This window comes from Actinacidiphila sp. bgisy144 (assembly GCF_057708105.1).
On the sequence record NZ_JBYIRM010000020.1, the window covers coordinates 115,344 to 163,382 of the forward strand.

The 48,039-nt window shown below is 73.3% G+C and carries 42 protein-coding genes (1 of these 42 cut by a window edge); 15 read left to right on the forward strand and 27 right to left on the reverse strand.

What is annotated here, in order from left to right; all coding sequences use genetic code 11:
- Together AC3EVP_RS22920 and AC3EVP_RS22925 are read right to left on the reverse strand one after the other, a co-directional pair.
- Positions 1-1,604 carry the 5' portion of a glycoside hydrolase family 30 protein gene (locus AC3EVP_RS22920; protein WP_435132480.1) on the reverse strand. Its footprint begins 499 nt before the window's first position, so the window shows 1,604 of its 2,103 coding nt (coding positions 1-1,604); its start codon is at positions 1,602-1,604; its stop codon lies beyond the left edge, outside the window.
- Between the two features lie 25 nt (positions 1,605-1,629).
- Positions 1,630-4,194: an MGH1-like glycoside hydrolase domain-containing protein gene (locus AC3EVP_RS22925; protein WP_435132482.1), complete on the reverse strand. Its 2,565-nt coding sequence runs from the start codon at positions 4,192-4,194 to the stop codon at positions 1,630-1,632.
- Positions 4,195-4,733: 539 nt separating this feature from the next.
- Here AC3EVP_RS22925 and AC3EVP_RS22930 point away from each other — a divergent pair.
- The gene (locus AC3EVP_RS22930; RefSeq protein WP_335979191.1) at positions 4,734-5,492 is read left to right on the forward strand and encodes a thioesterase II family protein; all 759 of its coding nucleotides are present in this window, start codon (positions 4,734-4,736) and stop codon (positions 5,490-5,492) included.
- 37 nt (positions 5,493-5,529) lie between these two features.
- Here AC3EVP_RS22930 and AC3EVP_RS22935 read toward each other — a convergent pair whose 3' ends face one another.
- The 9 genes from AC3EVP_RS22935 to AC3EVP_RS22975 form a co-directional block, all read right to left on the reverse strand.
- A complete protein-coding gene (locus tag AC3EVP_RS22935) occupies positions 5,530-6,054 on the reverse strand; it encodes a GNAT family N-acetyltransferase (RefSeq protein ID WP_435132569.1) in 525 nt (174 codons plus the stop codon).
- A gap of 190 nt (positions 6,055-6,244) precedes the next feature.
- Complete coding sequence (locus AC3EVP_RS22940; RefSeq protein WP_435132486.1) at positions 6,245-7,261, reverse strand: ABC transporter permease; 1,017 nt, start codon at positions 7,259-7,261, stop codon at positions 6,245-6,247.
- Positions 7,258-8,874, reverse strand: coding sequence for a sugar ABC transporter ATP-binding protein (locus tag AC3EVP_RS22945; protein WP_435132489.1), 1,617 nt, complete (start codon positions 8,872-8,874; stop codon positions 7,258-7,260). The genes AC3EVP_RS22940 and AC3EVP_RS22945 overlap by 4 nt, the downstream gene beginning before the upstream one ends.
- Positions 8,874-10,037: a substrate-binding domain-containing protein gene (locus tag AC3EVP_RS22950; protein ID WP_335979186.1), complete on the reverse strand. Its 1,164-nt coding sequence runs from the start codon at positions 10,035-10,037 to the stop codon at positions 8,874-8,876. The genes AC3EVP_RS22945 and AC3EVP_RS22950 overlap by 1 nt, the downstream gene beginning before the upstream one ends.
- A 564-nt stretch (positions 10,038-10,601) precedes the next feature.
- On the reverse strand, positions 10,602-12,107 hold the full coding sequence (araA, locus tag AC3EVP_RS22955; protein WP_335979184.1) for an L-arabinose isomerase: 1,506 nt from the start codon (positions 12,105-12,107) through the stop codon (positions 10,602-10,604).
- The gene (locus AC3EVP_RS22960) at positions 12,104-12,892 is read right to left on the reverse strand and encodes an L-ribulose-5-phosphate 4-epimerase (RefSeq protein ID WP_435132492.1); all 789 of its coding nucleotides are present in this window, start codon (positions 12,890-12,892) and stop codon (positions 12,104-12,106) included. The genes araA and AC3EVP_RS22960 overlap by 4 nt, the downstream gene beginning before the upstream one ends.
- 89 nt (positions 12,893-12,981) lie before the next feature.
- Entirely contained in the window at positions 12,982-14,649 is a 1,668-nt protein-coding gene (araB, locus tag AC3EVP_RS22965; protein ID WP_435132495.1) for a ribulokinase, read from the reverse strand.
- A gap of 314 nt (positions 14,650-14,963) precedes the next feature.
- On the reverse strand, positions 14,964-16,025 hold the full coding sequence (locus AC3EVP_RS22970; RefSeq protein ID WP_335979179.1) for a LacI family DNA-binding transcriptional regulator: 1,062 nt from the start codon (positions 16,023-16,025) through the stop codon (positions 14,964-14,966).
- 332 nt (positions 16,026-16,357) lie between these two features.
- Positions 16,358-16,921 carry a GNAT family N-acetyltransferase gene (locus AC3EVP_RS22975; protein ID WP_435132498.1) on the reverse strand — a complete coding sequence of 188 codons (564 nt, stop codon included), beginning with the start codon at positions 16,919-16,921 and terminating at the stop codon, positions 16,358-16,360.
- A 194-nt stretch (positions 16,922-17,115) separates the two neighbouring features.
- Between AC3EVP_RS22975 and AC3EVP_RS22980 the strand changes: the two genes are divergently transcribed.
- The 3 genes from AC3EVP_RS22980 (at position 17,116) to AC3EVP_RS22990 (ending at position 19,195) form a co-directional block, all read left to right on the forward strand.
- Positions 17,116-17,964 carry an oxidoreductase gene (locus tag AC3EVP_RS22980; protein ID WP_435132501.1) on the forward strand — a complete coding sequence of 283 codons (849 nt, stop codon included), beginning with the start codon at positions 17,116-17,118 and terminating at the stop codon, positions 17,962-17,964.
- The gene (locus tag AC3EVP_RS22985; RefSeq protein WP_335979172.1) at positions 17,964-18,593 is read left to right on the forward strand and encodes a TetR/AcrR family transcriptional regulator; all 630 of its coding nucleotides are present in this window, start codon (positions 17,964-17,966) and stop codon (positions 18,591-18,593) included. The genes AC3EVP_RS22980 and AC3EVP_RS22985 overlap by 1 nt, the downstream gene beginning before the upstream one ends.
- Before the next feature lie 65 nt (positions 18,594-18,658).
- Entirely contained in the window at positions 18,659-19,195 is a 537-nt protein-coding gene (locus AC3EVP_RS22990; protein ID WP_335979170.1) for a GNAT family N-acetyltransferase, read from the forward strand.
- Positions 19,196-19,249: 54 nt separating this feature from the next.
- Here the strand turns inward: AC3EVP_RS22990 and AC3EVP_RS22995 are convergent, their stop codons facing one another.
- The 10 genes from AC3EVP_RS22995 to AC3EVP_RS23040 all read right to left on the reverse strand — a co-directional run bounded on the left by AC3EVP_RS22995 (position 19,250) and on the right by AC3EVP_RS23040 (position 32,255).
- Positions 19,250-20,014, reverse strand: coding sequence for a 3-hydroxybutyrate dehydrogenase (locus AC3EVP_RS22995; protein ID WP_435132505.1), 765 nt, complete (start codon positions 20,012-20,014; stop codon positions 19,250-19,252).
- The gene (locus tag AC3EVP_RS23000; RefSeq protein ID WP_435132508.1) at positions 20,011-20,883 is read right to left on the reverse strand and encodes a VOC family protein; all 873 of its coding nucleotides are present in this window, start codon (positions 20,881-20,883) and stop codon (positions 20,011-20,013) included. Before AC3EVP_RS23000 ends, AC3EVP_RS22995 begins: the two co-directional genes overlap by 4 nt.
- 4 nt (positions 20,884-20,887) lie before the next feature.
- Positions 20,888-21,700 (reverse strand): alpha/beta fold hydrolase, encoded by an 813-nt coding sequence (locus AC3EVP_RS23005; protein ID WP_335979165.1) that lies wholly within the window; start codon positions 21,698-21,700, stop codon positions 20,888-20,890.
- Between the two features lie 114 nt (positions 21,701-21,814).
- Positions 21,815-23,263: a dihydrolipoyl dehydrogenase family protein gene (locus tag AC3EVP_RS23010; protein ID WP_435132513.1), complete on the reverse strand. Its 1,449-nt coding sequence runs from the start codon at positions 23,261-23,263 to the stop codon at positions 21,815-21,817.
- Position 23,264: 1 nt separating this feature from the next.
- Entirely contained in the window at positions 23,265-23,828 is a 564-nt protein-coding gene (locus AC3EVP_RS23015; RefSeq protein WP_335979163.1) for a hypothetical protein, read from the reverse strand.
- Positions 23,829-23,974: 146 nt separating this feature from the next.
- Complete coding sequence (locus tag AC3EVP_RS23020) at positions 23,975-25,417, reverse strand: aldehyde dehydrogenase (RefSeq protein ID WP_435132516.1); 1,443 nt, start codon at positions 25,415-25,417, stop codon at positions 23,975-23,977.
- Positions 25,414-27,699, reverse strand: a complete 2,286-nt coding sequence (locus AC3EVP_RS23025; protein ID WP_435132519.1) for a hydantoinase B/oxoprolinase family protein — start codon at positions 27,697-27,699, stop codon at positions 25,414-25,416. Before AC3EVP_RS23025 ends, AC3EVP_RS23020 begins: the two co-directional genes overlap by 4 nt.
- Before the next feature lie 10 nt (positions 27,700-27,709).
- A complete protein-coding gene (locus AC3EVP_RS23030; RefSeq protein ID WP_435132522.1) occupies positions 27,710-29,812 on the reverse strand; it encodes a hydantoinase/oxoprolinase family protein in 2,103 nt (700 codons plus the stop codon).
- A gap of 20 nt (positions 29,813-29,832) precedes the next feature.
- Complete coding sequence (locus AC3EVP_RS23035; protein WP_435132525.1) at positions 29,833-31,467, reverse strand: FAD-dependent monooxygenase; 1,635 nt, start codon at positions 31,465-31,467, stop codon at positions 29,833-29,835.
- Positions 31,464-32,255 carry an alpha/beta fold hydrolase gene (locus tag AC3EVP_RS23040; protein WP_435132528.1) on the reverse strand — a complete coding sequence of 264 codons (792 nt, stop codon included), beginning with the start codon at positions 32,253-32,255 and terminating at the stop codon, positions 31,464-31,466. Before AC3EVP_RS23040 ends, AC3EVP_RS23035 begins: the two co-directional genes overlap by 4 nt.
- A 260-nt stretch (positions 32,256-32,515) precedes the next feature.
- On the opposite strand from AC3EVP_RS23040, the gene AC3EVP_RS23045 reads away from it, so the two are divergent.
- Positions 32,516-33,100, forward strand: coding sequence for a TetR/AcrR family transcriptional regulator (locus tag AC3EVP_RS23045; RefSeq protein WP_435132531.1), 585 nt, complete (start codon positions 32,516-32,518; stop codon positions 33,098-33,100).
- A gap of 41 nt (positions 33,101-33,141) precedes the next feature.
- Here AC3EVP_RS23045 and AC3EVP_RS23050 read toward each other — a convergent pair whose 3' ends face one another.
- Positions 33,142-33,864 (reverse strand): IclR family transcriptional regulator, encoded by a 723-nt coding sequence (locus AC3EVP_RS23050; RefSeq protein ID WP_335979342.1) that lies wholly within the window; start codon positions 33,862-33,864, stop codon positions 33,142-33,144.
- Positions 33,865-34,044: 180 nt separating this feature from the next.
- Here AC3EVP_RS23050 and AC3EVP_RS23055 point away from each other — a divergent pair, with 180 nt between their 5' ends.
- From AC3EVP_RS23055 to dmpG, 3 genes are read left to right on the forward strand one after another with little or no spacing between them, the layout of a single operon-like run.
- Positions 34,045-34,863 carry a 2-keto-4-pentenoate hydratase gene (locus AC3EVP_RS23055; RefSeq protein WP_435132534.1) on the forward strand — a complete coding sequence of 273 codons (819 nt, stop codon included), beginning with the start codon at positions 34,045-34,047 and terminating at the stop codon, positions 34,861-34,863.
- The gene (locus tag AC3EVP_RS23060) at positions 34,860-35,807 is read left to right on the forward strand and encodes an acetaldehyde dehydrogenase (acetylating) (RefSeq protein ID WP_435132537.1); all 948 of its coding nucleotides are present in this window, start codon (positions 34,860-34,862) and stop codon (positions 35,805-35,807) included. The genes AC3EVP_RS23055 and AC3EVP_RS23060 overlap by 4 nt, the downstream gene beginning before the upstream one ends.
- Positions 35,804-36,853, forward strand: a complete 1,050-nt coding sequence (dmpG, locus tag AC3EVP_RS23065) for a 4-hydroxy-2-oxovalerate aldolase (RefSeq protein ID WP_435132539.1) — start codon at positions 35,804-35,806, stop codon at positions 36,851-36,853. Before AC3EVP_RS23060 ends, dmpG begins: the two co-directional genes overlap by 4 nt.
- Before the next feature lie 39 nt (positions 36,854-36,892).
- Here the strand turns inward: dmpG and AC3EVP_RS23070 are convergent, their stop codons facing one another.
- The 3 genes from AC3EVP_RS23070 to AC3EVP_RS23080 form a co-directional block, all read right to left on the reverse strand.
- Positions 36,893-37,537, reverse strand: a complete 645-nt coding sequence (locus tag AC3EVP_RS23070) for a TetR/AcrR family transcriptional regulator (protein WP_435132542.1) — start codon at positions 37,535-37,537, stop codon at positions 36,893-36,895.
- Positions 37,538-37,626: 89 nt separating this feature from the next.
- On the reverse strand, positions 37,627-38,052 hold the full coding sequence (locus AC3EVP_RS23075) for an organic hydroperoxide resistance protein (RefSeq protein ID WP_435132545.1): 426 nt from the start codon (positions 38,050-38,052) through the stop codon (positions 37,627-37,629).
- A gap of 98 nt (positions 38,053-38,150) precedes the next feature.
- Positions 38,151-38,963, reverse strand: coding sequence for an alpha/beta fold hydrolase (locus AC3EVP_RS23080; RefSeq protein ID WP_435132547.1), 813 nt, complete (start codon positions 38,961-38,963; stop codon positions 38,151-38,153).
- Positions 38,964-39,152: 189 nt separating this feature from the next.
- Here AC3EVP_RS23080 and AC3EVP_RS23085 point away from each other — a divergent pair, with 189 nt between their 5' ends.
- Positions 39,153-39,725 (forward strand): TetR/AcrR family transcriptional regulator, encoded by a 573-nt coding sequence (locus AC3EVP_RS23085; protein WP_335979137.1) that lies wholly within the window; start codon positions 39,153-39,155, stop codon positions 39,723-39,725.
- Between the two features lie 17 nt (positions 39,726-39,742).
- Here AC3EVP_RS23085 and AC3EVP_RS23090 read toward each other — a convergent pair whose 3' ends face one another.
- The gene (locus tag AC3EVP_RS23090) at positions 39,743-40,309 is read right to left on the reverse strand and encodes a TetR/AcrR family transcriptional regulator (RefSeq protein WP_435132550.1); all 567 of its coding nucleotides are present in this window, start codon (positions 40,307-40,309) and stop codon (positions 39,743-39,745) included.
- A 129-nt stretch (positions 40,310-40,438) separates the two neighbouring features.
- Between AC3EVP_RS23090 and AC3EVP_RS23095 the strand changes: the two genes are divergently transcribed.
- From AC3EVP_RS23095 to secY, 4 genes are all read left to right on the forward strand, one after another.
- Entirely contained in the window at positions 40,439-41,053 is a 615-nt protein-coding gene (locus AC3EVP_RS23095) for a cysteine hydrolase family protein (RefSeq protein WP_435132553.1), read from the forward strand.
- A 257-nt stretch (positions 41,054-41,310) separates the two neighbouring features.
- Complete coding sequence (locus AC3EVP_RS23100; protein WP_435132573.1) at positions 41,311-42,846, forward strand: MDR family MFS transporter; 1,536 nt, start codon at positions 41,311-41,313, stop codon at positions 42,844-42,846.
- Positions 42,847-42,940: 94 nt separating this feature from the next.
- On the forward strand, positions 42,941-43,999 hold the full coding sequence (locus tag AC3EVP_RS23105; RefSeq protein WP_435132555.1) for an acyl-CoA dehydrogenase family protein: 1,059 nt from the start codon (positions 42,941-42,943) through the stop codon (positions 43,997-43,999).
- Positions 44,000-44,115: 116 nt separating this feature from the next.
- Positions 44,116-45,429: a preprotein translocase subunit SecY gene (gene secY, locus AC3EVP_RS23110; RefSeq protein WP_435132557.1), complete on the forward strand. Its 1,314-nt coding sequence runs from the start codon at positions 44,116-44,118 to the stop codon at positions 45,427-45,429.
- Positions 45,430-45,500: 71 nt separating this feature from the next.
- Here the strand turns inward: secY and AC3EVP_RS23115 are convergent, their stop codons facing one another.
- Complete coding sequence (locus AC3EVP_RS23115; RefSeq protein ID WP_335979128.1) at positions 45,501-46,022, reverse strand: nuclear transport factor 2 family protein; 522 nt, start codon at positions 46,020-46,022, stop codon at positions 45,501-45,503.
- An 87-nt stretch (positions 46,023-46,109) separates the two neighbouring features.
- Here AC3EVP_RS23115 and AC3EVP_RS23120 point away from each other — a divergent pair, with 87 nt between their 5' ends.
- Positions 46,110-46,433, forward strand: a complete 324-nt coding sequence (locus AC3EVP_RS23120) for an ArsR/SmtB family transcription factor (protein WP_435132561.1) — start codon at positions 46,110-46,112, stop codon at positions 46,431-46,433.
- Positions 46,434-46,756: 323 nt separating this feature from the next.
- A complete protein-coding gene (gene thrS / locus AC3EVP_RS23125; RefSeq protein ID WP_435132564.1) occupies positions 46,757-48,034 on the forward strand; it encodes a threonine--tRNA ligase in 1,278 nt (425 codons plus the stop codon).
- The last annotated feature ends 5 nt before the right edge of the window (positions 48,035-48,039 follow it).

Here is a 48,039-nt window from a genome sequence, read left to right on the forward strand (position 1 = left end):
TTCCCCCGGCCCCGGCTGCCGGCCGCCGACTGCGCGCCCGCCTGGCAGGGTTCGACCTGGAAGGCGCCCTCCATGTCGGAGACGTAGCGCGCGCTGGCCCCCTCGCGGTAGCCGTTGAAGTCCTCCCGGTACGGCAGCGGCATCGGCTTCGAGGCGGGTGCCTTCGCCGCGGCCCCGCCCTTCCCGCCGGACACGGTGGTCAGCGTGGTGACGGTGCCGGGCTGGAGCGTGGCGGTGTGCGCGCCGCCGGCCGCCGCCGGCACGTCGGCGCCGTGCACGAACCAGTCGGCCGGGTCGGTGGAGTCCAGCGTGGTCGTCCACCGGTGCAGCGCGCCGCGCGGCAGGCCACCGGAGGGCGTCAGCGACACCGTCTGCGGGGCGCTCGCGCCCGTCGTCTCGAAGACGGTGGTGTACGAGGGGTGCGCGCCGGGCGATCTCAGCGTCACATAGGTGCCGCCGCCGTCGAGGTAGCCGCTGGCGGAGTCGATGTACTGCCAGCCCGGATGGGTGAACTGCGCGGTCTGCGCGACCGTCCACAGCGTCGGACCCAGCTGGTAGGCGCCGCTCCAGGGCTCGTTCGCCTTCAGCAGCCCGCTGCCCTGCATCTGCACCGTCGGGTACCAGGCGTACGCCACCGGCCAGTTGATGAAGCCGGTGATGCGCGCGTCGACGTACTCGTGGTTCATCTCGGCCGCCAGCCGGTCCGCGCCGGTCAGGTAGTTGTTCCAGCCGGACTCGCTGGCGAACAGCGGCTTGCCGAGACTGAGCGCGTCCGGGGTGCTGGAGCAGTGCACCGCGGTGCAGGGGTAGTGCACCCCGACCACGTCGGTGGCCGCGTCGAACGCCGGGTCGTTCTTCATGTCGGTGGCGACCTGCCAGCCGGCGTTGTCGGCGGCGACCACCTTCACCGAGCCGTAACCGTCGTGCTGGAGCGTGGACTTCAGCTGCTCGTACCAGGCCGCGTCCCAGCCCTTCTCGTTCCAGCCGCCCAGGTAGTCGATGTGCAGGCCGTGCTGCTTGGCGCAGCCGAGCCAGCTGGTGAGGTAGCGGATGTTGTCGGCGGACCAGAAGCCGCCGTCGAACCAGCCGGGCGCGCCCCACTCCAGCCCGTAGAACTGGATGTCGGGGTTGCGCTTCTGGGCCTGCTCCATCAGCCACCACTCGTAGCCGCGGTTGCAGTCCACGTCGGTGGCGGTGCGCATGTGGCTCTGCTCGGCGCCGTTGCTGGAGTTGGTGTCGGAGCCGATCTCCACCTTGAGGATCTGGAGCGAGGCGCCGTAGCCGGGCTTGAACATGTAGTCCAGCAACTGGCTGCGCTCGGGTTCGGGGTAGTCGGTGAGCAGCCGCGAGGTGCCGCCGCCCCCGCTGATCGCGCCGACCCCGGCGAAGGTGCGCCCGGTGCCGTTGCCGTCGACCGCGATCTGCTGCCCGCCCGGCTGGGTGGCCGCGCTCGCGCCGGGCGGCGGGGCGAGCAGTGCCACGCAGGCCAGCAGCGCGCTGCCGACCACCAGCGCGACGCGGTGCGGCAGCCGCCGCAGTCCGCGCGGCCGGCGCAGCCGGGCTCTTCGGGCGCGGGGCGCCGGGGGTGCCGTGGGAGTTGCCATCAAAGGTCGCCCTCCTTCGTCCGGGTCAGAGCCTGATGTGGGAGCGGCCCTTGGGGGCCTTGGTGGTGCGCGGCCGGCCGTGGTCGGGATGGACCTCGATCTGCGTGATCCCGTCGGCGTTGAGGTCGAAGGCGGCGCCGGTGTCGCCGAGCAGGAAGTTGCGGACCGCGACGCGTGCGCCGGTGGCGCGGAAGACCACCTTGCCGTCGCGCGCGAGGGTGGTGCGGTGCGGGCCGGCCGACACGTCGTAGCGGTGGCCGCGCAGTTGCACGTTGGACAGGGTGTTGGTGCCCGGCAAGGTGAGCGAGCCGAACATCAGCGCCGACGGGTCGCCGTCCCAGGGGTTGTCCGAGAGGAGCTCGTGCAGGCCCTGCACCGGCATCGCGTTGGACCAGGAGTAGGTCCGCCAGGCCGAGTCGACCGCCGGGCCCATGATGGACTGCCCCGGTTCGGGGTCGAAGGACTCGGGGAACCAGCCGTCGTTCGTCCAGGAGTCCAGGTACATCGAGGTGCTGCGGGTGGCGAACATGCCGGCGATGTCGTCGAAGCCGTAGCGCTTGACGCCGTCGTAGACGGTGGCGTTCATCGGCGGCCAGATCGCGCCCTTCCACTGCTCGGGCGCGGAGCCCTCGCCGTAGCGGTCGAAGAACTTGAAGTGCTCGGACTGCGGGTGCACCGGGCCGCCGGAGCAGTACGCCGGGTCGTTGCGGGCGATGCTGGGCACCACGTAGTCGCCCCAGAACATCTCCGGGTCCAGCAGGTGCGCCATCATCGTCCTCGCCCGCTCGGGCGTGGCGATGCCCGCGAACAGCGGGTAGAACACGGTCGGCGTGACCACCTCGTTCCAGCTGCCGTCGAGGTAGCGGCTGAGGTACAGGCCCTTGCCGGCGTGCCACAGGCGGTCGTTGAGGCGCTGCTTGATCGTCGCGTACTGGGCGGTGAAGCGGCGGGCGTCGGCGGCCTCGCCGAGGACTGTCGCCATCTTCGCCAGCGTCTCGGCGAGCAGGGCGTAGTAGGAGTTGAGCGGCACGTCGGTGAGGTTGGTGTTGTCGCGCTTGTCGCCGGAGCCGCCGACCTTGGCGATGCGCTGGTAGTCGGCGTAGACCGGCAGGTCGTCCAGGCCCAGGTGGTTGCCGCGGCCGCCGACGCGGTCGCCGAAGTACGGTGCCTCCAGCAGCCCGTCGCCGTCGGCGTCCCACTCCGGCATCAGGTCGTTGAAGGCGACCAGGTGCGGGTACGCCTTCTCCAGGACGGTGCGGTCGCCGAACTTCGTGTACAGCCGCCACACCGCGTACGCGTGCATCGGCCCGGAGTTCTCCTGGTCGTAGCGGGGGCCGACCAGGTCCACCTGGTTGGGCGGTGCGGGCTGGTCGAAGACGTCCGACTCGTGCTGGGTGGCGAGGGTCTGGCTGACCAGGGCGGCGTCGATGCAGTCGAAGGAGGAGTCCCAGCCGGTGAACAGGCCGCCACCGCCGCCCCAGCCCCACAGCACGTAGTTGCAGTGGTAGGTCCGGTCGTAGTTGGTGTTCAGCGACAGCGCGTCGCGCACCGCGTCCGCTGCCTGGCCCACCGGGCCGGAGCCGGTGAGGTTGGTGTCGCGGATCGCGGCCTGGGCGGCGGCGAGTCGGCGTTCGGCCTGGTGCGGCTCGGGCGGTGCGACCTTCGGGGTGCCGTGGTCGCTGATCGCCGCGGCGAAGGTGATGCTCTCGCCCTTGGCGAGTTCGTAGCGCAGGGCGGCGGTGGCGTCGCCGGCCGCGCCGGTGCCGCCGGTCATCGCCTTGGTCAGGTCGGTGACGGAGGCGTAGCAGGCGGCGCTGACCGGGGGTTCGGTGGGGGTCAGCCGCAGGTGGCCGGTGGCGGAGGTGTCCACCAGGCCGGGCGCGGAGCCGATGACACCGTTGCCGTCGAGCGCGAAGCTCGCGGTCTCCCCCGCGGTGGCGCCCCACGGCGTGCCGACCTCCAGGAAGACCGTGGTGTCGTCGGCCAGCGCGGTGACCGTGGCGACCACCGAACTGCCGTCGCCGGTGCGGGCGTAGCGGACCACCAGGTCGCGCTTCTGCTGCTGGGCGAGGTCGTACTTGGCCTGGATGACGGGGAGTTTGGCGGTGGCGTCCGCGACCTCGGCGGCCGACCACTGGTCGGGGTGGGCGATGACCTCCTTCAGCGCCTCCAGGTGCGCGGGCATCACCGAGCGGTCGTCGCTGCTGATGTGGACCTGCTTGAAGCTGCCGTCGGGGGCCATCGGGCCGATCCGCCACAGGTTGTTGGTCATCTTCTCGCGGATGACGGTGTTCGCCTTGGTGAGCAGGACCACGCGCACGGCGAAGCGGGCCTCGCCGGTGCCGACGAAGAGCGCGCCCGTCCAGTCCTGCTCCTTGACGCCCGGCATCGCGAACGGCCGCTTCAGCGTCGGGTACGGCAGGGGCGAGGACTGCCCGCCGTGGTTGCCCGCGGTGTCCGCGGCGGCCGCGGCCGTGCCGTCGGACGTGGTGCCGTCGGCGGCCGCCGCGATGTTATCGCTCGCAAGCGCGACCACCGTACCGCCGATGCCGGTCGCTCCGGCCGCCTTCAGAAAGCTTCGCCTGGGCATGTGACGATGGGTCATAAGACCTTCCGTTCCAGCGTCTGACGGGCCCTGCGCTTGACAACGGAGCAGGCCGGTACGGCACCGCCCGCCGCAGGGCCCGGGGGGGCTCACTGCCCCGAAGTGGGTTACGGCATGAACTGCATCACGGGCGACTCGAATTGTTAGCGCTCACGCGACGGGTGTCAACAGATCCGACATAGTTGCTCCCGCGGCCCCCGAACCCGCCGCCGGCACGCCCACGGCCTCGGCGTCGACGGCCAAGTCGGGCCGCAGACCTGGCAGATGCTCGTCGGCAGCTGACCGCCAGGCGCCTTGCGCAGCGTGGGCGCGGGGCGGGCAGGCCTTCGTGGCCGCCCGCCCCGCGCTCCTCCGTGACGGGCAGGTCCGGGGCGTCCGTTGGCCGTCCGGGGCGGCCAACACAGCGGTGTACGACCCCTATTGGGCGGAGACGGACAGGGGAGCTCCGGGGATTTTCCGGGGTGGCCCGGCGGGGGGCGGCTTGTTATGTTGCGGCGGAGAGCCGAACCCGACGATGGAGCAGCATGCCTTCCGTGGAAAATCTCTGGTGCCGTCGCTTTGTTCCCGCTCAGGACCCGGCCGCGCGCCTTGTCTGCCTCCCGCACGCGGGGGGTTCGGCGCCCTACTTCCGCCCGGTGTCGATGGCGCTCGGCAAGGAGTTCGACGTGATCGCCGTGCAGTACCCGGGCCGGCAGGACCGCCGCAGTGAACCGCCGATCACTGAGATGTCGGTGCTGGCCGACCGGGTCGCGGAGATCCTCGCCGCCGAGGACGACCTCCCCCTGGTCCTGTTCGGCCACAGCCTGGGCGCGATCCTCGCGTTCGAGGTGGCCCGCCGGCTGGAGGCGGAGGGCCGGCCGCCGGTCCGGATCGTCGCGTCCGGCCGCCGCGGACCGGCCACCCGCCGCGAGGAGGCCCTGCACCGGCTCGACGACGCCGGGCTCATGGCCGAACTGCGCTCGTCGGACGGCACCCACACCCTCCTGCTGGAGGACGAGGAGCTGATGCGCGCCGCGCTCCCGGCCCTGCGCGCCGACTACCAGGTGGCCGAGTGCTACGCCAGCGAGCCGTCGGCGACCGTGCGCAGCCCCATCACGGTGCTCACCGGCGACCAGGACCCCAAGACGACGCTCGACGAGGCCCGGCAGTGGGAACAGCACACCACCGGCGGCTTCGAGTTCGAGGTCTACCCGGGCGGGCACTTCTTCCTCGGCCAGCACATCCAGCCGATCATCGCCCTGCTCCGCAAGCACCTCACCCCGGCCTCCGCACCGACCAGCTGACCGCTCCGACCGGCCTCCCCGCCCGCTGGGCGCGGGTTCAGCGCCCGGGCGGCAGAAGGTCGGCGCGCCAGCGCACTTCGCCGTCGTGGAGCTCGCCGGTCGGGGCGAGCCCTGCGGCGGTGGCGACGGCGGCCGAGGCCGCGTGGTCCGGGTGGACGTGCGCGAGCACCGTACGGACGTGGTGGGCGGCGAGATGGCGGACCAGCCCGCGGGCCGCCTCCTTCGCGATGCCGCGGCCCTGCCACGGGGTGCCCACCACCCACGCGACCTCCGCGTACGACGCCCCGCCCGGCCCACCGCCCCCGCCGCTGCCCAGCCCGCCGCCCGCCCCACCGTCCCGCACCGTCGCCTGCACGGTACCCGCGAGCCGCCCCTCCGCGCGCAGCCGGATCACCCAGTTCAGCCAGGTCACCCCGGGCTCGGGTGCCCCCGCGACCAGCCGCTCGTACCGGGCCCGCAGCCCCGCGGGCGTCTCCGGCGCCCCGCCGATGTAGCGGTGCAGCGCCGGATCACCGAGCACGGCCGCCATCGGCTCCGCGTGCCCGGCCTCCAGCGGCAGCATCTCCAGCCGCTCCGTGCCGAACCCGCCGCCCACCGAGCCCACCGCGCCCACCGCGCACCCCTCTTCCCCGCCGCTGCTGACACCGCGGCCCCAGGCTACGGCAGCGCGGGCCGCCTCCCCGAAGCGGCGAGGCGGCCCGGGCGAACCGGCGGCCGGAAGCGCCAGGAGGCCGGAAGGGCCGGGAGCAGCCTCAGCGGCGCTTGGCCACGCTCCGCGCCCGCAGCCGGTCCGCGGTGATCGCCAGCCCCAGCACGCAACCGAGCACGATATTCGTGTAGTTGGGGTTGATCTGAAGGGTCGTCAGGCCGTTGTTGATCAGCTCCAGCAGGATGGTGCCCGCCACGATCCCGAGGATGCGGCCCTGTCCGCCGACCAGGCTCACCCCGCCGATGACCGCCGCGGCGATCGCCGACAGCTCCCAGCCGACCCCGACGCCGCTGGCCGAGCCGACGCCCATCCGGCCAAGCACCATCATCCCGGCGAACGCCGACAGCAGGGAGCTGGTGACGTACATCGACACCACCCGCCGGTCGCCGCGGATGCCGGCCAGCCGCGCCGCCTCGGGGTTGCCGCCGACCGCGTAGACCTGCCGCCCGGCGTACGTGCGCTCCAGGAAGAACCACGCCGCGATCGCCACCACCGCGAACAGGATCAGCGGCAGCGGGATCTGCGCCACGTACGTCTGGCCGACGTCGCCGAACAGCCCGCCGATCCCGGTGATCGAGGTGCCCGAGGTGATCGCGAGGGTGACGCCCTGCGCGACGGTGTACGTGACGAGGGTGACGACGAACGGGGCCATCTTCAGCCGGGTGACGGCCAGTCCGTGCAGCAGGCCCACCGCGCCCGCGATCACCAGCGTGACCAGGATCGCCAGGATCGGCGGCAGCCCGGCCCGTACGTTGAACCAGGACATCAGGATGACGCTGGTGCCCAGCAGCGCGCCCACCGACAGGTCGATGCCGCCGGTGAGGATCACCAGCGACTCCCCGATGGCGATCAGGCCGTACTGCGCCAGGTCGAAGCCCATCCCCTGGAGGTTGACCGCTCCGGCGAAGGTCGACTTGTCCACGGCCAGCGCGACGAAGACGACGACGCAGGCGGCCACCACGCCGACCTCGGGCGTTTCGATCAGGCGGCGGAGGAACGAGGGGCCCGGCGCGCTGCCGGGGTCCGCCTCGGTCGGCGCCGGTGCGGTGCTGGTCTTCATGCGCTTGCCTCTCCCTGCGGGCCCGCGCCCGGCCGCGTCCCGGCCGCCGCGGTCATGATCGCTTCCTTGCCGAACCGGTCGCGGGGGATGTCGTCGACGATCCGCCCGTGTGCCATCACCACGATCCGATGGCAGATCCACAGCAGTTCCTCCAGTTCGGAGGAGGCCACCAGCACCGCCATGCCCTGCTCGGCGGCGGCGTCGATCAGGCTGTAGATCTCGGCCTTCGCCCCGACGTCCACCCCGCGGGTCGGCTCGTCGAGCAGCAGCAGCTTCGGCTCGGCGGCCAGCCAGCGCCCGAAGACCGCCTTCTGCTGGTTGCCGCCGGACAGCGCCCCGATCGGCTGCTCCGGGCTGTGCAGGCGTACGCCCAGGTCGCCGATGATCCGCGCCGCGTGCGCCTTGTCCGCCTTCGGCCGCAGCACACCGCGGCTGCTGATCCGCCGCAGCGTGGTCAGCGTGACGTTCCACCGCACGGAGTGCGCCGCCAGCAGCGACTGCACCTTGCGGTCCTCCGGGACCAGGCCGATCCCCTTCTCGACCGCGTCCGCCGGGTGCCGCGGGCGGAAGTCGCGGCCCAGGAACTCCACCGACCCGCCGGTGCGCGGCTGCGCGCCCATCACGGTGTGCAGCAGCCGGCTGCGCCCCGATCCCATCAGTCCGGCGACGCCGACGATCTCGCCGGCGCGTACGTCCAGGTCGACCGGGCCGAGGCCGTCGGCGGTCAGCTCGCGGGTGCGCAGCACCGCGGTGCGCTCCACCGTGGACGGCGGCGCGAGGTCGGCGCGGGCCAGCTCGCTGCCGACCATCTCGCGGATCATCCGCTCCTCGGTCGCCTCCTTCGGGGTGAGGTCGGCGACGAGCTTCCCGCTGCGCAGCACCACCACCCGGTCGGCGATCGCCTGCACCTCGTCCAGGCGGTGGCCGATGAAGAGCACCGCGCCGCCGGCGGCGGCGTGTGCGCGGGCCAGGTCCAGCACCCGTTCGGCCTCCACCGGGCCGAGCGAGGAGGTCGGCTCGTCGAGGATCAGCACGACCGGGCGGTGGCCCCACGCCTTGGCGATCTCGATCATCTGGCGCACCGGCACCGGGAAGCGCTCGACCGGGCGGTCGACGTCGACATGGGTGACGCCGACCTCGGCGAGCAGTGCCCGTGCCTCCTCCCTGGTGCCGGTGCGGTCGAACACCGCCCGGCCCAGCAGCCCGCCGCCGGCCCGCTGCGGGCGCCGCCCGAGCAGCAGGTTCTCCGCGACGCTCAACTGCCCGACCAGTGGGAACTCCTGTGCCACCAGGGCCACTCCCAGCTCGCGGGAGTGGTCGGGGCGCCCGGGCTGGAGCGCCCGGCCGGCGACCTCGATGGTGCCGGTGGTGGGGGTGACGGTGCCGGACAGCACGCCCATCAGCGTGGACTTGCCCGCGCCGTTCTCCCCCACCACCGCGACGATCTGACCGCGGGCCAGGTCCAGCCGCGGGATGTCCAGCACCTTCACGAGGCCGTACGACTTGCTGACGTCGCGCAGCGACACCGCGCTCTCCTCGGCTGCGCCGCCCCGCTCTCCCCCGCCGCCCGGGCGGTCCTCGCCGCCCGGGCGGTCCTCGGCGGAGCCGGCCATCAGCCGATCCCCAGGCTGGTCAGCTTGGCCTGGTAGTCGGCGAGGTTGGTCTGGGTGACCAGGCCGACGCCGGAGCTGAGGGTGATGCCGTCGCTCTCCAGGTACGGCTGCGCGATCTTGAGGGTGGCGTCCTTGCCGAGCACCTTCAGCGCCGCCAGCAGGTAGGCGCCGGTGTAGCCCTGCTGGTAGGGCTGCTGGAGGACGGTGGCCTGGATGACGCCGGACTTGATGAACTTCAGCGTCTGCGGGTCGCTGTCGTCGGAGATGATCTTGATCTTGCCGGTCTTGCCGGCCGACTGGACGGCCTGGCCGGCGGACGGGCCGTCGTAGGAGTACACCCCGTACAGGCCGTTGACGTTCGGGTTGGTCTGGATCGCGGTCTCGGCGTTGGACAGCGCCTTGGAGGCGTCCATGCTGTCGCTGAGCTTCTGGGCGACCTTGATGCCCGAGCCCTTCAGGGCGTCCTCGAAGCCCTGGATGCGCTCGACCGCGTTGGAGGTGGTCAGCGAGCCGACCAGGATCACCACCTGGCCCTTGCCGCCGAGCGCCTGCTTCATCGCCTCGCCGGCCTTCTGGCCCGCCTGGTAGTTCGGGGTGCCCAGGTAGAGCGCGGCGCCGTCGTCCTTCGGCAGCGGGGAGTCGATGGCGAGCACCGGGATGCCGGCCTTGTTCGCGGAGGCGATCGGCGCCTTGATGGCCGTCGGGTCGATCGCGGAGACGCTCAGGCCGCTGATGCCCTGGCCGCGCAGCGTCTGGATGATCGACAGCTGCTGGTCGAGCCGGCCGTTCGCCGGGGCCTGGTAGGCGCCCTTGACGCCGAGTTCCTTCAGGCCCTTGTTGAAGCCCACCTTGCCGGCGTTCCAGTAGTCGGTGGCGACGTTGACCACCATCGCCTCGTTGAGCTTCGACAGGTCCTTGCCGGCCAGCGCCTGCTTCAGCGCCGCGTCGAGCTTGGCGAGGTTCGCGTCGTTGAACGCGATGTCGCCCTTGATCGCGGTGGCGGACGAGGCGGAGGAGGTCGAGTTGCCGGAGTTGTCCGAGGAGGACGAGCCGCCGGCCCCGCTCTTGCTGCACCCCGCCGCCGCGAGCACCACGGCGAGGGTCACGGCCGCGGCGCCCCAACGCCCGTATCCGGAAACGACGGCACCTTTGGCATCACGCATGGGCGAACTTCCTGTTCGGACGGTGACCTCGCGGTCATTGAGAGCGCTAACAATCCACTGAGTGGATCACATCCGCGGGCGTGGGCCGCATCATCCCCAACGCAGCTCACACAACCGGGCGGAGCGGTCGACGTTCACAGCCACAGGGGCCCGAACCGTCTGCACCAGTCGTGGCGGGTTCCTGTCACCCGCCGCCATAGAGTGTTAGCGCTCACGGAATCACCGTCAAGATGTTGAGCCGAGAAAAACCCCGTGGATCGCGAAGAGGTCGGCCCACGTCGCGGCAGACCCGCCGAAACGCCCGCACACGCTGCGGCTTCGCCCCGACTGCCCACGTCCGGCAGGGAGTTGACGGTACGCATCGTGTACGCGCACATGCACCGTGGACGGCCGCGCACCCGCACATCAGGGCCGCGCCGAGGGGGTGCGGGGACAGGTGCCGCGCACGCGCGCCGGGCACCGGCACGCACACGGGCACGGCGACGACCTCCGCCCGGGCGGCCCTCCCGTACCGGCGGGAGGACCGCCCGGGTGGGGCGGGCGGAAACGGGTGCCGCGGCGCCCTCACAGGCCCCCGGCGAGCCGGTAGTACGCCTGGTTCCAGCGGATCTCCTTGGCGAACTGCCGGATCTCGGTGCTGCCGTCGATGAGCAGCAGCTCGGTGCGGAGCATGTCCGCGAGGTCGGCCAGCTCCTCGGCGCCGACGGCGGTGGACAGCACCGTGTGGTGCGGCCCGCCCGCGGTCAGCCACGCCTCGGTGGAGGTGCGCAGGTCCGGCGCGGGCTTCCACACCGCCCGGGCGACGGGGAGCGCGGGCAGCGGCTCCAGCGGGGCCACGACGTCGATCGTGTTCGCCACCAGCCGGAAGCGGTCGCCGACGTCCGCCAGGCCCACCACGACCGCCGGGCCGGGCCGTGCGTCGAAGACCAGCCGCACCGGGTCCTCCCGGCCGCCGATCGACAGCGGGTGGATCTCGCAGCTCGGCCGGTCCGCGGCGATGCTCGGGCAGACCTCCAGCATGTGGGCGCCGAGGATGAGTTCGCTGCCGGGCGCCAGGTGGTAGGTGTAGTCCTCCATGAAGGAGCTGCCGCCCGCCTGCCCGGCCCCGGCGGCCTTGAGCGCGTGCAGCAGCGCGGAGGTCTTCCAGTCGCCCTCGCCGCCGAAGCCGTAGCCGTCGGCCATCAGCCGCTGCACCGCGAGCCCGGGCAACTGCCGCAGCCCGCCCAGGTCCTCGAAGTTGGTGGTGAACGCGCCGAACCCGCCGTCGTCGAGGAAGGCGCGCAGGCCCAACTCGATCCGGGCCGCGTACCGCAGGGACGCGTGCCGCGCTCCCCCCGCGGCCAGTTGCGGGTCGAGCCGGTAGGTGTCGGCGTACTGCGCGGTCAACTCCCCCACCGCCGCGTCGCCGACCGCGTCCACCGCGGCCACGAGGTCGTTGACGCCGTAGGTGTTGACCGACACGCCCAGCCGCAACTGCGCCTCGACCTTGTCGCCTTCGGTGACGGCCACGTCCCGCATGTTGTCGCCGAACCGGGCCAGCCGCAGCGTGCGCAGCGCGCCGTAGCCCAGCGCGGCGCGCATCCAGGCGTGGATGCGGGCGAGCACCGCGGGGTCGGAGACATGGCCGGCGACGGTCTTGCGGGCCACGCCGATCCTGGACTGGATGTACCCGAACTCGCGGTCGCCGTGGGCGGCCTGGTTGAGGTTCATGAAGTCCATGTCGATGGTGGACCACGGCAGTTCGACGTTGGCCTGGGTGTGCAGGTGCAGCAGCGGCTTGCGCAGCAGGTCCAGCCCGGCGATCCACATCTTGGCGGGCGAGAAGGTGTGCATCCAGGCCACCAGGCCGACGCACCGCGGCGCGGAGTTGGCGGCGAGCACCACCTCCGTGATCGCGGCGGCGTCGGTCAGCACCGGCTTCCAGACCGTGCGGACCGGGGCGCCCGGGGCCGCGGCGAGCCGGTCGCAGATGGCCTGCGACTGCTCGGCGACCTGGGCGAGGGTGTCGTCCCCGTACAGGCCCTGACTGCCGGTGAGGAACCAGATCTCGGGTGCGGCGGGCGATGTCATGCCTGGGACTCCTTGCCGACGGACGGCCCCTGCTGGCCGTAGACGTTCTGGTAGCGGTCGTAGAGCCGGTCGACCGCGCCGGGGTCGATGGGCAGCGGGGCGCCGAGCTGGCGCGAGATGTGCACGCTGCGCGCGACGTCCTCGCACATCACCGCGGCCTTCACCGCCGCGCGCGCGTCGCGGCCGACGGTGAACACGCCGTGGTTCTGCATCAGCACCGCGGGCGAGCGGTGCCCGGTCAGCGTCTCCACGATGCCGCGGCCGATCGAGTCGTCGCCGATCAGCGCGAACGGGCCGACGGGTATCTCAGCGCCGAACTCGTCGGCCATCGCGGTCAGCACGCAGGGCACCGCCTCCCCGCGGGCCGCCCAGGCGCAGGCGTAGGTGGAGTGGGTGTGCACCACGCCGCCGACGTCCGGCATGTGCCGGTAGACGTAGGCGTGGGCGGCGGTGTCGGACGACGGTGCCAGGTCGCCTTCGACCACGTTGCCGTCGAGGTCGCAGACGATCATCGCCTCGGGGTTGAGCCGGTCGTAGTCCACGCCGCTGGGCTTGATCACGAACAGGTCGCGGCCCGGCACCCGGCCGGAGACGTTGCCGGCCGTCCACACCACCAGCTGGTAGCGGACGAGTTCGCCGTGCAGGTCGCTGACCTGGCGGCGCAGTGCGGCGACGGCGGCGGTCCCGGGCCCGGTGGCGGTCGCGGCCCCGGCCCCGGTGGCGGTCACGGTGGAGTCCTGCTGCTGGTGCTGTTCCTCTTGCTGCTGCTGTGGGTTGCTGCTCATGGCAATGCGGACCTCGCAGGATGGGTGAGCGTTAACAAAGAGGGGGTGAGCGCTAACATTTGGCTGGTCCGAGTCCGGGTCGGTCCCGGTCAGACCGCCCCGGCGGCCTCGGCGCGCAGCGCGCGCAGCCGGTGCATCGCGTCGCTGCCGCCCCGGCCGAAGTGGTCGTGCAGCTCGCGGTACTCGGCGTACAGGCGGTCGTAGGCGGCCGCACGGGCGGGGTCGGGCAGGTAGGCGCGGCGCTCGATCCGGCCCATCGCCGCGGAGGCGGCGCGGATGTCGGGGTGGGCGCCGGCGGCGACGGCGGCGTGGATCGCCGAGCCCAGCGCGGGCCCCTGGTCGGAGGCCATCAGGTTGATCGGGCGGCCCAGTACGTCGCTGTAGGTCTGCATCAGGAAGCGGTTGCGCAGCAGGCCGCCGGCCGCGGTGAACTCCGTCACCGGCACCCCGGACCGCTCGAACGCCTCCACGATGGTGCGGGCGCCGAACGCGGTGCCCTCGATCAGGGCCCGGTAGACGTCCTCCGGCCGGGTGTCGAGGGTCAGCCCGACCAGCAGCCCGGACAGGTGGTGGTCCACCAGCACCGACCGGTTGCCGCTGTGCCAGTCCAGCGCGACCAGGCCGTGCGCGCCCACGGCCTGCGCCGCGGCCTTCTCGGTGAGCAGCTCGTGCGCGGAGATGCCGCGCCGGCGGGCCTCGTCGGCGTACTCCTGCGGGGTGGTGGTCCGCACCGCCCAGGCGAAGAGGTCGCCGACACCGCTCTGCCCGGCCTCGTAGCCCCAAAGGCCGGGCACCACACCGTCCTTGACCACCCCGCACATGCCCGGGACCTCGGCGAGCACGTCGGAGTTCATGATGTGGCAGGTCGAGGTGCCCATGATGGCCAGCATGTGGCCGGGGTCGAGCGCCTGGGCGGCGGCGGAGGTGACGTGCGCGTCCACGTTGCCGACCGCCACCGGGGTGCCGGCCCGCAGCCCGGTCAACGCCGCTGCCCGCGCGGTGAGTCCACCCGCGGCCGCGCCCAGCTGCGAGAGCGGGTGCTCCAGCTTGGCGGTGAAGTCCGCGAAGTCCGGGTGCAGCGAGGCCAGGTACTTCGCGTCGGGGTAACCGCCGTCCTGCCGGATGCCCTTGTAGCCGGCCGTGCAGGGGTTGCGGCTCTCCGCGCCGGTCAGCTCCCACACGATCCAGTCCGCGGCCTCGATCCAGCGGTCGGCGGCGGCGTAGACCTCCGGGTCCTCGCGCAGCAGTTGGAGCGCCTTGGCGTACTGCCATTCGCTGGAGATCTTCCCGCCGTACCGGCCGAGCCACGGCTGCCCGCTGTCCAGGGCGCGTTCGACGATGAGGTCCGCCTCGGGCTGCGCCGCGTGGTGGCGCCAGAGCTTGGGGTAGGCGTGCGGCCGGCCGGCGAAGCGCGGCAGTTCGCTGAGCGGTGTGCCGTCGGCGGTGGTGGGCAGCACCGTGCAGGCGGTGAAGTCGGTGCCGATGCCGACGACCTGCTCCGGTCGCACCCCGGCCGCGGCCAGCGCCCGCGGCACCGCGAACCGCAGCACGTCCCGCCAGTCCTGCGGCACCTGGAGCGCCCAGTCCGGGGGCAGCGTGCGGCCGCCGCCGGGCAGCGCGTGCGACACCACGCCGTGGGTGAACTCGTGCACCGCGCTGCCCAGTTCGCGGCCGTCCTCGACGGCGACGACGAGCGCGCGGCCGGAGAGCGTCCCGAAGTCGACGCCGACGGTCACGGCGGGTGGATCGGTGGTCATGTCTGCCTCCAGTCGTACGAGGGCGCCGGGCGCGGGCGGAGCGCCCGGCGGCCGCTCGGGTGGGGTGAGGTGAGGTAGATGGGGGGGTGGCGGGCCTGCGGGCGGGGGCTCACGTGTTCCCGCGGCGGGGGTGGGGCGGGGCGGGCGGGTCCGGCTCGCCCCGCCGTACGGGCGGGCGCCGGGGCGGTCGGGGCGGTTGCGGCGGACAGGGCGGTCGGGGCGGGCCTGCCGTCGGCCGGGGGTGGGCACCCGCAGCGCCCCGCCCCGCTCCCGCACCGCGGACCGCCGGCTGTCAGGTGCCGGCCGGGCGCGGGTCAGGACGGGGTGCTGCTGCGGCGGACGATGAGGCGCGGCTCGATCACCACGCGCTCGTCGTCGTCACCGGTCGACCCGGCCTCCAGTCTGCTGATCAGCAGCCGGATGCTGGCCTGGCCGACGGCGGCGAAGTCCTGGCGGACGGTGGTGAGCGGCGGCGCGAAGTACTCGGCCTCGGGGATGTCGTCGAACCCGGCGATCGCGACCTGGCCGGGCACCGACAGCCCGGCCTCGCGGAAGGCGCGCAGCACTCCGAGCGCCATCTGGTCGTTCGCCACGAACACCGCCGACAGCCCGGTGGCGCCCGGGCGCGCGCCGCGCGCGACCACCCGGCCGGCCAGCTCCTGCCCGGCGCGGTAGCCGCACAGCGGTGTCCAGTCGCCGATCAGCGGCTCGGGCACCTCGGCGCCGGCCTCCTCCAGCGTCGTGCGCCAGCCGACGGCGCGGGCCTCGGCCTCGAACCAGCTCGGCGGCCCGGCGACGTGCCAAACGGTGCGGTGCCCGGCGGCCAGCAGGTGGCTGGTGACCAGGCGCGCGCCGAGCTGCTGGTCGACCGACACGCCGGGGATGGGCAGCGAGTGCCCGCCCTCCACGGTCACCACGGGGAAGGGCAGCTTCAACTCGGCCAGGGCGCTGACCGCGTCGCGGTGCGGGACTATCACCACGATGCCCTCCACGCCCCAGTCGCTGAGGTGGTCGATGGCCTCGCGCAGCGCCGCGGCGGTGTAGCGGCGCAGGGTGACCGTGGAGACCATGTAGCCCTCCTCGCGGGCGGCCTCCTCCAGCCCGAACAGGGTGCTGGACGGGCCGAACAGCGTGGGGTTGCACGCCACGACGCCCAGGGTCAGGGTCCGGCGGGTCACCAGCGCGCGGGCCGAGGAGTTGCGCCGGTAGCCGAGTTCCTCGATCGCCCGCTGGACGTCGGCCCGGGTCGTCTCCCGCACGTTCGGGTGGTTGCTGAGCACCCGGGAGACCGTCTGGTGTGACACTCCGGCCAGTTGGGCGACGTCCGCCATCGTGGGCGCCCTCCGCCTTCCGGCGCTCTCCGCAGTCTGCGACATGACCCTCCGATCGGTGACGAGGTCATTGTTAGCGTTCACAGCGAACGCGTCAAGGTCATGACGGCAATCGGGTGGCGAAGCCCCCACCGGCCCCACCGCCTCCTCGGGGCGTACCCCACGCACCCCGTCCCCCGCCGCGGCAGCGGCAGTTGGGCACCGAAAGCGGTGGGGCGACCGTATCCCGGAACGCCCGCGCCGCGCGGCCCGACGCGCCGCCCCGGGCTCCGCAGCTCGCGGGAGGCGGCCAGCGGCCGTCGGACACGCCCCGGCGCCCGACGGTCGGGGGCGTCCACGCAATGGCACGGCACGGCACGGCGCCGCACCGGAACAGGTCACCCCCGCCAGCGCTCACGGGTGAGGGCATACTCGACGTCGCCGTGTTCCGCGCCCGCGATGGGATCGGGCCATTCCTCGAAGAAGGTGCGGACCAGGCAGAGCCCGGCCTTCTCCATGACGCGCCGGGACGCGGTGTTGACGGTCATCGTGGTGGCCACGATCCGGTCCGCCCCCAGTTCGGCGAACGCGTGGTGCACCAGGGCCCGTGCGCCTTCCGTCGCGTAGCCGAGGCCCCAGGCGGACGGCAGCAGCCGGTAGCCCAGTTCCGTGCCGCCGCCGCTCAGCCCCGCGCTGGTCGCGGGCCGCAGCGAGAACCACCCGAGGAACGCCCCGGACCGCCGCCGCACCGCCGCGAAACAGCCGTGCCCGCGCGGAGGTTCACCGTACTCGCGCAGCATGCGCGGGAGCTGCCGGCCCACGACCACGGACCGGGGCACGGGACGGCCGTCGCCGATGTACCGCATGACGTCGGGGTGGCCGTGCAAGGCGGCGAGATCGCCGGCGTCCGCCTCGGTGAAGCGGCGCAGGGTCATGCGCGCGGTGTCCAGACGGCTCTCCACGACGCCGATTCGAGCAGGCCGTCCGCCGCGGGGCAACCGCGTTTCCCGCGACCCGGCCCCCGCCGCACCCCACCGCGCCCCACCGCACGCGCATCCCGAGAATCTACAGCTCGATGACAAAAATCGACGAGGTGTAGACTTTTTACCGGCGGGGACCGGACGGGTTTCCCGCGCAAGCTTCTGGAGGAGTTGTGGTGCAGCAGCAGAACTGGCTGATCACGGGTGTGAGCACAGGTCTCGGCCGGGCGTTCGCGCAGGCGGCGCTGGACGCCGGGCACACGGTCGTCGGCACGGTCCGCGCCGAGCGGGACCGGGCGGCGTTCGAGGAACTGGCGCCCGGTCGCGCGCACGCCCGCATCCTCGACGTGACGGACGACGGCGCCGTGGTCGCGGTGGTCGACGAGGTGGAGCGCGCGGTCGGCCCGCTCGACGTGGTGCTCGCCAATGCCGGGTACGGCCTGGAGGGCACCTTCGAGGAGACCCCGCTGAGCGAGGTGCGCCGCCAGTTCGAGGTCAACGTCTTCGGCGCGATGGCCACCTTGCAGGCCGCGCTGCCCCACATGCGCGCGCGCCGCCGCGGCCGCCTCATGGCGGTCACGTCGATGGGCGGGCTGATGGCCGTCCCGGGCATGTCGGCGTACTGCGGCAGCAAGTTCGCCCTGGAAGGGGTGCTGGAGGCGCTGGGCAAGGAGGTCGCGCAGTTCGGCATCCATGTGACCGCGATCGAGCCCGGGTCCTTCCGCACCGACTGGGCCGGGCGGTCGATGACCCGCGCCGCGCGTACGGTCGACGACTACGACGAGCTGTTCACGCCGATCCGCCAGGCGCGGCAGAAGGCCAGCGGCAACCAGCTGGGCAACCCGGCGAAGGCCGGGGAGGCGGTCGTGCGCATCGCGTCGGTGGAACAGCCGCCGGCGCACCTCGTCCTCGGTTCGGACGCGCTGCGCCTGGTGGCGGCCGCGCGGGCGGCGGTGGACGAGGACATCCGGACGTGGGAGGAGCTGTCGCGGACGACGGACTTCGCGGAGGGGGCTCAGCTCTGATGCCCGAGCCCCGAAGCGACCCCCGCCCCGCGCGCGGCCGGCGCGCCGGTGAGCGCAAGGGCGACCTGCGGGAGCGGGCGATCCTCGACACGTGCGAGGCCCTGCTCGCGCGCAAGGGGTACGACGCGATGACCGTCGGCGACATCGCCCAGGGCGCCGGGATCACCCGCGGCGCGCTGTACTTCTACTTCGGCTCGAAGCAGGAAGTGGTCACCGCGCTGGTGGCGCGGACCGTCGAGCACCTGTGGGAGCGGTCCCGGGCCACCGCGCGCAGCGACGACCCGCGCCTGGCCGTGGCGGCGGCGATGCGGCGCACGGTGGAGCTGTGGCGCGAGCACGGCCTGGTGATGCGCACCGCGATCGACCTGTCGTTGACGGTGCCGGAGATCGGCGCGCTGTGGGACCGTACGGCCGACCTGTTCATCGCGGCGATCACCGCCGTGCTGGAGCGGGCCGGGGTACGCGCCGGCGAGGGGCCGGACGGGGCGCCGGCGATGGGGCGGGCGCTGTGCTGGATGGTCGAGCGGAGCTTCTACCACGCGTGGCAGCCGGACTCCCCCGACCGGCTCCAGGAGGCGTCCGCGACCTGCGAGCACATCTGGCTGACCTGCGCGGGCCTGGCACCCTGACGCAGCGGCGGTCGGGCGCGGAAATCCGTTTGCCCCCGCCGGCCGCGGCCCGGTAGGAAGCTCGCATGCTACGAGGCGACAAGGTCGGGCTGCGGGCCCGCCACGAGGACGACTACCCCGTCCTGCGCGAGGAGATGTTCAACGACGTCGTCTACTCCTCCCGGTCGGGTGTCGACCCGTGGCGGCCGGTCCCGGCCAGTGCGAAGGACCCGCGGCTCGCGGCCGACGGCAAGGACGACACCGCCGTCCCGTTCGCCGTGGTGGACCTGGCGGACGGCGCCCTGCTCGGCACCGCCACCCTGTGGGGCATCGACAGCCACAACCGCCTCGCGCACGTCGGGGTCGGGCTGCGCCCCCGCGCCCGCGGCCAGGGCTACGGCACCGACGCCCTCGCGGTGCTGTGCCACTACGCGTTCGTCGTCCGCGGTCTGCGCCGCCTCCAGGCCGAGACCCTCGCCGACAACACCGCGATGCTGCGCGCCGCCGCGACCAACGGCTTCGTCCGCGAAGGCGTGCTGCGGGCCAACGCCTACGTCCTGGGCGAGATCCTCGACGAGGTCGTCCTCGGCCTGCTCGCCGAGGAGTGGCCCCCGGCCTCCTGACCCCTGGCTCCTGACTCCTGACTCCTGACTCCTGACGGCGCGGCGGGCGGCCGGTCAGGCCGCGCTCCACCCGCCGTCGAGGACCAGCTCGGTGCCCGTGACGGACGCCGCCTCGGGTCCGCACAGGAAGCCCACCGCCCCCGCGACCTCCTCGGGCTCGACCAGCCGCTTGACCGCCGAGCGCGCCAGCAGGACGTCGGACACCACCTGGTCGGCCGCCAGCCCGTGCAGCGCGGCCTGGTCGGCCAGCTGCTTCTCCACCAGGGGCGTGCGCACGTAGCCCGGGCACACGCAGTTGCTGGTCACGCCCTTGTCGGCGCCCTCCAGCGCGATCACCTTCGACAGCCCCAGCAGGCCGTGCTTGGCGCTGACGTACGCGGACTTGTACGCGCTGGCCCGCAGGCCGTGGATGCTGGACATGTGGACGATCCGCCCCCAGCCGCGCTCGTACATGCCCGGCAGCACCGCCCGGCTGAGCAGGAAGGGCGCCTCCAGCATCAGCCGCAGCATGAAGGCGAACCGCTCGGGGGCGAACTCCTCGACGGGCGCGACGTGCTGGATGCCGGCGTTGTTCACCAGGATGTCCGCGTCCAGCGTCAGCCCGGCCAGCTCGGCGGTCCGGCTCAGGTCGAGCACCAGCGCCTCGCCGCCGATCCGACCGGCTGTGTGCGCCGCGCCCTCGGCGTCGACGTCGCACACCACGACGTGCGCGCCGAGCCCTGCCAGCCGGGTCGCCACGGCCGCCCCGATGCCGCTCGCCGCGCCGGTGACGACGGCCCGGCGGCCGGACAGGTCCGGACCTGCGGACGCGCCGGTCACGACGCCTGCTCCGGTGCGGCGAACGGGTTGGCCTCGGCGTGCCGGTGCCCCCAGACGTCCGGGACCCCGAAGTCGTGCGGCAGCCAGTCGTCGCCGACCTCGATGCCGCCGCAGCCGATCTCCAGGTGGAACCCGCTGGGGTTGCGCAGGTAGAAGGAGATCGCCTTGTCGTTCATGTGCCGGCCGAGGCCGATGGAGATCGGTGCGTCGTTGGCCACCGCCCGATCGTACGCCCGCCCGACATCGTCGATCGAGCCGTGCTCGAACTCCAGGTGGTGGATCGACGCGGTGTCCGCGTGGGCGAGCGCGATGCTGTGGTGGGCGGAGTTGCAGCGGAAGAAGAACAGACCGGGGGCGCGGTAGTCGGTCAGCCTGAACTCGAGCACGGACTCGTACAGCTCCCGCAGTTCGACGAGTCGGGGGCCGGCCAGCACGAAGTGGCCGAGGCCGGTGACGCCGGGATGCGCGCCCGGCCGGGCGACGCTGGTGCGGGCCTTGGCCTCACCGACCGCCAGCTCCACCCGGTAGCCGACCGGGTCGGTGAACCAGCGCATGGCGGTGGCGCCGCGCAGCCCCGTCTCCTGCGGCGAGCCGTCCTGGACCGCGTACCCGGCGTCGGTGAGCCGCCGGGTGAGCCGGTCCAGTTCGCTCGCGGTGTCGACGATCCAGCCCAGCTCGCGGGGGGAGTCCTCGGTCGACGGGTGGAGGGCCACGCGGTACTTGAACAGGTCGAGTTCGGCGAGCGCGACCTCGGTCGGCCCGAACGCCACCGTGGTGACGCCGACGCCCAGCGTGCGGCCGAGCAGGTCGGTCCACGCGTCGACGTCGGTGACGTTGAGCCCGACGTATCCCAGTCTGCGGATTCCCACGGCCTCAGCCCTCCACTGCGGCGGCCGCGCCCCGCAGGAACGTACCGACGATGTGGTTGAACTCCGGCGCGCGCTCGTACTGCACCCAGTGCCGGCAGTGGGGCAGCACCCGCAGTTCGGCGTCGGGTATGCCGTCGAGGATCGTGGCCGCCCAGGCCAGCGGGACGGTCTGGTCCTCCCGGCCCCAGATGAGCAGCGTAGGGGCCAGGACGAGCCCCAGGTCGGGGGTGAGGTCGCCGAAGTCCGGGGGGATCGGCAGTTCCGGGTGGGCCTTGCGGCTCGCCGCGTACCGCTCGTCGATCAGGGACGCGGTCGCCAGCTTCTCGTCGAAGACCATCATGCGGACGAACTCGGCCATCGCCTCGCGTGACGGCCGCGGGTCGGCCATGTAGGCGAAGAGGCGCTCCAGCCCGGCGGGCCACGGCGGCGCATCCTTCGGGAGGACTCCGCCCGGGGCCATGAGGACGACCCGGTCCACGCGTTCGGGGTGGCGCATCGCCATCCGCATCGCGACGGCGCCGCCGTAGGAGTTGCCGACCAGGTGGGCGCGCTCGATCCCGAGGGCCGTCAGCGCGCGGCTCACGCGGTCCGCCGCATGGAAGATCAGCGGCTCGTCGGTCCGCGGCCGCGTGGAGTCGCCCCACCCGGGCAGGTCCACCACGATGTTCCGGTGGTCGGCGAAGGCCGGCAGGTTGCCGCCGAAGTTGCTCATGCCCGTGGCGCCGGGGCCCGAGCCGTGCAGCCACACGATCGCGGGGCCCGAACCGACGTCGGTGTAGGCCAGTCGGACGTCCCCGAGATCCACTGTGCTCGTCACTCCGAGCCCCTCTCTCCTGTGTATGTAATGTTCGCTACAGACTTTACACGCGCCGCGGTTGCCCGCCCCCGGTCGCCGTCCGACGGGACGGGGGCGGGATACCGGCCGGCGCGCTCAGCGGCCGTACGCCTCCAGCAGCCGCAGCCACACCTCGCTGACGGTCGGAAAGGCCGGAACCGCGTGCCACAGCCGGTCCAACGGCACCTCCCCGGCCACCGCGACCGTCGCGGCGTGCAGCAGTTCCGCGACGTCGGGCCCCACGAGGGTGAAGCCGACGATCACCTTCCGGTCCTCGTCGACCACCATCCGGGCGCGGCCCCGATAGCCGTCGGCCTGCAAGGCGGCGCCCGCGACGGCGGCCAGGTCGTGGTCGACCACGCGGGTACGCAGCCTGGCGGCCTCGGCGGCGGCCGCGGTCAGGCCCACGGACGCGATCTCCGGCTCGGTGAAGACCACCTGCGGCACCGCGCGCGCGTCGGCGGTCGCCGCGTGGCGGCCCCACGGGCCGTCATGGACCGCCTCGCCCTTGGCGCGCGCCACGATCACGTCGCCCACGGCGCGGGCCTGGTACTTGCCCTGGTGGGTGAGGAGCACGCGGTGGTTGACGTCCCCGGCGGCGTACAGCCACCCGCCGCCGACCGGCGCGCCGTCCTCCCCCACGACCCGCATCGTGTCGTCGACGGCGAGCCAGGCCCCCGGGGTGAGGCCGACCGCCTCCAGCCCGATGTCCTCGGTGTTCGGGGTGCGGCCGACCGCGACGAGGAGTTCGTCGGCCTCGATCCGCTCGCCGGTGGCGAGGGTGATCGACACGGTGCCGTCCGCGGCGCGCTTCACGGCCGCGGCCTCGTCCCCCACCCGCACCTCCGCGCCGGCCTCGCGCAGCGCCTCGGCGACGTACTCGCCGGCGAACGGCTCCGCCGCCGGCAGCACCCCGTCCCGCGCCAGCACCGTCACCGACGCGCCCAGGCCGGCGTACGCGGTGGCCATCTCCGAGGCGACCACTCCCCCGCCGATGACGGCGAGCCGGCCGGGGACCGCGGTGGCCGCGACCGCCTCCCGGCTGGTCCACGGCGCCGCCTCGCGCAGGCCGGCCACGTCCGGGACCAGCGCGCCGCTGCCGGTGGCGACGACGACCGCGTGGCGCGCGGTGAGCGAGAGCGCCGAGTCGTCCTCGCCGGTCGTCACCTCGACGACGCGGTCGGCGGCGATCCGGCCGTGCCCGCGGTAGAGCGGTACGCCCACCTGTTCCAGCCAGGCGGCCTGGCCGTCGTCCTGCCAGTCGGAGGCGAAGGTGTCGCGGCGCCGCAGCACGGCGGCCGCGTCCAGCGAGCCGGTCACCGCCTCCCGCGCGCCGGGAAGGCGGCGGGCCGCCCGCAGCGCCGCCGCGCTGCGCAGCAGCGCCTTGGTCGGCATGCACGCCCAGTACGAGCACTCGCCTCCGACCAGTTCCCGTTCGACGATCGCGGCGGTCAGACCGCCCCGCACCACCCGGTCGGCGATGTTCTCGCCGACCGGACCGGCGCCGATGATGACGACGTCGTACGCCGCAGTCGTGGTGGTCACGTCAGTTCTCCTTGTGCGCGGAGCCGAGGCGCAGGGCCGAGACGAGGAAGAAGACGCCGCCGAGCACCGCGTAGCCGGCAATGTTGCTCAGCTTCGGGTCCGAGGCGGAGGCGCCCATGACGAAGGAGGCGCCGGCCAGCACCGAGATGCCGCCGCTGAGGATCATCGGCCACTGGCCGCCCATGGCGCGGCGGCCGATGCCGACGATCAGCTGGACGGCGCCGGAGACGATCGCCCAGGCGCCCCACACGCGCAGCACCGCCGGCACCCCGGAGGCGCAGGCGGCGGCGAGGCCCGCGGTGGCGAGCAGGCTGATCGCCATGTTCGCCTGGAGGCCGCGCACCTGCTTCGACCCGCCGGAGGAGCGGAAGTCGACGACCGCCGCGGCGACGTCGAACAGGGGGTACACGATCAGCAGGACGACGCCGAGCGGCCCGATGTGGGACTTGTCCACGAACATCAGGGCCGCCCAGACGAGGGCGAACGCGAAGCGCGTGAAGTACAGCCGGCGCAGCGCCGGCGCGAAGCTGACGGCGGCGGGTGAGTCGTCGACGACGGTGGTCACGATGGTCCTCTCGGGACGGTGCGGTGCGAGTCGTCGGCCTCTCCGTGGAGACCGAACGTTCTCTCTCTTTCTAGAGGATGACAACCGCACCGCCCCGTTGTCAAGACAGAACGTTCTCTCTCAACAGGTGCGGCCCCGTCACGCGGTCACCGGTAGATCGACTTCACCTGCTGGTAGCTGTGCAGGGCCTCCGGCCCGAACTCCCGGCCCAGCCCGCTGGCCTTGATGCCGCCGAACGGCGCCGCGGGGTCGACCGTGTAGTGGTTCAGGCCGATCGTCCCGGTGCGGATGCTGCGGGCCACCCGCATGCCGCGCTCCTCGTCGGTGGTCCACACCGCCCCGCCGAGGCCGTACTCCGAGTCGTTGGCGATGCGGACGGCGTCGTCCTCGTCGGTGTAGGCGATGACGGACAGGACCGGGCCGAAGATCTCCTCGCGGGCGATGGTGCAGGCGTTGTCGACGTCGGCGAAGACCGTCGGGGCGACATAGAAGCCCTTGTCCAGGCCCGCGGGCCTGGCGCCGCCCGCGACCAGCCGGGCGCCGTCGGCCAGGCCCTTGGCGATGTAGCCCTCGACGCGGTCGCGCTGGCGCGCGGACGCCAGCGGGCCGACCTGCGTGCCGCGGTCCATCGGGTCCCCGACAATCAGGCCGCGGGCCAGGGACGCCACCGCGTCGACCACCTCGCCGTAGCGGCTGCGCGGGGCCAGGATGCGGGTGCAGGCGAAGCACGCCTGGCCGTTCGCCAGCATCGTCGCCTGGAAGAAGGGTTCGCCGATCGCGGTGTCGAGGTCGGCGTCGTCCAGGATGACGGCCGCCGACTTGCCGCCCAGCTCCAGCGTCACCGGACGCAGCAGGCTGCCGCAGGCCACGGCGATCCGCCGCCCCGCCTCGGTGGAGCCGGTGAAGGCGACCTTGTCGACGCCGGGGTGGGCGACGAGGTACGCGCCGACCTCGCGGCCGGCCGGGACGACGTTGACCACGCCGGGCGGCAGGCCCGCCTCCTCCACGGCCTCGGCGAAGAGCACCGCGTCGAGCACGGTCTCCGGGGACGGTTTCAGCACGAAGGTGCATCCCGCGGCCAGGCCGGGCGCGTACTTCGTCGACGACAGCAACTGGGGCGAGTTCCAGGGCACGATCGCGGCCACCACGCCGAGCGGCTCCCGGCGGACATGGACGGGCGCGCCGAGCATGCCGTCGCGCACGTCCTCTCCCGGGTCGTCGCGGACCAGGTCGGCGTAGTAGCGCAGCAGGGTGGCCGGCAGGCCGCTCTCGATCTGCTCGGCCAGTGCGATCGTCATGCCGTTCTGGGCGCTGACGGTGCGGGGGATCTCGTCCGCCCGGCGCTGAAGCGCCGCGGCGAGGCGGTGCAGCGCGTCCGCCCGCCGGGCCGGTTCCCAGGCCGACCAGCCTTCAGGGTCGTCGAAGGCGGCGCGGGCGGCGGCCACGGCAGCGTCGATGTCCTGCGGGGTGCCGTCCGGGACGCTGCCGAGGACTTCCTCGGTGCTCGCGCCGAGGACGGTGATCCGCTCCCCGGACGCCGGTGCCACCCACCGGCCGCCGATGAAGAGTGCCTCGTGGTGCGGGTTCACACGGTCTCCTTCGGGCGGGCGTCCGACGCCCAGCCCCGGTAGTGGTCGGTCGGGAGGGGGTGGGCGACGGGCACGACGCGGGAGTTGACCGCGGTCAGGCAGCCCGGGCAGAACAGCTGCCGGAAGACGACCTGCTCGTCCACGTACACCGACGGGTCGGGCCAGATGTGGGGGCCGGCCTCGGCCGGTGCCGCGTCGCGGGCGGCCAGTGCCGAGACGTACGCGCCGCCGGCCAACGGGCCGATCTCGGTGGCGCAGTGGACGCACACCACGGTGTCGCCCTGCGGCGCCTGCCGGACCGCGAGGTTGTCGTCGAGCCGGCGCAGCCCGCGCAGGTCCGGCGTGCCCGTCGGCACGAGGACGCTGCCGGGCCGGCCGGCGTCCGCGCCGAGCACGACGCCGTAGACGTCCCGCGCGGCGGCGGGCGACACCCGCACCTGCCGCACGTCGTCGCGGACGTGCTCGGCCGGGCGCAGCAGCGGGTCGCCGTAGCCGCCGCCGGCCTGCCAGTGCAGGTAGAGCGCGTCGCCGGGGCCGAGGTCCGACTCCCCCTCGCAGGGCAGCACCTCGATCGTGCCGCCGAGTTCGTCCAGGTCGGCCGGGACGGTGCTCGCGCCGGCGAGCTGGGGGACGCCGATCCCGCGGACCACCAGGTCGAGTTGGGAGTTGCCGGGGTAGCCGCCGGCCAGGCCGACGTTCTGGTTGGCGGCCTTGCCGGTGCCCGAGACGACCAGGGACATCGTCGTGTCCTGGTCGGGGTGCTGCACGTAGCAGACCGAGCCGCTCATCCCGCCGCGCTGCCGGCCCGGGCCGCCGGAGTCGGTCTGCTCCCGGCGCCACAGGGCGACCAGCGGGTAGAGGTACTCGGTCATCTCCACGTCGGGGGCCCGGGCGGAGGGGATGATCAACCGGCCGCCGGTGTCGACGCCGTCGTACTCCACCTGGGCCCCGTAGCCGCCGGCCATGACGTCGAAGACCGGCGACACGAAGGGCTTGCTGCCGCCGCCGCGGACGTCGACGCCCGACACGACGCACAGGTCCGTGGTGCCGTTGCAGATCGACTGCACGTCCGCGCGGTGCGCCGGTTCCGCGTCGAGCATCTTGGCGAGCACCTCGGCGACCAGGTTGCCCGAGCCCCACGCCGGGCCGAAGGGGCCCTTGCCGACGGCGGCCGGGAACGAGGCGTTGGTGAGGGTGTCCTCGTCGGTGACGATCTCGAAGCAGCGCATCAGGCCGCCGGCGGCCCAGGGGATGTCGCCGGCCAGCAGCGGCAGCATCGTGAAGACGATGCCGGCCCGCAGGCCCGGGTAGGGGCAGTTGATGACGCCGGTCTGGCCGGCGGTGCCGCGGAAGTCGAAGACGAGCCGGTCGGCCTCCTTGGTCATCGCGACCTGGATGGCGTGCAGGCCGCGGTCGCCGGCCCGGGACTGCTCCTGGTAGCCCACCGCGGTCCAGGTGCCGTCGGGCAGGGCCGCGAGCTTCGCCCGCAGCCGGCGCTCGGCGTCGTCCGTCATCCGGCGCATGACGGCCTTGACGGTGTCGGCGCCGTACCTGGCGACGAGCCGGAGGATCTGCTCGCCGGCGTTCCGGTTCGCGGCGATCTTGGCCCGCAGGTCCAGGCCCACCAGGTGCGGCAGGCGGGAGCGGCGCACCCAGGCGTCGGCGACGTCGCGTTGCAGCACACCGTCGCGCACCACCTTCACCGGCGGGGTGGGGACCGCCTCGCCGAACACGTCCTGGGCGGACGGGCTGAAGGAGCCCGGCCGCGGGCCGCCCAGGTCGACCTGGTGGGCGATGGCCGTCGTCCAGCCGAACAGCCGGCCCTCGTGGAAGACCGGTGCCAGCACCGCGGCGTCGTTCTGGTGCAGCCCGCCGCCGATCCACGGGTCGTTGCACAGGAACATGTCGCCCTCGGCGATGCCCGGGTTGTCGCTGCGGTGGCGCAGCGTCCAGGTGATGGCCAGGTCCATCGAGCCGATCAGCCCGATGTTGTAGGCGCCGACCTGGACCTGCTCGCCGAGTTCGTCGCAGATGGAGAAGTTGAAGTCGTTCGACTCGGTGACGACGTGCGAGCCGGACATCCGCCGCAGCGTCTCGCCCATCTCCTGGGTGATCGCCCACAGCCGGTGCCGGACCACCTCGTAGGTCAGGGCGTCGACCCGGGCGGTCCGCTCGTCGTCGATCCGGTGCAGCGGCAGGGCGGGCGAGATCTGCCGCAGCAGTTCCTCGCGGGGCAGGGGCCGGCTGGTGAACTCGTCCGCCCCGGGGATCTGGGATGTCATGGATGCGTCCTCACTGGTAGCGCAGAACAAGGTTGCCGAGGCGGTCGACGCGGCCGGTGGCCCCGGCGGGGACCACGACCACCGTGGTCGGCACGTCGACGATGGCCGGCCCGACGAGTTCGTGGCCCGCGCGCAGCGACGCGTAGTCGTAGACGGGGGTGGGCACGTAGCCGGTCCGGGAGTCCAGGCAGACCTCGCGCGTGCCGAGCAGTGCCTCGGCCGGGTCGGGGCCCGCGGCCTCGGGGACGGCGGGGAGTTCGACGGGGAAGCCGAGTGCGGCCTTGGCCCGCACCCGGTAGGTGATCGCCTGCACACCCGCCTCGCGGTAGCCGGCGCCGCTGCCGTTGATCCGCTCGTAGTTCTCCTCGAAGCGCGCCAGGATCTCGCCGGCGGTGTGCTCGGTGAACTCCGTGTCCGGCACGGGCGTGGCGAGTTCGGTGACCTGCATGGAGTACCGCAGGTCGATCTCGCGCTGGAGCACCACGTCCTGGAACGCCACCTGCTGCCGGGCCAGGGCGTCGCGCAGGTCGGCTTCCAGGCGGGCGTAGTGCGCGGCGAGCACGCCGGGGTCGACCGGGAAGGCGGACGGGTCGGACAGTTCGGCGCTCATCGCGATGTCCGAGGCGGCGAGCCCGTACGCGGAGAAGGCGGAGGCGACCGGCCCGAGCGGGATGACGATCTCGCTGACGCCCAGGTCCTGGCAGTAGCCCGCGCAGTGGGCGGGTCCGGCGCCGCCGAAGGCGTAGACGACGAAGTCGCGGGGGTCGTGGCCGGCCTGCACCACGGCGCGCCGCAGCAGGTCGCCCGCCTGCGCGTTCTGCACTTCGTGGATGGCGATGGCGGCTTCCTCGACGGTCAGACCGAGCGGTTCGGCGACGTGTGCGCGGATCGCCTCGCGGGCCAGGTCCGTCCGCAGCGGCTTGCGGCCGCCCAGCAGCCCGCCCGGGCCGAGGATGCCCAGGACCAGGTTCGCGTCCGTGTTGGTCGGGCGGGTGCCGCCGTTGCCGTAGCACGCCGGGCCCGGGACGGCCTCGGCGCTCTGCGGTCCCAGCCGCAGGTTGCCGCCGCGGTCCACGCAGGCCAGGGCGCCGCCGCCGGAGCCGATGGTGTGCACGCGGATGGTCGCCGCGTTGATCGGGAACTGGTTGACGACGGACCCCGGCGCCATCACCGGCTCGCCGTCGACGATGAGGCCCGCGAGGAAGGTGGTGCCGCCGACGTCGGTGGTGATGACGTTGCGGTGCCCGAGCTGCTGGGCCAGCCGCGTCCCGCCGATGACGCCGCCGGACAGCACCGACCCGACGGTGGTGATGGCGTGCTCGGGCGCCCGGTCGGCGGTGATGGTGCCGCCCTCGCTCTGCATGACCAGCAGCGGCCCTTTGAGCCCGCGCTCCTCCAACTGCCGCTGGAGCGGGAGGAGATAGGTGCGCAGCCGCGGTCCGATCTGGGCGTTCATGATCGTCGTGGAGGTGCGTGAGAACTCCCGGATGCGGGGGATGACCTCCGAGGAGAGCGTGACGTACAGGTCCGGGGCGACCTCGTGGACCAGCTCGCGCACCCGCCGCTCGTGGGCGTCGTTCTTGAACGACCACAGCAGGCAGACCGCGATCGCCTCGACGCCCTGGTCCACCAGGGTCCGGGCGACGCTGCGGACCTCGTCCTCGTCCAGCGGGACCAGGACCTTGCCGGCGTGGTCGATCCGCTCGGTGACCTCCAGCGCCCGGTACTTCGGGATCAGCGGGGCGGGCTTGCGCTGCCGCAGGGTGTCCTGGACCTCGTGGGCCGAGCGGCCGAGGGTGCGGCCCTCGGCGTTCATGATGTAGATCGCGTCCCGGTGGCCCTTAGTGGCGATCAGGCCGACATCGGCGACCTGGCCCTGGACGAGGGCGTTGATCGACGCGGTCGTGCCGTGCGCGATGTAGTCGGTCTGCGTGAGCAGTTCGCGGACGTCGATGCCGAGCTCGCCCGCGATGTCCTCGATCGCGCGCATGACTCCGGTCTCGCGGTGCGGGGGTGTCGTCGGTGTCTTGGCCGACACGATCCGGCCGGCACCGTCCGAGGCGACCGCGTCGGTGAACGTGCCGCCGACGTCGATGCCCAGTGCGTATGACATGTGCCCTCTCCTGATGGTCTCTACGGCCGGCGGGCGGCGGCCCGCCCGGTGGCGGTGTGCAGCAGTGCGCCGGGGTCGGCGTCCGCCCCGCCCATCCAGGCCACGTGGCTGTCGGGTCGTACGAGCAGCAGCTCGGCCGGATAGCGGTCGGAGTGCTCCGCGGGCAGGTCGGCCACCGAAAGGGGCACGCCCAGCGCGCCGGCCGCCGCCTTCCAGGCCGCCGTGCTGACGCCCGGGTCGGTGCGCAGCAGGGTGAAGCCGGGGCCGAGCACGTCGAGCACGGACCGGTCGTCGTCGAGCCAGGCGTGCGGCAGCCGGAAGCCGGGCTGCGCCCGCCGCAGGTACGTCCCCATGGCGATGTCCGGCTGCTGTTGGCCGCCGACCACCAGGGGCGAGCCCGCGTAGTGGTAGCCGAAGCTGAAGCCGTCGGGTGAGTACCGGGGCGGCTCGCTGACCGCGAGCCGGCGCGCGAACTCGGCCCTGGCCCGCGCGCCTTCGGCGCCGGGCCGGTGGATGCCGGGCGGGAAGTCCGCGAACGCCTGGTGCGCAGCGGCGCCCACCGCACGGGCGAACTGTTCGCCCACCGGCTTGCGTTCCAGCTCGTAGGCGTCCAACAGCTCCGCCGGCGCCCACCCGTGGTGGAGGGCGGCGAGCATCCAGCCCAGCGCTTCCGCGTCCTGGATGCCGGCGTTCATGCCGAAGCCGCCGACCGGTATCCACAGGTGCGCGGCGTCCCCGGCCAGGAACACCCGCCGCTCCCGGTAGCGCTGGGCGACCAGGCGGCGGCCGGTCCATCGCACCACGCCCAGCACCTCGTGCGGGACGCTCTCCCCCACCGCGTCCCGCAGGAGCGCTTCGGGGTCCTCGGCCCCGGTGTCGTGCTCGGGGCCGAAGGCGACGTGGTGCAGCCACAGTTCGCCGCCGTCGATGGCGATCAGCGAGGAGATCCGGCGGCCGTACGTCCAGTACGTCCACGCCCGGTCCCGCGCGGCCAGCCGCCCGAGGGCGGGCGAGCGGTAGAGCGTCGAGACGAACTGCTGGATCGCGTCGACGCCCTCGTAGCGGATGCCCAGTTGGCGCCGGACGGTGCTGCGGGCGCCGTCGCAGCCGACCACGTAGGCGCAGTGCAGGGTGCGCAGCGCGCCGGCGCTCTCCACGACCGCTTCGACGTGGGAGTCGTACGGACGCAGCCCGACCAGCCGGGTGCCGCGCTCGAGGGTGACGCCCGGCAGCGCGGTCGCGCGCCGCTCCAGGATCGGTTCGAGGAAGAGCTGGGAGATGCGGTGCTGGGGCTCCGGGGTGGGCCAGTCCTGCTTGCCCGCCCCGTCCAGGACGTCGCGGGATGCGGGCAGGTCGAGCCGGTAGATCTCCTCGCCGTTCAGGGTGGTCCGGTAGTGGATCGACGTGGGGTGGTCCTGGGGCAGGCCGGCCCGCCGGATGTCGTCCGCGAGGCCGAGCCGCCGGAAGATCTCCATCGACCGGGCCGAGGTGGTGTTGCAGCGGGGGTTGGCGCCGCGTTCCTCGGTGGCTTCCACGACGTGGCAGGGCACGCCGCGCCCGGCCAGGTCGAGGGCGAGGGTCAGACCGGCCGGCCCGGCGCCGACGATCAGCACCCCGGCCTGCTCCGGTGTATTGCTGCTGATGGGCTCTGTCATGCGCTCAGGAACTCCCCTACCAGGCGGTGGAACGTGTCCGGCCGGTCGACGTGTATCCAGTGCCCCGCGCCGGCCACGACCTCCAGCCGGGCGTCGGGAAGGGCGTCGGCCATGCGCCGGGAGACCTCGACCGGCGAGACGCGGTCGCGCTCCCCGTGCAGCGCGAGGACCGGGTGGACGATCGTGGCGGGGTCGGGGGGCGGCGGGCCGCCCACGACCTCGGTGAACATCGACCGGAACGCCTGCTCGGCGCCCGGGCGCAGTGCCTGCCGCAGCCGGATGACGGCGAGTTCACCGAGCAGCGCCTCGTGGCCGGCCTCGTCGGCGACCAGCCGGCCGAGGGTGGCGCGCATGGACGCCAGGGTCGGGTCGTCGTAGAAGGGCACCTTCGCCGGCAGCGGCCCGGTGCCCGCGCCGCCCATCAGCACCGCGCGCCCGATCCGGTCGGGTGCCCGGGCCAGCAGGGCCAGCGCGGCGGCGCCGCCCGCGGCGGAGTTGCCGACCAGGTGCGCGCGTTCGATGCCGTGGCGGTCGAGGAGGTCCACGATCTGCCGGGCCCTGGCCGCCGCCCAGGCGCGCGGGCCCGCGAGCCCGCCGGTGCCGGCGATCCGCGTGCCGAAGCCGAGGAGGTCGGGGGCCAGGCAGCGGAAGTCCGCCGCGAGCCGGGTGCGCACGGCCGCCCAGTTGCTGTCGGCGTCGACGCCCGGTCCGCCGCCGTGCAACAGGACGAGCGGGGGCCCGGTCGAGGCAGTGGCGTGGCCCCGCCTGCCGGGCTCGGGAACGTTCAAGGCAAACCTCGCTTCGTTGCGACGGTCGTGTGCGCCTGCGAGCGGACGGGGCGGCGCCGGGAGCTGCGCCGGGCGCGGACCACCCGTCTGTATGTAGCGTTCACTCTACGATGCGGCCGAGGCGTTGACCAGCAGGAGCGGCCCCGCCCGACGCGCCTCAGGATGACAACGGCCCGGCCACGCTGTCAAGACAGAACGTTCTCTCTGACTAGCGGACCTGGCCGAGACCGAACGTTCTGCCGTTTGTTAGTCTGGGCACCATGAGTCGGAGTACAGACGGTGGCAGCACCTCGGAGGCGAGAGCCCGGCTGCTGAACACGGCCACGCGGATCTTCTACACCGAGGGAATCCACTCCGTCGGCGTGGACCGGATCGTCGCGGAGGCCAAGGTCACCCGGGCCACCTTGTACCGGCACTTCCCGGGCAAGGAGGAACTCGTCCTGGCCTACCTCGCCCAGGCCGACCAGGGCATCCGGGCGCAGGTCGCCGAGGCCGTCGGGAGCAGCCCGTCGCCGCGCGAGCAGATCCGGGCCGTCGCCCGGTCCATCACCGACGGCATCCGCTCCCCCGGGTTCCGCGGCTGCGCCTTCCTCAACGCCGTCGCCGAGTACCCCGACCCGTCCCACCCGATCCACCAGGCCGTCATGGCCCACCGGGACTGGTTCCTCCAGACCCTCACCGACCTGATCGCGCAGGCGGGCGAGGGCCCCGCCGACGCCGCCGGGCGGCACCTGGTGATGCTCCGCGACGGGGCGATGGCCGCCGGCTGCCTCTTCGACCCCCAGCTGATCTCCGAGACCTTCCTCGACGGCGTCGACGGCCTGCTGCGGGTCCGCGGCGCCTGAACCGCTGGGCCGCGGGCGGCCGTCACCTCGTCACCACCTCCTCACCTGCCCGAACGCAGCGCGCGGGACAGCCCGAGGGCCGCGGTCCGAACCGCCGGCGCCAGTCGGGCCGAGCGGAAGCGGGCGCGGGGCACGGCCACCGACAGCGCGGCGACGGCGGTCGCCCCGTCGAAGACCGGCGAGGCGATGCAGCACACGCCGACAGCGGCCTCCTGCTCCTCGTGGGCGAGGCCGGCCGCCTGGATCTGGCCGACGAGGGTGCGCAGCCGCGCCGGGTCGGTGACCGAGTGCGGGGTCAGCCGGGGCAGGGGCGCCGCCAGCACCTCCTCGATCAGCTCCTCGCCGGCGAACGCCAGCAGCGCCTTGCCGACCCCGGTGCACGTCAGCGGCAGCCGGCCGCCGATCCGGGAGGGCAACACCGGCGCCCGGTGGCCGTGGATGCGCTCCACATAGACCACCTCCCGCCCCTCCCGGATGCCGAGGTGCACGGTCTCGTGCGTGGCCTCGAACAGGTCCTGGAGGAAGGGCAGCGCCACCTCGCGCAGGTGGAAGCGGCGCGGCACCAGTGAGCCCAGCTCGAACAGCTTGCCGCCGAGCCGGTAGCCGTCGCCGTCCCGGTCGAGCAGGCCGAGGCGCACCAGGTCCGCGCAGAGCCGGAACGCGGTCGTCTTGGCCAGCCCGGTGCGGGCGGCGATGTCCGTGAGACGGAACGCGCCGCCGTCCGGCTGGAAGCACTCCAGGACGGCCGCCGCCTTGTCGAGCATGTTCCCCTGGCTGCTGTTCCGTGTCATGGAACATATTTTGCCGGTCCCGAAAGCCTCCTCCTATACCTGGGAAACGCCCCGGCGGTCGGCCACCCCAGCGCCGGTCCCGCGACTCCCCTTCCCGGAGGAACCCTTGATGCCTGCCCCGCACCGCCGCCCCGCCGTCAACGGCGGACGGCCATGACCGCCCCCGGCCCCGACGGTGTGGCCGAGGCGGCCGCCGTGCTGGCGGAAGCCGCCCGTACCGGAACGCCCTGCCCCCCGGTGCGCTCGCTCCTGCCGCCCGCGGACCTCGAGGCCGCCTACGCCGTACAGCGCCGGCACGTCGCCCGCGCCGTGGCCGAGGGGCGGCGGCCGGTGGGCCGCAAGATCGGCCTGACCTCGCCCGCCGTACAGCGCCAACTCGGCGTCGACCAGCCCGACTTCGGCGTGCTCTTCGCCGACATGGCGGTGCCCGAGGGACAGCCGGTCGCCGCCGGGCGGCTGCTCCAGCCCAAGGTGGAGGCGGAAGTCGCGCTGGTGCTGGGCGCCGACCTGCCGCACCGGGAGCCGACCGCGGCCGACCTGCTGCGGGCCACCGCGTTCGCGCTGCCCGCGCTGGAGATCGTCGACAGCCGTATCGCCGGCTGGGACATCACCCTCGTGGACACCGTGGCCGACAACGCCTCCTGCGGCCTGTTCGTCCTGGGCGGCACACCGGTGCCGCTCGACCGGGTCGACCTGCGCGCCGCGCGGATGACCCTGGCGAAGAACGGCGAGACGGCCTCCCAGGGCACCGGCGCCGACTGCCTGGGCAGCCCGCTGACCGCCGCCCTCTGGCTCGCCGCCACCCTCAGCCGGCTCGGCGACCCGCTGCGGGCCGGCGAGATCGTCCTGACCGGCGCGCTGGGCCCGATGGTGGCCGCCGCCGAGGGCGACACGTTCAGCGCCCGCATCGACGGCCTCGGCACGGTGGGCGCCGAGTTCGCGACCGCCGCCCCGCAAGGAGCCGGCGCATGACGGCGAAGGTCGCCGTCATCGGGTCCGGCAACATCGGCACCGACCTGATGATCAAGATCCTGCGGCTGTCGGAGACCCTGGAGATCGCCGCCATGGCCGGCATCGACCCCGCGTCCGACGGCCTGGCCCGCGCCCGCCGGCTGAAGGTCGCCACCACCCACGAGGGCGTCGACGGGCTGGTGGCCATGGACGAGTTCGCGGACGTGTCCCTCGTCTTCGACGCCACCTCCGCCGGCGCCCACCGGCGCCACGACCGGGTGCTGCGCGCGCTGGGGCGTACGGTCGTCGACCTCACCCCCGCCGCGCTCGGCCCGTACGTGGTGCCACCGGTCAACGGCGAGGCGCACCTGGACGCCGGCAACGTCAACATGGTCACCTGCGGCGGCCAGGCCACCATCCCCGTCGTCGCCGCGGTCGCCGCCGTCACGCCGGTGCACTACGGCGAGATCGTCGCCTCGATCGCCTCCCGCTCGGCCGGCCCCGGCACCCGGGCCAACATCGACGAGTTCACCGAGACCACCGCCTCGGCCGTGGAGAAGGTCGGCGGCGCCGCGCGCGGCAAGGCGGTCATCGTGCTCAATCCGGCCGACCCCCCGCTGATCATGCGCGACACCGTGCACTGCCTGGTCGGCGACTGCGACGACGCCGCGGTCACCGCGTCGGTGCAGGAGATGGCCGAGCGCGTCCGGACCTACGTACCGGGCTACCGGCTGAAGCAGAAGGTGCAGTTCGACCGGGTGCCCGGCGACGACCCGCTGCGCTCGCTGCTGCCGGCCGCCATGCGCTCGGGGCAGGCCGCGAAGGTGTCGGTGTTCCTCGAAGTGGAGGGCGCCGCCCACTACCTGCCCGCCTACGCCGGCAACCTCGACATCATGACCTCGGCCGCGCTGCGCACCGCCGAGCGCCTGGCCGCGCACCGCTCCGGAAAGGCGGCGACCCGATGACGTCGCTGTACGTGCAGGACGTGACCCTCAGGGACGGCATGCACGCCGTCCGGCACCGCTACACCGTGGACCAGGCCCGCACCATCGCCACCGCCCTGGACGCCGCCGGGGTCGCCGCGATCGAGATCGCCCACGGCGACGGCCTGTCCGGCTCCAGCATCACCTACGGCATCGGTGCCCACACCGACTGGGAGTGGATCGAGGCCGTCTGCGGCGCCGTGACCCGCGCGGTGCCCACCACGCTGCTCCTGCCCGGCATCGGCACCCTGCGCGACCTGAAGCAGGCCCACGCGCTGGGCATCCGGTCGGTGCGGGTGGCCACCCACTGCACCGAGGCCGACATCTCCGCCCAGCACATCGCCGCCGCCCGCGAGTCGGGCATGGACGTGGCCGGCTTCCTGATGATGTCCCACATGGCCGAACCGGCCGAACTCGCCCGCCAGGCAAAGCTGATGGAGTCCTACGGCGCCGGATGCGTCTACGTCACCGACTCCGGCGGGCGCCTGACCATGGACGGGGTGCGCGACCGCTTCCGCGCCTACCGCGACGTCCTCGACCCGGCCACCGAGTTGGGCATCCACGCCCACCACAACCTCGGTCTCGGCGTGGCCAATTCCGTCGTCGCCGTCGAGAACGGCGCGGTGCGGATCGACGCGTCGCTGGCGGGGCAGGGCGCGGGGGCCGGCAACTGCCCGCTGGAGGCGTTCGTGGCCGTCGCCGACCTGATGGGCCTGGACCACGCCTGTGACCTCTTCCCGCTGATGGACGCCGCCGACGACCTGGTGCGCCCGCTCCAGGACCGGGAGGTGCGGGTGGACCGCGAGACGCTCACCCTCGGCTACGCCGGGGTGTACTCCAGCTTCCTGCGGCACGCCGAGGCCGCGTCCCGGCGCTACGGCGTCGACACCCGGGCCATCCTCGTCGAGGTCGGGCGGCGCCAACTGGTGGGCGGGCAGGAGGACATGATCACCGACATCGCCCTCGACCTCGCCGCTGCCGCCGCGCCTGCCTCGTCGCCTTCGACTTCGACGTCGACCGGGTTCTGACGCCCCGGTCCGGCCCGCGCCGTCAGGAGGCGTGCGCCGTCAGGAGACGTGCGCCGGTCCGCGGCCCCGCTGCTCCGCGAGGCCGCGGACCAGGGCGACGATGCCGCCGACCTGCGCGCTGTAGGCGGCGCCGTCGAAGCTGTTGGTCACCGCGAGCCCGTCGATCATGGCCTGGCCGAGCACGGCGATCCGGTCCACGAGCGCCCCGTCGGCCTCCTTGCCGTCCGGCGCGAGCACGGGCGTGAGGGCTTCCACCCACGAGGCGCGGGCGTAGGCGCGGATACGCCGCACCGTGGTCAGCACCGACTCCGCGTCCTTGTGCGGGCCGACGCTGATGGCCAGCAGGATGCGCAGGTACTCCGGCCGCTCGTCGAGGGAGGCACAGGCCGCGGTGACCCACTTCTCGAAGCGTTCGAGCGGTTCGTGGCCGTCGTAGGACGAGGGGTTCGGGAATGCGGCGTGCAGTTCGTCGAAGGTGCGTTCCAGCAGGGCCGCGAGGACGCCGAGCTTGTTCCCGAAGTGGTAGTAGATCGAACTGGCCGGCAGCCCGGACCGGGCGGTCAGGTCCGAGATCGACATGCCGTCGTACCCGCGGCTGGTGACGAGGACCCGTGCGGCGTCCAGGATGGCGCCGCGGCTGCTCACGGGGGCGCCGGTCGTCGCGGGGTCGGTTTCCTTCACCACCCGTCAATGATAGGGGCAGGCAGGGGCCGCTCCCCCGGGCACGGTCCCTGCCTGTCGCCCCGCCGGTCGGCCGGTCGGCCGGTCGGCCGTCAGACGAGGCTCAGCGCCACGTCGATGTTGCCGCGCGTGGCGTTGGAGTACGGGCACACCTGGTGTGCCTTCTCCACCAGTCCGCCCGCGACGGCCGGGTCCACGCCCGGCAGCGACACCTGCATCTCGACGGCCAGGCCGAGGCCGCCGTCGTGGGTCTTGCCGATGCTGACGCGCGCGGTCACCAGCGAGCCGGTGATGCTGACGCCGGCCTGCCGGGCGACGAGGCCGAGCGCGCCCTGGAAGCAGGCGCTGTAGCCGGCCGCGAAGAGCTGCTCGGGGTTGGTGCCGGCGCCGCTGCCGCCCATCGCCTGGGGCATGTTGACGACGACGTCCAGCTTGCCGTCGTCGGTGGCGACGCGGCCGTCCCGGCCGTTCTCCGCGGTGGCGACGGCGACGTACAGGACGTCCAGTGACTGACTCATGATCAGGTTCTCCTCGATGGTGTCTCGGTGGGGTGCGGTGGGGTGGTGCGGGAAGGCGGGCGACGGTCCGGTCGGGACCGCGCCGGGATCGAGCGGGCTCAGCGCGCGGCCTGCTCGATGATCTTGGTGACGGCTGCGGGCCGGCTGACCATGACCGCGTGGGAGGCCTTCACCTCGCTGACGTGCGCGTGCGCGCGTGCGGCCATGAAGCGCTGGACGCCCGGGGCGATCGCGTGGTCCTCGAGGGTGACCAGGTCCCAGGAGGGGATGGTGCGGAAGGCCTCTTCGGCGCTGGGGTCGGTGACCGCCCTGGTGTTGGCCGGGCGCTGGGCCGCGGCCAGGTCGGCGGCGGTGTCCGGGTCCACGTCGCCCGCGAAGAACTGCCGGAAGTGCGCCGGGTCGATGGACACCTCGGTGCCGCCCGGGACCTGGGTCGAGATCAGCGGCAGTGACGGCGTGGTCCTGGCGGCGAGGTCGCCGACCGTCTCGCCCTTCTCGGGGATGAAGCCCGCGATGTAGACGAGGGACTTGACCTCGGGGTCCGAGGCGGCGGCGTTGGTGATCACCGCGCCCCCGTAGGAGTGGCCGACCAGGACGACCGGGCCCTTGATGGTGGACAGGTAGCTGGAGACGTACGCCGAGTCGCCGGTCAGCCCCTGGAGGGGGTTGGCGATGGCGCGGACCGGATAGCCGTCGTGGCGCAGTTCGGTCATGACCGACGACCAGCTGGACGAGTCGGCCCACGCCCCGTGCACCAGGACGACGGTCGGCTTGGGCTGCTGGGCGCGCGGGCCGGCGCCGTGGTCGGCGGCGTCGGCGACGCCGGGCAGCAGGGTCGCGCCGATCAGCGCGGCAGCGGCGGCGGCACCGGCGCCGGCGAGTGCGGTACGGCGGGAGAGACGGATACGCATGGTGGAGCCCTTCTCAAGCGAGGCGTGGGGGGAGGGGGTGATCCCTCGGCGCGGGAGAGTCGTCCCCTGCGACCGCGCCGATGCCATGGGCTTCCGCCCCTCCGCCAGGTAGACTAACTAGTAACTCTACCGACGAGGGACACAGTGCCATACGGAACCGCCCGGGGCAAGGCGAGAGGAGCCCGTACCATGAGCGATGTGAACGTGCCGGTACGAGAACGCCTGATCAACGCGGCCACCGAACTCTTCTACGCACACGGCCTGCGGGCGGTGAGCGCGGACCGGATCATCGAGCGGGTCGGCACCACGAAGGTGACCTTCTACCGCCACTTCAGGACGAAGGACGACCTGGTGGTGGCCTACCTGGAGGGGCGCGCCGCACTGGAGCGCGAGGCCATCGACGCGGTGATCGCCCGGGCCGGCGGCGACATCGACACGGCGCTGCGGCTGATCGCGGAGGCGATCGGCGCCATGGCGTGCAGCCCGGGCTTCCGCGGCTGCGCCTTCATCAACGCGGCCGCGGAGTACCCCGATCCGGCCGGCGCCGTACGCCAGGTCGTCCAGGCGCACCGGGCCTGGTACACGAAGACCTTCGAGCAGCTCATCGCGCCGCTCGGGCTGGCGGAGCAGGCCGCCGCCGCGGAGGACCTGATGGTGCTGCGCGACGGCGCCATGGTCTCCGGATACCTCGGCGACCCCGCGGGCGCGGCCGGCTCCTTCCTGCGCGGCTGCCAGGCGATCCTCCACCGCCCGGCCGGCTGACCGCCGCTGACACGGCCTCAGGCGAGCAGCAGCCGCAGTTCGTCGCGAACGGCGAGGAGGGCGTCCACGCTCTGCTCGGCGCGGCTGATGACGAGGGCCCCTTCGACCGCGCTGACGGCGAGCGTGGCCACGCGGTCGGCGCGCGAGGCGTCGATCCCGCGCGCGGCGAGGTGACGGGCCAGTGACCCTCGCCACGCCCGGAAGAAGTCGGCTCCCGCGTCCCGGAGTTCGGGCGCCCGGGTGGAGCGCTCGATGCAGATGGGCACGACCGGGCACCCGGCGGTGAAGCCGGACCCGGCGAACTCCGCGGCGACCGCGTCGACGCACGCCGCCACGAAGTCCGCGGCCGAGCCGGCGCCGGCCGCGGTCGCCTCGATCCGCTCCAGCAGCTGAGCGGTCCGCAGGGCGACCACCTCGGCGGCGATCTCGTCCTTGCCGCCGCGGAAGTGGAAGGTCACGGACCCGCGCGGGGCACCCGACGCGTTCACGATGTCGCTGATGGCGGTCGCGCCGTACCCCTGTTCGCGCATGGCCCGCATCGACGCGCGGATGATGCGGTCCCGCGTGTCCGTCCGCCGCCCCATCACACCCTCCTCGCCTGTCTCCCCACGCTACCAGGACGTACGTACGAGCGAGCAGCGTTGCTAGTATGACCGTACGAGCTAATGCGCCGGGCCGCCGGCGCCCGGACCGACACAAGCGGAAGGAAGACCATGTACACCCGCGCACGCACCGCCCTCGTCCTCGTCGACGCCACCAACGACTTCATCTCCGAGCACGGCAAGGCGTGGCCGGGGCTGCGCGAGGTCTGCGAGGAGGTCGGCACGGTGCCGAACATGAAGCGGACCCTGGAGGCGGCGCGCGCCGCCGGCGTCCAGGTGCTGCACGCGCCGATGGTGACCCAGCCGTGGGACTACGGCCCCTGGCACCACCGCACCCCCAGCCACGACGGCATGGCCCACGCCCAGCTCTTCCAGGCCGGGAGCTGGGGCGCCGAGTTCCACCCCGACTTCACACCCGTCGACGGCGAGGTCGTGGTCACCCCGCACAAGACCTTCGACGCGCTGCACGGCACGGACATGGACACGCAGCTCCGCCAGCGCGACATCGACCACCTGATCCTCTGCGGCCTGACCACCAACACCTGCGTGGACTCCACCGGCCGCGACGCCGTCGAGAAGGGCTACCACGTGACCTTCGTGTCCGACGCGGTGGCCACGTTCACGCGAGCGATGCAGCGCGCGACGATCGAGCTCAACTGGCCTCGCTACGCCCACCGGATCGCGACCGCCGACGAGGTCGCCGACTCCCTGGCGCACGCGCGCTGACGCGCCGCTCGCGCGAGCGGGAGCCGCCACACCGCTCGTGGGCAGGGCTTCCTCGTACCGTTTTTAAGAGACAGAACGTTCTGCCTCATTTTCTTGGTAGGGTGACTGGGCGAGCCCCGGGCAAGGGCGTTCGGCGCGACCCGACGCGCCGCGCTCGACCCGGGCTGCCCACCACGTGAGGAAAACCCATGCCCACCCTGCCTGAAACAGGTGTGCCCTCGCGCACCCCTCGCAAGGACGGGGGCGCGCCTGAGCCGATGGCCCATCCGCAGATCATGCGCGCCCTGTCCGGACTGCTGCTCGGCCTGTTCTGCGCCATCCTGTCGGAGACCGTCGTCACCAACGCGCTGCCGCGGATCATCGGCGACATCGGCGGCGGCCAGAGCGCCTACACCTGGGTCGTCACGTCCTCGCTCCTCGCCGTGACCGCCTCCACGCCCCTGTGGGGCAAGCTCGCCGACCAGTTCAGCAAGAAGGTCCTGGTCCAGTCCTCGCTGGTCGTCTTCGTGACCGGCTCCCTGATCGCCGGCCTCGCGCAGAACCCCACCACGCTGATCACCGCGCGGGTCGTCCAGGGCCTGGGGGTCGGCGGGCTGTCGGCCCTCGGGCAGATCGTGCTCGCCGCGATGATCTCCCCGCGCGAGCGCGGCCGTTACTCCGGCTACCTGGGCGCGACCTTCGCCGTCGCCACCGTGGGCGGCCCGCTGATCGGCGGCGTCATCACCGACACCTCCTGGCTCGGCTGGCGCTGGTGCCTGTTCGTCGGCGTGCCCTTCGCCGTCATCGCGCTGGTCGTGCTCCAGCGCACGCTCAACCTGCCGGTGCCCCGGCGGAAGGCCACCGTCGACTGGGCCGGCGCCTTCTTCGTCACCGCCGCCGTGTGCGCGCTGCTCATCTGGGTCACCTTCGCCGGCGACAGGTACGCCTGGCTGTCCTGGCAGACCTGCGCGCTGGTGGGCGCGTCGGCCGTACTGGCGCTCGTCTTCCTGTTCGTCGAGACGAAGGCCGCCGAACCGGTCGTCCCGCTGCGCCTGTTCCGCAACCGCACCGTCGCGCTGGCGTCCGGCGCCTCGCTCTTCGTCGGCGTCGCGCTGTTCGCGGGCACCGTGTTCTTCAGCCAGTACTTCCAGCTCGCCCGCGGCGCGACACCGACCATGTCGGGCCTGATGACGATCCCGTTCATCGCCGGCCTGTTCGTCTCCTCCACCGTCTCCGGACGGTTCATCAGCCGCACCGGCCGCTGGAAGGCCTGGCTGGTGACGGGCGGCGTCCTGCTGACGGCGGGCGTGTCCCTGCTGGGCGCGCTGCGGTACGACACCCCGTACGCGTACGTCGCCGGCGGCATGGCGCTGATGGGGCTCGGCGTCGGTACGACCCTCCAGAACCTGGTGCTGTGCACGCAGAACCAGGTGTCCGCCGACGACCTCGGCGCGGCGTCGTCCACCGTGACCTTCTTCCGCTCGCTCGGCGGCGCGGTGGGCGTCTCGGTGCTCGGCTCGGTGCTCACCACCAGGATCGGCGACCACGCCGCCGGCACCATCGGCCGGCTCGGCCCGCAGGACCGGGCCGCGGCCGCGAAGGCGTCCGGTGGCGGCGAACTGCCCGACCCCGCCGCGCTGCCGCACGCCGTCCGCGACTGGCTGGAGGGCGCCTACGGCCACGGCATCGGGGACGTCTTCCTGTACGTCGCCCCGATCGCGCTGCTCGCCCTCCTGGTGACCCTCTTCATCAAGGAGGTGCCGCTGCGCTCGTCCGGCGGCCCGGAGCGGCCCGCGGACGAACCGACTCCGTAACTCCCGCACCCCTTCACGCGCGACGGCTTCCCCCGCACAGGCGGCCGGCCGTCGTCGGTACCCGCACGTCCACCACAGATGGGATCGCGTTTCCATGATGAACAGTTCACCGCTCACCCCCTCCGGGCAGATCCTGCGGCTCAACGCCGAGGAGACCGAGCAGCGCGGCCTGCCGGCGGCGGCGAGCCTCGACGTCCTGCGGGACAGCGGGGCGCTGGCGCTGCGCACGCCCCTCGAGTACGGCGGGGAGTGGGCCGACGCGCCGGCGGCGGTGCGCCGTCTCGCCGAACTGGGGCGCGGCTGCCCGTCGGCCGCATGGGTCGCGGCCACGTCCGCCACGGCCAAGACGCTCCTCACCCAGGGTCTGGGCGCCGACGCCCACAAGGAGGTCTTCGGCGACCCGGACTCCCTTGCCTGCGGCTCCGGCCACCCGTCCGGCCGCGGGGTGCGGGAGGCCAGCGGGGTACGGGTCAGCGGCCAGTGGGACAACGTCTCCGGGTGCGAGGCGGCCGCGTGGGCGAACCTCGCGGTGATGGTCGACGACACGTACCACGTCGCAGCCGTGCCCCTCGGGGACCTGCGCGTCGAACGCAACTGGCACATGGCGGGCATGCGCGGCACCGGCAGCCAGCGGCTCGTCGCCGACGGTCTGCTGATACCCGCGCACCGCATCGCACCCGGCGGCCCGCCCCGGCGCCAGGACCAGCTGTTCTTCGCGCTGTGCCTGCTCGCACCGGTGGTGGGCGGCGCGCGGGGCGCGCTCGACACGGTGGAGGAGATGTTCCGGTCCGGCCGCAAGCCCTACATGACGGGCTACGCCGGCATGGGCGACTCGCCCGGGGCCCGGCACTGGCTGGCCAGGGCCGCCTGGCTGGTGGAGCGGGCCGAGCGCACCGCGCTGACGACCGCTCAGGACAGTACGCGGGAGGACCTGGACGAGGCGGCGGGCGCGCGGCTGCGCGCGGGGATGGCGGATGCCGCCAAGGACTGCCGGGACGCCGTGGAACTCATGCTGGACCTGCACGGCGCCGCCGGTTTCCGGGAGACGAACGCCTTGCAGCGCTACTGGCGGGACATCGCGGTGGCCGGCCGCCATCCCCTGCTCTGCGGCTACCTCGCCGCCGAGAACCTCGGCACCGCGCTGGTCTCCTGATCCGACCTGGGCCGGCGCCCGAACGCCAGTCCCGCTCCCCTTTGCCGACAGTCCCCTTTGCCGACAGTCCCGACCCGCGACGGCGCCCGCGCGCGCCCAGGATCGCCGGAGGTACCGTGTTCGCCGCGTTCGCCCGTGCATTCACCACGCCCGACCTGCGCAGGAAGCTGCTCTTCACGCTCGGCGTCGTCGTGGTGTACCGGCTGGGCACCCACATCCCGATCCCCGGCGTCGACTACCGGGCGATCCGGCAGTGCCTGGACCAGACCTCGGGCAGCCAGGGGCTGTTCGGGCTGGTCAACCTCTTCAGTGGCGGCGCGCTGCTCCAGATCACCGTCTTCGCGCTCGGCATCCTGCCGTACATCACCGCCAGCATCATCCTGCAACTGCTGACCGTGGTCGTCCCGCGGCTGGAGGCACTCAAGAAGGAGGGGCAGGCCGGGACCGCGAGGATCACGCAGTACACCCGGTACCTGACGGTGGCGCTCGCCCTCCTCCAGAGCACCGGCCTGGTGGCCACCGCCCGCGGCGGCGGCCTCTTCTCCACCTGCACGGTCTCCGGCGGCATCGTCCCGGACCAGTCGGTCTTCACCACGGTGACGATGGTCGTCTGCCTGACGGCCGGCACCGGCGTGGTCATGTGGCTCGGCGAGCTGGTCACCGACCGCGGTATCGGGAACGGCATGTCGATCCTGATGTTCGTCTCGATCGCCTCCACCACCCCGTCCGCGCTGTGGGCGATCAGGAAGCAGGGCTCCCTGGCGGGCGGCTGGATCGAGTTCGGCGGGGTGCTCGCCGTGGCGCTGGCCGTCGTCGGGTTCGTGGTGTTCGTGGAGCAGGCCCAGCGCCGTGTCCCGGTGCAGTACGCCAAGCGCAGCATCGGCCGCCGGTCGTACGGCGGCACCTCCACGTACATCCCGCTGAAGCTGAACCAGGCGGGCGTGATCCCGGTCATCTTCGCCTCGTCGCTGCTCTACCTCCCGGCGCTGGCCGCGCAGTTCGCGGGCGGCGACGCCGGGTGGAAGACCTGGGTCGGCGTGAATCTGACCAGGGGCGACCATCCCGTCTACGTCGTCGTGTACGCCGTGCTCATCGTGTTCTTCGCGTTCTTCTACGTCGCGATCAGCTTCGACACGGACGAGGTCGCGGACACCATGAAGCAGTACGGGGGCTTCGTGCCGGGGATCAGGTCCGGGCGGGCGACCGCGCGGTATCTGAGCTACGTGCTCAACCGGATCACCTGGCCGGGCGCGCTTTACCTGGCGCTGATCGCCCTGCTGCCCACCGTCGCGCTGGCCGTGACCGGGGCGAGCCAGGACTTCCCGTTCGGCGGGACCAGCATCCTGATCATCGTCGGGGTGGGCACGGAGACGGTGAAGCAGATCGAGAGCCAGTTGCAGCAGCGCCACTACGAGGGCCTGCTGCGGTAGGCGCGCGGCGCGCCGACCCGCCGGGGCGGGGCGGGTTCGGCGCGCGGGCGCGGCCCGGTGCCCGGGCGGTGTCAGACCGGGTCGACTCCGGCCACCATCGGCGGGGTCGGGACGACCGGGAACGTCTGGAAGTACAGGTGCTCGACGCGGCGCAGCCGAATCCGCCATCCGTCGGGGGTGCGGACCCAGTCGTCGTGCCAGTAGCCCACCGCGTGGGTGTTGCTCCTGCCGTCGCGGCTCACGTGCGTGTGCCAGTGCGGGGCGATCGAGTGCGCGGTGTCGCCGTCGATGGTGACGGTGGCGTGCCCTTCGATGTGCTGCCAGACGTCGAAGGAGAGCCCCAGGCCCTCCTTGCCGCCGACGAGGCCCTTGCCGCGCATCAGCTCCGCGTAGCCGGCGAGGTCGAAGACCCGGCCCCCGGCAGCGGTCGCGTCGATCTCGGCGTCGGGGGTGAAGAGCTGACCCCACTGCGCGAGGACGTCCGCGTCCCCGCTGTCGGCCTGGTGCAGGTCCTGCCCCAGGCCGTAGAGGGCGACCTTGTCCTGGATCTCCAGTCGGTCGCACAGGTACTGAATCCGGTCGGCGTCACTCATGGCTCTCCTCGCGTGTCCCGATGCCGGGCCGCATCAACCACATTTCCAAGAGTGTGGAAATGTGGTTGCGACGCTACCATGGGCTCCATGCAGCGCAGACCCCGCATGTCACCGCCCATGCCCCTGCCGGACCTGGCCCGGCTCTTCGCAGTGCTGGGCGACGAGAGCCGGCTGGCGGTCGTGCGGCTCCTGCTCGACGGCGAGCTGCGGACGGCCGGCCAGATCGCGGAGCAGGTGTCACTGCCGGCCTCGACGTGCTCCTACCACCTGACCAAGCTGCTGAACGCGGGCGTCACGACCTGCCAGGCCGAGGGCGCCTACCGGTTCCCGGTCCTGCGCCGCGCCGAACTGGAGCGGGAGTTCCCGGGCGTCCTCGACCTGATCGCGAAGGGCGCGCCGCAGACCGTCTGACGGCGGCTCGGCTCGTACGGGGCCGGCGGGGGACCGAAGAGCCGCGCGGGGCCGTCCTCACCCGGGGGCCGTACCGCGCGACGCACGGGAGCGGCACCGCGGCCGTGACCGCCGGCGGAAAAGCGTTGGCGGCCGGTGCGGCGGGCCTGTTACGTTCCCCGGTATGAAGCGCGCCGCGATCAACGCCACGACGACGCCGGAGAGTGTCCCGGCGCGCTGATCGATGTCTGTCAGTCCGAAGCCCCGGGGCAGCCGCCCCGGGGCTTCGTGCTGTCGTGGTGGGCCGCCCCGCCGACCCCACCACCGCAGGAAGGCGGCACACCATGGACGAAGTTGTGGACGAGGCCTCGCACCAAGCCTCGCACGAAGCCGTGCACGACCACCGCGAACTCGGCCGCGAGCTGGGCCTGTTCGGCAGTGACCCGCTGATCGGCGCGGGACTGCCGTACTGGCTGCCCGACGGCGCCGCGGTGCGGCACGCGCTGGAGGAGTACATCCGCGGGCGGGAGCGCGCGGCGGGCTACCGGCACGTGTACTCGCCGGCGCTCGGCAAGCGCGAGCTGTACGAGGTCTCCGGGCACTGGGCCCACTACCGCGACGACATGTTCCCGCCGGTGGACGTCGGCGGCGAGCAGATGGTGCTGCGCCCGAGCCTGTGCCCGCACCACGCGCTGCTCTACCGCTCGCGGTCCCGCAGCTACCGCGAACTGCCGCTGCGCATGGCCGAACTGGGCGGGATGTTCCGCGCCGAGCTGTCGGGCGTGCTCGGCGGGCTGACCCGGGTGCGGGCGATCCAGCTCAATGACGCGCACATCTTCTGCACCCCCGGGCAGGTGGAGCAGGAGGCCGCGGCCGCGCTGGAGCTGATCGCGTCCGCGTACGCCGCGATGGGCCTGCGTGCCGCGCGCTACCGGCTGTCGCTGCCGGGGCCGGGCGGCAAGTACGCGGCCGCGCCTGAGATGTGGCAGCGCGCCACCGACGCGCTGGTCGGCGTCCTGGCCCGGCTCGGCCTGCCGTACGAGGCCGAGCGGGGCGAGGCCGCGTTCTACGGCCCGAAGATCGACGTGCAGGTCGCCGACCACGCCGGGCGGGAGTCGACCCTGTCCACCGTGCAGGTCGACTTCCACCAGCCCGAGCGGTTCGACCTGGGCTACGTGGGCGCGGACGGCGCAAGGCACCGGCCGGTGATGGTGCACCGCAGCGTCGTCGGGAGCGTGGAGCGCGCGGTGGCGCAGCTGGTGGAGGTGCACGGCGGGGCGTTCCCGGCCTGGCTGGCGCCGCTCCAGGTCGCGGTGCTGCCGGTGGGGCCCGAACAGGCCGGTGCCGCCGCTGAGTTCGCCGCGCGCTGCGCCGGGCTCGGGTTGCGGGCGGAGGTGTCGGACCCGGAGCAGGGCAGTCTCGGTGCGCGGGTGCGCCGGGCGCGCCTGGTGCCGTACCAGGCGGTGGTCGGGGCGCGGGAGGCGGCGGGCGGCCTGGTCGCGCCGCGGCTGCGGGACGGCCGGCGCCTCGACCCGCTGCCCGGGCGCGAGTTCGCGGCGCGGGTGGCCGCGCTGGTGGGCGCGTACGAGGTGCGGCTGTGGGACGGGCCGGGCGCGGGGTGACGGTG

Coding starts and splice junctions, on each gene's coding strand:
- AC3EVP_RS22925 (WP_435132482.1), bottom strand. CDS start 4,194: ATGCCCAGGCGAAGCTTTCTGAAGGCGGCCGGAGCGACCGGCATCGGC.
- AC3EVP_RS22930 (WP_335979191.1), top strand. CDS start 4,734: ATGCCTTCCGTGGAAAATCTCTGGTGCCGTCGCTTTGTTCCCGCTCAG.
- AC3EVP_RS22935 (WP_435132569.1), bottom strand. CDS start 6,054: ATGCTGCCGCTGGAGGCCGGGCACGCGGAGCCGATGGCGGCCGTGCTC.
- AC3EVP_RS22940 (WP_435132486.1), bottom strand. CDS start 7,261: ATGAAGACCAGCACCGCACCGGCGCCGACCGAGGCGGACCCCGGCAGC.
- AC3EVP_RS22945 (WP_435132489.1), bottom strand. CDS start 8,874: ATGGCCGGCTCCGCCGAGGACCGCCCGGGCGGCGAGGACCGCCCGGGC.
- AC3EVP_RS22950 (WP_335979186.1), bottom strand. CDS start 10,037: ATGCGTGATGCCAAAGGTGCCGTCGTTTCCGGATACGGGCGTTGGGGC.
- araA (WP_335979184.1), bottom strand. CDS start 12,107: ATGACATCGCCCGCCGCACCCGAGATCTGGTTCCTCACCGGCAGTCAG.
- AC3EVP_RS22960 (WP_435132492.1), bottom strand. CDS start 12,892: ATGAGCAGCAACCCACAGCAGCAGCAAGAGGAACAGCACCAGCAGCAG.
- araB (WP_435132495.1), bottom strand. CDS start 14,649: ATGACCACCGATCCACCCGCCGTGACCGTCGGCGTCGACTTCGGGACG.
- AC3EVP_RS22970 (WP_335979179.1), bottom strand. CDS start 16,025: ATGTCGCAGACTGCGGAGAGCGCCGGAAGGCGGAGGGCGCCCACGATG.
- AC3EVP_RS22985 (WP_335979172.1), top strand. CDS start 17,964: ATGCCCGAGCCCCGAAGCGACCCCCGCCCCGCGCGCGGCCGGCGCGCC.
- AC3EVP_RS22990 (WP_335979170.1), top strand. CDS start 18,659: ATGCTACGAGGCGACAAGGTCGGGCTGCGGGCCCGCCACGAGGACGAC.
- AC3EVP_RS23025 (WP_435132519.1), bottom strand. CDS start 27,699: ATGACATCCCAGATCCCCGGGGCGGACGAGTTCACCAGCCGGCCCCTG.
- AC3EVP_RS23030 (WP_435132522.1), bottom strand. CDS start 29,812: ATGTCATACGCACTGGGCATCGACGTCGGCGGCACGTTCACCGACGCG.
- AC3EVP_RS23035 (WP_435132525.1), bottom strand. CDS start 31,467: ATGACAGAGCCCATCAGCAGCAATACACCGGAGCAGGCCGGGGTGCTG.
- AC3EVP_RS23045 (WP_435132531.1), top strand. CDS start 32,516: ATGAGTCGGAGTACAGACGGTGGCAGCACCTCGGAGGCGAGAGCCCGG.
- AC3EVP_RS23050 (WP_335979342.1), bottom strand. CDS start 33,864: ATGCTCGACAAGGCGGCGGCCGTCCTGGAGTGCTTCCAGCCGGACGGC.
- AC3EVP_RS23055 (WP_435132534.1), top strand. CDS start 34,045: ATGACCGCCCCCGGCCCCGACGGTGTGGCCGAGGCGGCCGCCGTGCTG.
- AC3EVP_RS23060 (WP_435132537.1), top strand. CDS start 34,860: ATGACGGCGAAGGTCGCCGTCATCGGGTCCGGCAACATCGGCACCGAC.
- dmpG (WP_435132539.1), top strand. CDS start 35,804: ATGACGTCGCTGTACGTGCAGGACGTGACCCTCAGGGACGGCATGCAC.
- AC3EVP_RS23075 (WP_435132545.1), bottom strand. CDS start 38,052: ATGAGTCAGTCACTGGACGTCCTGTACGTCGCCGTCGCCACCGCGGAG.
- AC3EVP_RS23080 (WP_435132547.1), bottom strand. CDS start 38,963: ATGCGTATCCGTCTCTCCCGCCGTACCGCACTCGCCGGCGCCGGTGCC.
- AC3EVP_RS23085 (WP_335979137.1), top strand. CDS start 39,153: ATGAGCGATGTGAACGTGCCGGTACGAGAACGCCTGATCAACGCGGCC.
- AC3EVP_RS23090 (WP_435132550.1), bottom strand. CDS start 40,309: ATGGGGCGGCGGACGGACACGCGGGACCGCATCATCCGCGCGTCGATG.
- AC3EVP_RS23095 (WP_435132553.1), top strand. CDS start 40,439: ATGTACACCCGCGCACGCACCGCCCTCGTCCTCGTCGACGCCACCAAC.
- AC3EVP_RS23100 (WP_435132573.1), top strand. CDS start 41,311: ATGGCCCATCCGCAGATCATGCGCGCCCTGTCCGGACTGCTGCTCGGC.
- AC3EVP_RS23105 (WP_435132555.1), top strand. CDS start 42,941: ATGATGAACAGTTCACCGCTCACCCCCTCCGGGCAGATCCTGCGGCTC.
- AC3EVP_RS23115 (WP_335979128.1), bottom strand. CDS start 46,022: ATGAGTGACGCCGACCGGATTCAGTACCTGTGCGACCGACTGGAGATC.
- AC3EVP_RS23120 (WP_435132561.1), top strand. CDS start 46,110: ATGCAGCGCAGACCCCGCATGTCACCGCCCATGCCCCTGCCGGACCTG.
- thrS (WP_435132564.1), top strand. CDS start 46,757: ATGGACGAAGTTGTGGACGAGGCCTCGCACCAAGCCTCGCACGAAGCC.